The sequence below is a fragment of the Pseudomonas sp. G34 genome (genome assembly GCF_031119625.1).
Taxonomy (GTDB): domain Bacteria; phylum Pseudomonadota; class Gammaproteobacteria; order Pseudomonadales; family Pseudomonadaceae; genus Aquipseudomonas.
On the sequence record NZ_JAVHZV010000017.1, the window covers coordinates 56,425 to 111,974 of the forward strand.

55 protein-coding genes and 1 riboswitch (2 of these 56 only partly in view) are annotated in these 55,550 nt (G+C 64.2%); of the genes, 28 read left to right on the plus strand and 27 right to left on the minus strand.

Annotated features, from left to right (window positions below):
* Together QYS36_RS11745 and fghA are read left to right on the plus strand one after the other, a co-directional pair.
* Positions 1-353, plus strand: the 3' portion of a protein-coding gene (locus QYS36_RS11745) for an S-(hydroxymethyl)glutathione dehydrogenase/class III alcohol dehydrogenase (RefSeq protein ID WP_308839649.1). It extends 760 nt beyond the left edge of the window; 353 of the gene's 1,113 nt are visible here — the last part of the coding sequence; its start codon lies beyond the left edge, outside the window; the stop codon is at positions 351-353.
* A gap of 56 nt (positions 354-409) precedes the next feature.
* Positions 410-1,255 (plus strand): S-formylglutathione hydrolase, encoded by an 846-nt coding sequence (gene fghA / locus QYS36_RS11750; protein ID WP_308839650.1) that lies wholly within the window; start codon positions 410-412, stop codon positions 1,253-1,255.
* Positions 1,256-1,422: 167 nt separating this feature from the next.
* Here fghA and QYS36_RS11755 read toward each other — a convergent pair whose 3' ends face one another.
* The gene (locus QYS36_RS11755; protein WP_308839651.1) at positions 1,423-1,980 is read right to left on the minus strand and encodes a Dps family protein; all 558 of its coding nucleotides are present in this window, start codon (positions 1,978-1,980) and stop codon (positions 1,423-1,425) included.
* Positions 1,981-2,242: 262 nt separating this feature from the next.
* Here QYS36_RS11755 and ispF point away from each other — a divergent pair, with 262 nt between their 5' ends.
* From ispF to rpoS, 7 genes are all read left to right on the plus strand, one after another.
* The gene (ispF, locus tag QYS36_RS11760; protein ID WP_308839652.1) at positions 2,243-2,716 is read left to right on the plus strand and encodes a 2-C-methyl-D-erythritol 2,4-cyclodiphosphate synthase; all 474 of its coding nucleotides are present in this window, start codon (positions 2,243-2,245) and stop codon (positions 2,714-2,716) included.
* Positions 2,713-3,771: a tRNA pseudouridine(13) synthase TruD gene (truD, locus tag QYS36_RS11765; protein WP_308839653.1), complete on the plus strand. Its 1,059-nt coding sequence runs from the start codon at positions 2,713-2,715 to the stop codon at positions 3,769-3,771. Before ispF ends, truD begins: the two co-directional genes overlap by 4 nt.
* Positions 3,759-4,511, plus strand: a complete 753-nt coding sequence (surE, locus tag QYS36_RS11770) for a 5'/3'-nucleotidase SurE (protein ID WP_308839654.1) — start codon at positions 3,759-3,761, stop codon at positions 4,509-4,511. The genes truD and surE overlap by 13 nt, the downstream gene beginning before the upstream one ends.
* Before the next feature lie 29 nt (positions 4,512-4,540).
* Positions 4,541-5,176: a protein-L-isoaspartate(D-aspartate) O-methyltransferase gene (locus QYS36_RS11775; protein ID WP_167364665.1), complete on the plus strand. Its 636-nt coding sequence runs from the start codon at positions 4,541-4,543 to the stop codon at positions 5,174-5,176.
* Between the two features lie 22 nt (positions 5,177-5,198).
* The gene (locus QYS36_RS11780; RefSeq protein WP_308839655.1) at positions 5,199-6,128 is read left to right on the plus strand and encodes a DUF368 domain-containing protein; all 930 of its coding nucleotides are present in this window, start codon (positions 5,199-5,201) and stop codon (positions 6,126-6,128) included.
* Between the two features lie 91 nt (positions 6,129-6,219).
* On the plus strand, positions 6,220-7,035 hold the full coding sequence (locus tag QYS36_RS11785) for a peptidoglycan DD-metalloendopeptidase family protein (protein WP_308839772.1): 816 nt from the start codon (positions 6,220-6,222) through the stop codon (positions 7,033-7,035).
* Between the two features lie 109 nt (positions 7,036-7,144).
* Positions 7,145-8,152, plus strand: a complete 1,008-nt coding sequence (rpoS, locus tag QYS36_RS11790; RefSeq protein ID WP_308839656.1) for an RNA polymerase sigma factor RpoS — start codon at positions 7,145-7,147, stop codon at positions 8,150-8,152.
* A 118-nt stretch (positions 8,153-8,270) separates the two neighbouring features.
* Here the strand turns inward: rpoS and mqo are convergent, their stop codons facing one another.
* Positions 8,271-9,773 carry a malate dehydrogenase (quinone) gene (gene mqo / locus QYS36_RS11795; RefSeq protein WP_308839657.1) on the minus strand — a complete coding sequence of 501 codons (1,503 nt, stop codon included), beginning with the start codon at positions 9,771-9,773 and terminating at the stop codon, positions 8,271-8,273.
* A 480-nt stretch (positions 9,774-10,253) separates the two neighbouring features.
* Positions 10,254-10,448: a hypothetical protein gene (locus QYS36_RS11800; protein ID WP_308839658.1), complete on the minus strand. Its 195-nt coding sequence runs from the start codon at positions 10,446-10,448 to the stop codon at positions 10,254-10,256.
* Positions 10,449-10,591: 143 nt separating this feature from the next.
* On the opposite strand from QYS36_RS11800, the gene QYS36_RS11805 reads away from it, so the two are divergent.
* Positions 10,592-11,176 (plus strand): YajG family lipoprotein, encoded by a 585-nt coding sequence (locus QYS36_RS11805; RefSeq protein WP_111460634.1) that lies wholly within the window; start codon positions 10,592-10,594, stop codon positions 11,174-11,176.
* 65 nt (positions 11,177-11,241) lie between these two features.
* Here the strand turns inward: QYS36_RS11805 and QYS36_RS11810 are convergent, their stop codons facing one another.
* Positions 11,242-12,405, minus strand: coding sequence for a 1-acyl-sn-glycerol-3-phosphate acyltransferase (locus tag QYS36_RS11810; RefSeq protein WP_308839659.1), 1,164 nt, complete (start codon positions 12,403-12,405; stop codon positions 11,242-11,244).
* 135 nt (positions 12,406-12,540) lie between these two features.
* On the opposite strand from QYS36_RS11810, the gene QYS36_RS11815 reads away from it, so the two are divergent.
* The 4 genes from QYS36_RS11815 (at position 12,541) to QYS36_RS11830 (ending at position 14,612) form a co-directional block, all read left to right on the plus strand.
* Positions 12,541-12,723 carry a CPXCG motif-containing cysteine-rich protein gene (locus QYS36_RS11815; RefSeq protein WP_075929669.1) on the plus strand — a complete coding sequence of 61 codons (183 nt, stop codon included), beginning with the start codon at positions 12,541-12,543 and terminating at the stop codon, positions 12,721-12,723.
* Positions 12,723-12,983: a putative signal transducing protein gene (locus QYS36_RS11820; protein ID WP_308839660.1), complete on the plus strand. Its 261-nt coding sequence runs from the start codon at positions 12,723-12,725 to the stop codon at positions 12,981-12,983. Before QYS36_RS11815 ends, QYS36_RS11820 begins: the two co-directional genes overlap by 1 nt.
* Positions 12,984-13,016: 33 nt before the next feature.
* Positions 13,017-13,634 carry an SOS response-associated peptidase gene (locus QYS36_RS11825; RefSeq protein ID WP_308839661.1) on the plus strand — a complete coding sequence of 206 codons (618 nt, stop codon included), beginning with the start codon at positions 13,017-13,019 and terminating at the stop codon, positions 13,632-13,634.
* Positions 13,635-13,793: 159 nt separating this feature from the next.
* Complete coding sequence (locus QYS36_RS11830) at positions 13,794-14,612, plus strand: M48 family metallopeptidase (RefSeq protein ID WP_308839662.1); 819 nt, start codon at positions 13,794-13,796, stop codon at positions 14,610-14,612.
* A 118-nt stretch (positions 14,613-14,730) separates the two neighbouring features.
* Here the strand turns inward: QYS36_RS11830 and QYS36_RS11835 are convergent, their stop codons facing one another.
* The 3 genes from QYS36_RS11835 to QYS36_RS11845 form a co-directional block, all read right to left on the minus strand.
* The gene (locus tag QYS36_RS11835) at positions 14,731-15,318 is read right to left on the minus strand and encodes a TMEM165/GDT1 family protein (protein ID WP_308839773.1); all 588 of its coding nucleotides are present in this window, start codon (positions 15,316-15,318) and stop codon (positions 14,731-14,733) included.
* Between the two features lie 91 nt (positions 15,319-15,409).
* A riboswitch (yybP-ykoY riboswitch) is annotated at positions 15,410-15,556 on the minus strand.
* Positions 15,557-15,614: 58 nt separating this feature from the next.
* Positions 15,615-16,613 carry a class I SAM-dependent methyltransferase gene (locus tag QYS36_RS11840; RefSeq protein ID WP_308839663.1) on the minus strand — a complete coding sequence of 333 codons (999 nt, stop codon included), beginning with the start codon at positions 16,611-16,613 and terminating at the stop codon, positions 15,615-15,617.
* Between the two features lie 72 nt (positions 16,614-16,685).
* Positions 16,686-17,651, minus strand: coding sequence for a 2-hydroxyacid dehydrogenase (locus tag QYS36_RS11845; protein WP_308839664.1), 966 nt, complete (start codon positions 17,649-17,651; stop codon positions 16,686-16,688).
* A gap of 123 nt (positions 17,652-17,774) precedes the next feature.
* On the opposite strand from QYS36_RS11845, the gene QYS36_RS11850 reads away from it, so the two are divergent.
* Complete coding sequence (locus QYS36_RS11850; RefSeq protein WP_308839665.1) at positions 17,775-18,404, plus strand: LysE family transporter; 630 nt, start codon at positions 17,775-17,777, stop codon at positions 18,402-18,404.
* A gap of 29 nt (positions 18,405-18,433) precedes the next feature.
* Here QYS36_RS11850 and QYS36_RS11855 read toward each other — a convergent pair whose 3' ends face one another.
* On the minus strand, positions 18,434-19,609 hold the full coding sequence (locus QYS36_RS11855) for an acetyl-CoA C-acyltransferase (protein ID WP_308839666.1): 1,176 nt from the start codon (positions 19,607-19,609) through the stop codon (positions 18,434-18,436).
* 183 nt (positions 19,610-19,792) lie between these two features.
* Between QYS36_RS11855 and QYS36_RS11860 the strand changes: the two genes are divergently transcribed.
* From QYS36_RS11860 to QYS36_RS11885, 6 genes are all read left to right on the plus strand, one after another.
* Positions 19,793-21,475, plus strand: coding sequence for a fatty acid--CoA ligase (locus QYS36_RS11860; RefSeq protein WP_308839667.1), 1,683 nt, complete (start codon positions 19,793-19,795; stop codon positions 21,473-21,475).
* A 212-nt stretch (positions 21,476-21,687) separates the two neighbouring features.
* Positions 21,688-23,658: a DUF1302 domain-containing protein gene (locus tag QYS36_RS11865; RefSeq protein WP_308839668.1), complete on the plus strand. Its 1,971-nt coding sequence runs from the start codon at positions 21,688-21,690 to the stop codon at positions 23,656-23,658.
* A 28-nt stretch (positions 23,659-23,686) separates the two neighbouring features.
* Positions 23,687-25,054: a DUF1329 domain-containing protein gene (locus tag QYS36_RS11870; protein WP_308839669.1), complete on the plus strand. Its 1,368-nt coding sequence runs from the start codon at positions 23,687-23,689 to the stop codon at positions 25,052-25,054.
* Positions 25,055-25,225: 171 nt separating this feature from the next.
* A complete protein-coding gene (locus tag QYS36_RS11875; RefSeq protein ID WP_308839670.1) occupies positions 25,226-25,870 on the plus strand; it encodes an MBL fold metallo-hydrolase in 645 nt (214 codons plus the stop codon).
* Positions 25,871-25,994: 124 nt separating this feature from the next.
* On the plus strand, positions 25,995-26,651 hold the full coding sequence (locus tag QYS36_RS11880) for an OmpA family protein (RefSeq protein WP_111460620.1): 657 nt from the start codon (positions 25,995-25,997) through the stop codon (positions 26,649-26,651).
* Between the two features lie 129 nt (positions 26,652-26,780).
* Complete coding sequence (locus QYS36_RS11885) at positions 26,781-28,091, plus strand: diguanylate cyclase domain-containing protein (RefSeq protein ID WP_308839671.1); 1,311 nt, start codon at positions 26,781-26,783, stop codon at positions 28,089-28,091.
* A 43-nt stretch (positions 28,092-28,134) separates the two neighbouring features.
* On the opposite strand, the gene QYS36_RS11890 is transcribed toward QYS36_RS11885, so the two are convergent.
* The 4 genes from QYS36_RS11890 to QYS36_RS11905 all read right to left on the minus strand — a co-directional run bounded on the left by QYS36_RS11890 (position 28,135) and on the right by QYS36_RS11905 (position 32,881).
* On the minus strand, positions 28,135-29,034 hold the full coding sequence (locus tag QYS36_RS11890) for an acyltransferase (RefSeq protein WP_308839672.1): 900 nt from the start codon (positions 29,032-29,034) through the stop codon (positions 28,135-28,137).
* A gap of 135 nt (positions 29,035-29,169) precedes the next feature.
* Complete coding sequence (gene pta, locus QYS36_RS11895; protein WP_308839673.1) at positions 29,170-31,263, minus strand: phosphate acetyltransferase; 2,094 nt, start codon at positions 31,261-31,263, stop codon at positions 29,170-29,172.
* 13 nt (positions 31,264-31,276) lie between these two features.
* The gene (locus QYS36_RS11900; RefSeq protein ID WP_308839674.1) at positions 31,277-32,461 is read right to left on the minus strand and encodes an acetate kinase; all 1,185 of its coding nucleotides are present in this window, start codon (positions 32,459-32,461) and stop codon (positions 31,277-31,279) included.
* A complete protein-coding gene (locus tag QYS36_RS11905) occupies positions 32,462-32,881 on the minus strand; it encodes a DUF3565 domain-containing protein (RefSeq protein ID WP_308839675.1) in 420 nt (139 codons plus the stop codon). It lies immediately after the preceding gene.
* On the opposite strand from QYS36_RS11905, the gene QYS36_RS11910 reads away from it, so the two are divergent.
* Complete coding sequence (locus QYS36_RS11910) at positions 32,774-33,259, plus strand: peptidylprolyl isomerase (RefSeq protein ID WP_308839676.1); 486 nt, start codon at positions 32,774-32,776, stop codon at positions 33,257-33,259. The genes QYS36_RS11905 and QYS36_RS11910 overlap by 108 nt on opposite strands.
* A gap of 172 nt (positions 33,260-33,431) precedes the next feature.
* Positions 33,432-33,914, plus strand: a complete 483-nt coding sequence (locus tag QYS36_RS11915; protein WP_308839677.1) for a glutathione peroxidase — start codon at positions 33,432-33,434, stop codon at positions 33,912-33,914.
* Between the two features lie 34 nt (positions 33,915-33,948).
* On the opposite strand, the gene QYS36_RS11920 is transcribed toward QYS36_RS11915, so the two are convergent.
* Both QYS36_RS11920 and cysZ read right to left on the minus strand, forming a co-directional pair.
* On the minus strand, positions 33,949-35,154 hold the full coding sequence (locus QYS36_RS11920) for a glycosyltransferase family 1 protein (RefSeq protein WP_308839678.1): 1,206 nt from the start codon (positions 35,152-35,154) through the stop codon (positions 33,949-33,951).
* A 39-nt stretch (positions 35,155-35,193) separates the two neighbouring features.
* Positions 35,194-35,961: a sulfate transporter CysZ gene (gene cysZ, locus QYS36_RS11925; protein WP_308839679.1), complete on the minus strand. Its 768-nt coding sequence runs from the start codon at positions 35,959-35,961 to the stop codon at positions 35,194-35,196.
* Between the two features lie 227 nt (positions 35,962-36,188).
* Between cysZ and trxB the strand changes: the two genes are divergently transcribed.
* Positions 36,189-37,136: a thioredoxin-disulfide reductase gene (gene trxB, locus QYS36_RS11930; protein ID WP_374990447.1), complete on the plus strand. Its 948-nt coding sequence runs from the start codon at positions 36,189-36,191 to the stop codon at positions 37,134-37,136.
* 151 nt (positions 37,137-37,287) lie between these two features.
* Here the strand turns inward: trxB and QYS36_RS11935 are convergent, their stop codons facing one another.
* From QYS36_RS11935 to metG, 5 genes are all read right to left on the minus strand, one after another.
* The gene (locus tag QYS36_RS11935) at positions 37,288-37,464 is read right to left on the minus strand and encodes a PA3496 family putative envelope integrity protein (protein ID WP_308839680.1); all 177 of its coding nucleotides are present in this window, start codon (positions 37,462-37,464) and stop codon (positions 37,288-37,290) included.
* A gap of 107 nt (positions 37,465-37,571) precedes the next feature.
* On the minus strand, positions 37,572-38,210 hold the full coding sequence (nth, locus tag QYS36_RS11940) for an endonuclease III (protein WP_308839681.1): 639 nt from the start codon (positions 38,208-38,210) through the stop codon (positions 37,572-37,574).
* 29 nt (positions 38,211-38,239) lie between these two features.
* Positions 38,240-39,364, minus strand: a complete 1,125-nt coding sequence (locus tag QYS36_RS11945) for an RnfABCDGE type electron transport complex subunit B (RefSeq protein WP_308839682.1) — start codon at positions 39,362-39,364, stop codon at positions 38,240-38,242.
* 163 nt (positions 39,365-39,527) lie between these two features.
* Positions 39,528-40,331, minus strand: coding sequence for a DUF4349 domain-containing protein (locus tag QYS36_RS11950; protein WP_308839683.1), 804 nt, complete (start codon positions 40,329-40,331; stop codon positions 39,528-39,530).
* Positions 40,332-40,347: 16 nt separating this feature from the next.
* On the minus strand, positions 40,348-42,381 hold the full coding sequence (gene metG, locus QYS36_RS11955) for a methionine--tRNA ligase (protein ID WP_308839684.1): 2,034 nt from the start codon (positions 42,379-42,381) through the stop codon (positions 40,348-40,350).
* Between the two features lie 153 nt (positions 42,382-42,534).
* Here metG and QYS36_RS11960 point away from each other — a divergent pair, with 153 nt between their 5' ends.
* Positions 42,535-43,227, plus strand: a complete 693-nt coding sequence (locus QYS36_RS11960; RefSeq protein WP_308839685.1) for an OmpA family protein — start codon at positions 42,535-42,537, stop codon at positions 43,225-43,227.
* A gap of 95 nt (positions 43,228-43,322) precedes the next feature.
* Positions 43,323-44,417, plus strand: coding sequence for an iron-sulfur cluster carrier protein ApbC (apbC, locus tag QYS36_RS11965; RefSeq protein ID WP_308839686.1), 1,095 nt, complete (start codon positions 43,323-43,325; stop codon positions 44,415-44,417).
* Between the two features lie 117 nt (positions 44,418-44,534).
* On the opposite strand, the gene QYS36_RS11970 is transcribed toward apbC, so the two are convergent.
* A complete protein-coding gene (locus QYS36_RS11970; protein WP_004423761.1) occupies positions 44,535-44,744 on the minus strand; it encodes a cold-shock protein in 210 nt (69 codons plus the stop codon).
* Between the two features lie 328 nt (positions 44,745-45,072).
* Between QYS36_RS11970 and dcd the strand changes: the two genes are divergently transcribed.
* Both dcd and QYS36_RS11980 read left to right on the plus strand, forming a co-directional pair.
* Complete coding sequence (gene dcd / locus QYS36_RS11975; RefSeq protein WP_013792448.1) at positions 45,073-45,639, plus strand: dCTP deaminase; 567 nt, start codon at positions 45,073-45,075, stop codon at positions 45,637-45,639.
* Positions 45,640-45,914: 275 nt separating this feature from the next.
* On the plus strand, positions 45,915-46,142 hold the full coding sequence (locus QYS36_RS11980) for a hypothetical protein (protein WP_308839687.1): 228 nt from the start codon (positions 45,915-45,917) through the stop codon (positions 46,140-46,142).
* Between the two features lie 12 nt (positions 46,143-46,154).
* Here QYS36_RS11980 and QYS36_RS11985 read toward each other — a convergent pair whose 3' ends face one another.
* From QYS36_RS11985 to QYS36_RS12015, 7 genes are all read right to left on the minus strand, one after another.
* Positions 46,155-47,006 (minus strand): ABC transporter ATP-binding protein, encoded by an 852-nt coding sequence (locus tag QYS36_RS11985; protein WP_308839688.1) that lies wholly within the window; start codon positions 47,004-47,006, stop codon positions 46,155-46,157.
* A 10-nt stretch (positions 47,007-47,016) separates the two neighbouring features.
* Positions 47,017-47,862, minus strand: coding sequence for a nitrate ABC transporter permease (gene ntrB, locus QYS36_RS11990; protein WP_374990448.1), 846 nt, complete (start codon positions 47,860-47,862; stop codon positions 47,017-47,019).
* 13 nt (positions 47,863-47,875) lie between these two features.
* On the minus strand, positions 47,876-49,207 hold the full coding sequence (locus tag QYS36_RS11995) for a CmpA/NrtA family ABC transporter substrate-binding protein (RefSeq protein ID WP_308839689.1): 1,332 nt from the start codon (positions 49,205-49,207) through the stop codon (positions 47,876-47,878).
* 646 nt (positions 49,208-49,853) lie between these two features.
* Entirely contained in the window at positions 49,854-51,161 is a 1,308-nt protein-coding gene (locus QYS36_RS12000; RefSeq protein ID WP_308839690.1) for a nitrate- and nitrite sensing domain-containing protein, read from the minus strand.
* A 112-nt stretch (positions 51,162-51,273) separates the two neighbouring features.
* Positions 51,274-52,020: a uroporphyrinogen-III C-methyltransferase gene (gene cobA, locus QYS36_RS12005; protein ID WP_308839691.1), complete on the minus strand. Its 747-nt coding sequence runs from the start codon at positions 52,018-52,020 to the stop codon at positions 51,274-51,276.
* 208 nt (positions 52,021-52,228) lie between these two features.
* Positions 52,229-54,970 (minus strand): molybdopterin-dependent oxidoreductase, encoded by a 2,742-nt coding sequence (locus tag QYS36_RS12010; RefSeq protein WP_308839692.1) that lies wholly within the window; start codon positions 54,968-54,970, stop codon positions 52,229-52,231.
* Positions 54,970-55,550, minus strand: the 3' portion of a protein-coding gene (locus tag QYS36_RS12015) for an FAD-dependent oxidoreductase (RefSeq protein WP_308839693.1). 685 nt of this gene lie beyond the right edge of the window; 581 of the gene's 1,266 nt are visible here — the last part of the coding sequence; its start codon lies off the right edge, out of view; the stop codon is at positions 54,970-54,972. Before QYS36_RS12015 ends, QYS36_RS12010 begins: the two co-directional genes overlap by 1 nt.

Here is a 55,550-nt window from a genome sequence, read left to right on the forward strand (position 1 = left end):
CCGACGGCGGCGTGGACTACAGCTTCGAGTGCGTCGGTAACGTGCAACTGATGCGCGCGGCCCTGGAATGCGCCCACAAGGGCTGGGGCGAGAGCGTGATCATCGGTGTCGCCGGCGCTGGTCAGGAGATCAGCACCCGTCCGTTCCAACTGGTGACCGGTCGCGTCTGGCGCGGTTCGGCGTTCGGTGGCGTCAAGGGCCGCAGCGAGCTGCCGAGCTACGTCGAAAAATCGCAGCGTGGCGAGATCCCCCTGGACACCTTCATCACCCACACCATGGGCCTGGAGCAGATCAACGAAGCGTTCGATCTGATGCACGATGGCAAGAGCATCCGCACCGTCATCCACTATTGATCAGTGGGGCGGGTAACGCCGTCGCCTGACGGCTGGCCCGCCCGTGAGGATTCGTCATGACCTTGGAAATCGTCTCCAGCAACAAGAGCTTCGGCGGCTGGCACAAGCGCTACAAGCATCGCTCCACATCGCTCAACTGCGACATGGTGTTCGCCGTCTACCTGCCGCCGCAGGCCGAAACGGGCGCCAGGCTGCCGGTGCTGTACTGGCTCAGCGGCCTGACCTGCACGGACGAGAACTTCATGCAGAAGGCCGGCGCCCAGCGCATGGCCGCCGAGCTTGGCCTGATCATCGTCGCCCCCGATACCAGCCCGCGTGGCGAGGGCGTGCCGGACGATGCCAATGGCGCCTACGATTTCGGTCTGGGTGCTGGCTTCTACGTCAACGCCACCCAGGAACCCTGGGCGCGCCACTACCGCATGTACGACTACGTGGTGCAGGAATTGCCGGCGCTGATCGAGGCCAACTTCCCGGTTTCGGACAAACGCGGTATCGCCGGCCACTCCATGGGCGGCCACGGTGCGCTGATCTGCGCGCTGAAGAATCCGGGGCGTTATCAGTCGGTGTCGGCGTTCTCGCCAATCAGCAATCCGCTGAATTGCCCATGGGGCGAGAAGGCTTTCAGCAACTACCTGGGTGAAGACCGTTCGCGCTGGCGCGAGTGGGATGCCAGCGTGCTGATCGCCGAGGCCGGCGAGAAGCTGCCGATTCTGGTTGACCAGGGCGACCGCGACGATTTTCTCGACGGGCAATTAAAACCCCATGCGCTGGAAGCGGCAGCCAAGGCGGCGAATCATCCGCTGACCCTGCGTCTGCAACCGGGTTACGACCACAGCTATTACTTCATCGCCAGCTTCATCGAGGATCACCTGCGTCATCATGCTGATGCGCTGGCTGGCTGAGGCCTCTGGTTCAAAGCATTCGCGGGCAGGGACTGGGCGTCCCCGCCCGCTCCCACAACGTGATCTCTCGTGGGAGCGGGCCATGCCCGCGAAGCGATAGAAAATTCAACGAACTAAAAGGGCGCTGCAGACCAGGTCTGCAACGCCCTTTTTGTTTTGCCGGACGATTATTCGCCCAGGCTGGAACGCAGCATCCAGGCGTTCTGCTCATGCACGCCGATACGCGCTACCAGCATGTCGTGGGTGAACAGGTCGCCAGCCTCTTCGGCCAGCTCCGCGAACTCGCTCATGCGGCGGGCAACGGTCTCGTTGTCGAGCACCAACTGCTTGATCATCTGCGGCGTGGTGCCGTGGGGTGCCTCGTTGTCGATCACCGTCAGCGCGCGGAAGGTTTCCCCACCGGTGGGTACCAGCTTGCCCAGGGCACGGATCCGTTCGGCGATCTCGTCGGCGGCCTGGTGCAGTTCGTTGTACTGCTCGTCGGTCAGCTTGTGCAGGCCATAGAAGTTGGCGCCCTGCACGTTCCAGTGCACACCCAGGGTCTTCACGTACAGGGTGTAGCTGTCGGCCACTGCCTTGGTCAGCGCTTCGGCGACTTTTTCGCGGGCACTGCCATCGACGCTGGTGTTGATGCTCAGGCCATCGCCCTTGAGTTTCGACGGTGCGGCTTTCGGCGCGGCTTTTGCCTTGGGTTTAGCGACTGCAGGTTTTTTTGCTACGGCCATGATGCTCTCCATGGTTGCTGGAATTTCTGCTACCTCTTGTCGACTCCTGAAAACCCGAAAACATTCCCACGTTTTTCTCCGTGGCCATCTGCGCAGGGCCGTTTATCGCGAACCGCCGCCGATGAGTTCGCCACTTCGTCTGCGCCGATCCCAGCCGAACGGGCGATGGGCCAGGATCGTGCCTGCGTCGGTTCCGGCAAGTCCGCCTCGCGCCGAGCTTTCGGGTAGAATCGGCCTTTTTGCGAGCGAGGGGCATCGGCTCATGCGGATTGGCCATGGTTACGACGTGCATCGGTTCGGCGACGGGGATTTCATCACCCTGGGCGGGGTGCGCATCCCCCACCGGTTCGGCCTGGTTGCCCATTCCGATGGCGACGTGGTGCTGCACGCGCTGAGCGATGCACTGCTTGGCGCCGTGGCGCTCGGCGACATCGGCAAGCATTTCCCCGATACCGACCCCAACTTCAAGGGCGCCGACAGTCGTGTGCTGCTGCGCCATGTGCTGGGTCTGGTGCACGCCAAGGGCTGGAAGGTCGGCAACGTCGACGCCACCATCGAGGCCCAGGCGCCGAAGATGGCGCCGCATATCGAGGCCATGCGCGCGCTGATCGCCGAAGACCTGCAGGTCGGGCTCGATCAGGTCAACGTCAAGGCCACCACCACCGAGAAGCTCGGTTTCGTGGGCCGCGAGGAAGGCATCGCCGTACACGCCGTCGCCTTGCTGGTCAGCGCATGACCGAACTGGAGCTACTTGGCCCGTGTGCCCATGGCGAACCCTGCGGGCAGGCCGTGCTCAAGGCCACCGCCGAAGACTTTCAGGTCGACGAGGTACTGGACATCGAACTGTCCGGGGCCGGTGAACACCTCTGGCTGTGGGTCGAAAAGCGCGGCCTGAACACCGAGGATGCCGCGCGGCGCCTGGCGCGTGCCGCGGGTGTGCCCATCCGGCTGGTCAGTTACGCCGGCTTGAAGGACAAGCAGGCGCTGACGCGGCAGTGGTTCAGCCTGCATCTGCCGGGCAAGCATGATCCCGATTTGAGCGCCGCCCAGGACGACAGCCTGGCGATCCTCAAGCAGGTGCGTCACAGCCGCAAGCTGCAGCGCGGCGCCCACGCCGCCAATGGTTTCACCCTGCGCCTGACTGGGCTCAAGGCCGATCAGGCCGCGCTGGATCAGCGCCTGCATGCCATCGGCGCGCAGGGCATTCCCAATTACTACGGTGCCCAGCGCTTCGGTTTCGAGGGCGGCAACGTGGCCCATGCACGGCATTTTGCCGAGCGCGGCGAGTTGCCGGACAAGCGCAACGTGCGTTCGCGGGTACTCTCGGCGGCGCGCAGTTTCGTGTTCAACCGGGTACTGGCCGAGCGGGTGGCAGCCGGCACCTGGAACCAGGCGCTGCCTGGCGACCTGCTGGCATTCACCGACAGCCGGAGTTTTTTCCTGGCCGGCGAGGCCGAATGTGTGGATCCCCGCCTGGCCGAACTGGACCTGCATCCCACCGGGCCGCTGTGGGGCGAGGGCGCTTCGCCTGCCCAGGGCGGCAGCGGCGAGCTCGAGCAACGCATCGCCACTGCCGAGCCGCAACTGACGGGCTGGCTCGCACAAGCGGACATGGCGCACGAACGGCGCATCCTGCGCCTCCCCATTAGCGGTTTGACGTGGCATTATCCCGAGCCTGACATTCTGCAACTGGAATTCGTCTTGCCGGCTGGATGTTTCGCCACCGCTCTGGTGCGCGAAATCGTCGAGCTTTTGCCGGCAGGGCAGACGGACAACCCATGCGTATTCTGATTTCTAACGATGACGGCGTGGCCGCACCGGGCCTCGCCGCGTTGCACGCTGCGCTGGCTGATTATGCCGACTGCACGGTGATTGCCCCCGATGGCGACCGTAGCGGCGCCAGCAGCGCGCTGACCCTGGATCGCCCGCTGCACCCCTGTGTGCTGGGCAATGGCTACATCAGCCTCAACGGCACGCCCACCGACTGCGTGCACCTGGGCATCAATGGCCTGCTGCCCGAGGTGCCGGACCTGGTCGTGTCGGGCATCAACATGGGCGCCAACCTGGGCGACGACGTGCTGTATTCAGGTACCGTCGGCGCCGCCCTGGAAGGCCGCTTCCTGGCCCGCCCGGCGTTCGCCTTTTCGCTGGTCTCCCGCTCGGCCGAGAACCTGGCCACGGCGGCCCATTTCGCCCGCAGGCTGGTCGCCGGCCACGCGCAGCTCGACCTGCCGCCGCGCACGGTGCTTAACGTCAATGTGCCGAATCTGCCGCTCGAGCATATTCGCGGCGTGCAACTGACCCGCTTGGGCCATCGTGCCCGCGCCGCCGCACCGGTAAGGGACGTCAACCCGCGGGGCAAGCCTGGCTACTGGATCGCCGCGGCTGGCGACGTCGAGGATGGCGCCGAGGGCACCGACTTCCACGCCGTGATGCAGGGCTATGTATCGGTTACCCCGCTGCAGCTCGACCGCACCTATCAGGATGGGCTCAACCGCCTCAGACCCTGGCTGGAGGGGTTGATGACATGAATAGGGAGCATGACCGCCACGGGATTGGCATGACCTCGCAGCGCACCCGCGAGCGCCTGATCCAGCGACTCTACGATGAAGGGCTGTCCAACGCCGGCGTGCTCGAGGTGATCAGGCGCACGCCGCGTCATCTGTTCGTAGACGAAGCCCTGGCCCATCGCGCCTACGAAGACACGGCGCTGCCGATCGGCCACAACCAGACCATCTCGCAGCCCTACATGGTGGCGCGGATGAGCGAGCTGCTGCTCGCCGCCGGCCCGCTCGACAAGGTGCTGGAGATCGGCACCGGCTCTGGCTACCAGACGGCGATCCTGGCGCAACTGGTCGAGCGGGTGTTCACCGTCGAGCGCATTCAGGGCTTGCAGGAACGGGCGAAGGAACGATTGGTCAAACTCAGCCTGCGCAACGTGGTCTTTCGCTGGGGCGATGGCTGGGAAGGCTGGCCGGCACTGGCGCCCTACAACGGCATCATCGTTACCGCCGCGGCCTCGGAAGTGCCCCAGGCCCTGCTGGATCAGCTGGCTCCAGGTGGTCGCCTGGTGATTCCCGTTGGTTCAGGTGACGTTCAGCAACTGTTATTGATTATTCGCGAGGAACAGGGTTTCTCCCGGCACGTACTCGACGCGGTACGGTTCGTGCCCCTGCTTAACGGCCCCTTGGCCTGATTCAAACCGAACGGAAGGATGCATGAAGAAAACCTTGTTGCTGTATACCAAAGGAATGGCGATGGGCGCGGTAGATGTGGTGCCTGGGTTTTCCGGCGGCACCGTTGCCCTGATCACCGGTATATACGACAAGCTTCTCGGCTCGATCGCGGCCATCCCCCAGGCGCTGATGCTGCTCTTGCGTGGTCGCCTGGTGGCAGCCTGGCAAGCCTGCAACGCCACCTTTCTGCTGGTGGTGATGCTGGGCATCCTCAGCAGCATCTTCACCTTGGCGCGGCTCATCAGCTACCTGATGCACGAGCACCCCATACCGCTGTGGGCATTCTTCTTCGGCTTGGTACTGGTTTCCGTCTACCTGGTGGGGCGCGAGGTGGCCGTCTGGCGCGCCAACCGGATGATCAGTTTCGCCGTTGGCCTGGCATTCGCGCTGTGGATTACCCTGGCCGCACCCATGCAGCTCTCCGCTGACCCACTGACGCTGTTTCTGGCGGGCGCCATCGCCATCAGTGCGATGATCCTTCCGGGCATCTCGGGCAGCTTCATCCTGGTGCTGCTGGGGCTTTACCCGGTGGTACTGGGGGCGATCAAGAATCTCGATGTGCCGGTGCTGGCGGTATTCTGCGCCGGCTGCGTGCTTGGCCTGCTGATCTTTTCGAAGGCATTGAGCTGGCTGCTCGCCCACGCGCGTGACCTGACCATGGCCTTTCTGGCGGGGCTGATGCTCGGTTCGCTGGTCAAGGTCTGGCCCTGGAAGCAGACCCTGACGTGGCAAACCAACCGTCATGGTGAATCGTTTCCACTCGAGCAGGTCAATCTATTGCCGTGGCAGTTTGCCGATGTCAGCGGCGAGGATGCGCAGCTGCTGCTGGCTATCGTGCTGAGCCTGTGCGCCATCGTGCTGGTATTGGGTGTTGAATGGCTGGCGCGCCGCCGCCAGGTTGAAGAGGTGTGACGTTTCGGCGTTCGTTACCGGTCGCTCGGGGCCGTCTGCAAGGGAGATTGGGGTGAGTTCCACAGCCAAGCACGGACATCGTTCCTCGGGCATGTTGCGCAACCTGCTGCTGTTGACGGCCGTGGGTGCGTTGCTGGCCGGCTGCGCCAGCTCGCATTCCGGTGGTGTGCAGGTCGTCGATCGCAACAGCGCGGCGGCACAGCGCCAGCCGGTGACATCTGGCCAGTACCGGGTGCAACGTGGGGATACACTTTACTCGATCGCCTTTCGCTACGGCTGGGACTGGAAAGCGCTGGCTGCCCATAACGCCATTGCGCCGCCGTACCTGATTCGCGTCGGCCAGGTGATTCGGTTCGGTTCGGGCAGCAGCAGGCCGGTTACGGCCTCGGCGCCGAACGTTTCGACCCCTGTAGTGACCACGCCAAGCCGACCCTCCACGCCGGTGCAGGCGCCCCCGGCACAAACCACCACGCGGCCGTCGGCCCCGGTGGTGGTAGCGCCTGCCACCACTCCTGTGGAGCCCGTTCAGCGTTCCGCGAGCGGTTGGGCGTGGCCGGCAAGTGGTGCGATTATCGGCCGTTTTTCCTCAAACGGTAGTTTGAATAAAGGCATTGATATAGCAGGTGAATTGGGACAGCCTGTCCTTGCTGCGTCTGGAGGATCCGTTGTCTACGCCGGGAGTGGTTTACGGGGCTACGGCGAATTGGTGATCATCAAGCACAGCGATACCTACGTGAGTGCCTACGGCCACAACCGCAGGCTATTGGTACGTGAGGGGCAGCAGGTCAAGGTCGGGCAACAGATTGCCGAAATGGGTTCCACGGGAACTGACCGGGTGAAGCTTCACTTCGAAATTCGCCGCCAGGGTAAGCCTGTAGATCCAATGCAATACCTGCCACGTCGTTGATCTGTCGCTCGTTCGCCCGCTCACGTGGGATGGACGGGCTTTGATGTTGCCAAGGATACGGGCACATCAGGGCTTGCTGGTCGAACTCAGCAAGGGACGGAACAATAAAATGGCACTCACTACCAAGGCGCCGGAGTTTGACATCGATGAAGAACTGCTCCTGATGGAGCCGGACATCGATCTTGACGAGGCGGGCGACAAGGCGGCCACTGCCAGGGTCGCCACGCGTGGCAAGGCCAAGCAGCCTGCTGGCAGCAAGCAGCACAAGTATATCGACTACACCCGGGCGCTCGACGCCACTCAGCTTTACCTCAACGAAATCGGTTTCTCCCCACTGCTTACCCCTGAAGAAGAGGTGTTCTTCGCGCGCCTGGCGCAGAAGGGCGACCCGGCAGGGCGCAAGCGCATGATCGAAAGCAACCTGCGGCTGGTGGTGAAGATCGCCCGGCGCTACGTGAACCGCGGGTTGTCGCTGCTGGACCTGATCGAAGAAGGCAATCTCGGCCTGATTCGCGCCGTCGAGAAATTCGACCCGGAGCGCGGCTTCCGCTTCTCCACCTACGCGACCTGGTGGATCCGGCAGACCATCGAGCGGGCGATCATGAACCAGACCCGCACCATCCGTCTGCCCATTCATGTCGTCAAGGAGCTCAACGTCTACCTGCGCGCTGCTCGGGAGTTGACCCAGAAGCTCGACCACGAGCCGTCCCCCGAAGAAATCGCCAACCTGCTGGAGAAACCGGTGGGCGAGGTCAAGCGCATGCTGGGCCTCAACGAGCGGGTATCCTCGGTGGACGTGTCCCTTGGGCCAGACTCCGACAAGACGCTGCTCGACACCCTTACCGATGACCGCCCCACCGACCCTTGTGAACTGCTGCAGGACGACGATCTTTCGCAAAGCATCGACCAGTGGCTTTCGGACCTGACCGAGAAGCAGCGCGAGGTGGTGGTGCGGCGTTTCGGCTTGCGCGGGCACGAGAGCTGCACGCTCGAGGAGGTCGGCCAGGAAATCGGCCTCACCCGTGAGCGCGTGCGGCAGATTCAGGTCGAAGCGCTCAAGCGTTTGCGCGAAATACTCGAGAAGAACGGCCTTTCCGCCGACTCGCTGTTCCAGTAACACCCGGCCTGCCAGGCCTTGGGCCAGTCAGCTAGCTGACTGGCTTTTTTATTGCCTGCGATTCGGGTGAAGAAATGAAAACGGCGCCTCAGGGGCGCCGTTTTCGATCAGCCCTGGATCAGGCTGGCGTGCTGTCGCGCAGTTGCAGCAGCGCATCCGACTGCGCCTGAACGGCGCGGTACTGGTCGGCATCGCTTGCCAGCGTCGCGGCGGGTACCGGGAAGATCTCGTTCAGCTTGGCGCTCCACTCGGCCGATGCCGCCTGCTCGGGGAAGCAGCGGCGAATCAGGTCGAGCATGATCGAAACGGTCACCGAGGCACCCGGGGAAGCTCCCAGCAGGGCGGCGATGGTGCCGTCCTGAGCCGCCACCAGTTCGGTGCCGAACTGCAGGATGCCGCCTTTGTTGGCGTCCTTCTTGATGATCTGCACGCGCTGACCGGCAACCTCCAGACGCCAGTCGCTGGCCTTGGCCTCTGGATAGAAGCCGCGCAGCGTGTTCAGGCGCTGTTCATGGGACTGCATGACTTCCTTGACCAGGTAACGGGTCAGGTCGAAGTTGTCGCGGGCCACTGCCAGCATCGGGCCGATATTGTTCAGGCGCACCGACATCGGCAGGTCGAGAAACGAGCCCTTCTTCAGGAATTTGGTGGTGAAGCCGGCGTACGGCCCGAACAGCAACGACTTCTTGCCATCCACCACGCGGGTGTCCAGGTGCGGCACCGACATCGGCGGCGAGCCGACTTCAGCCTGGCTATACACCTTGGCCTGATGCTGGTTGACCACCTCCGGGTTGTCGCAGCGCAGCCACTGGCCACTGACCGGGAAGCCGCCAAAACCCTTGCCTTCGGCGATACCGGACATCTGCAGCAGGGGCAGGGCGCCGCCACCGGCACCGAGAAACACGAAGCGGGCCTGGATCTGGCGGTGATTGCCGGTCTTCTGATCCTTGGTGCTGACGCGCCAGCCATGCTCGTTGCGGGTGAGGTCGGTGACGCGCTGGTTGAAGGTCACGCGCGCATCGCTCTGCTGAACCAGGTGGTCGAGCAGGCTCTTGGTCAATGCACCGAAGTTGACGTCGGTGCCATTGGCCACGCGGGTCGCCGCGATCGGCTCGTGCGGGTCGCGGCCCGGCATCATCAGCGGCATCCACTCGGTCATGGTGGCGCGGTCTTCGCTGTACACCATGTCTTCGAAGGCGTGATGCACATGCAGCGCCGCGAAGCGCTTCTTGAGATAGTCGATGCCTTTCTGGCCGCGAACGAAGCTCAGGTGCGGTACCGGGTTGATAAAGGACCTGGGCGCGCCAAAGGTGCCTTTCTTGACCAGGTAGGCCCAGAACTGCTTGGACTCCTCGAACTGGGCGTTGATGCTCACCGCCTTCTTGATGTCGATGGAACCGTCGGCGGCCTCGGGGGTGTAGTTGAGCTCGCACAGGCCGGCGTGGCCGGTACCGGCGTTGTTCCACGGGTTGGAGCTTTCCGCCGCACCGAAGTCCATCGCCTCGACGACCTCCAGCTTGATGCCCGGATCGAGCTCCTTGAGCAGCACGGCCAGCGTTGCGCTCATGATGCCGGCACCGACCAGCACTACATCTACAGCTTCGTAATCGTTCTGCGCCATTACCACATCTCCAAAAAATCAGCGTCCAGTCATAGGCCGTCGGCCTGGGCGTCAAAGGCGCCTGTCAGCGGTTGCAGAGCTGTATTGAGGATTGGGATGACGGTAGGAGGTCGCCTTGTCCTGCCGCAAGATGATTCATATGTTCGCCACACTCTTGTGAAGTTGTTGAAACCATTTTTTCACGTTCTTTTGGAACGCGAACCTCAAAAGTTCATGTGCCTGTTGGGCCGTCCCAGCCCGCAGATGTTCCGCGAAAACGCAGCACTGCAGGGAGGAAGGGCTCTGATATCGAGCAGCACGAAGGGGGCGACTCTCTGTGGCGTTGCCGATGGCATGACTGCATCAGCGGTACGGCGATGCCGATCAGGAGGCGTCCTTATAATCGGGGCGTGATTATAAGGGCGAAAGCGCGGGAAGTGATCAGGTGCGTGTGACTTTTATTGCACGCGCACTGGGGGGCTAAAACGCCCTGGCGGGCGCTCAGTGGCGGGCGAATGCGCTTTTCGGCAACGGCGCACCGAGCCAGGTCAGGCGCTGTTCGTTGACCTCATGCCAACCTGCAGGCCCCGGCGGATGGGCGCTCTGGCGAAATGCGCGGCAGATGCCCTGGTCATCGACGCAGGCAAAAATGCGCGGGTTTCGGGTACCGGTGATTTTCTGCAGGAGGGCACGCATCAAACAAGCTCCGTTCACGCAAAGCGACCAAAGTCTTATACCGCCGGCATGTGACGAGCCGGTGACGCGGAACCGCGCTCACCGTTTACAGGTCGATTCGTTATACTTCGCGAGCCTTAAGCGCCCCCCATGGAGAACCGAGTATGAATCGCCTGTTGTTTGGTCTGGTTGCCGTTATCAGTCTGGCTCTTGTCGGTTGTGCCCACAGCCCGCAACAACTCAGCCCGCAGCCCAGGCTGATCGGCTCCCTGACTCCTGTAGGTCAGGGCCAGCCTGTGGTGGTGCGGGTTGTCGATGGGCGTCCCTCGCCGGTACTGGGAACCCGCGGTGGCCTGTATCCGGAGACCAGCGCCATCAGCGTATCGGGCCAGGATGTATTGCCCAAGCTGCAGGCCCAGGCCGAGGCGGCCGTGCGCCTGCTGGGCTTCACCCCGTCGGCCAATGCCTACAACGCGCCGCAACTGACCCTGACCCTGGCCGAGCTCAAGTACCAGTCGCCCAAGGAAGGTCTGTACGTCACCGAAGCCAACATGACCGCCAGCTTCCGTGCCGATGTGCAGAACAGCAATCGCCGTTACAGCGGCCGCTACGGGGCCTCGCTGAACCAGCGTTTCGGTATGGCACCGAACCAGGAAACCAACACCAAGCTGGTCAGTGATGTGTTGAGCGATGCACTGACGCGTGCCTTCAAGGACCCGACCCTGGGGCAGATCCTCAGCGGTCAGTGAGCCTCACGGCAGCCAAGAAAAAAGCCCCGAAATTTCGGGGCTTTTTCATTGGCGTTGGATCCTGATCAAAGCGGCAGGCCGGCCTTGATACGGTACTGGTTGCGTACCGGCATCGCGTACTGAAGGATCAGGTAGGGCTGTTGCTCGCTCGGGCAGCGGCTCAGGCGCTGCTGCCATTGCTCGGTGGCAGCGGCCAGCTCGGCGGCCGTGAACAGTGACTCGGCTGCCGGCACCTCCAGTTGCGGATCGCGCTCGCTCCACATGGCGTAGGCCAGGTAGTGCACGGGGAACAGGCGATAACCGCTGAGAATCTGCGCATCGGTCAGCGCGGCCAACTGCTTGGCATCCTCGAAGCCACTGGTGATCGGGTCGCCGAAATGCACATGCACGCGCCCCTTGTAGCCGGTGATGCCCAGGCCGATGCTCTTGTCATCCTCGCCCGGCTGCTTGGTATAGCTGCCCGTGGTGGCGCGGGTGTACAGCTCGCGGGCCTTGGCCTGGTCGCAGGGGTCGTACTCGTAGCTGATCGACACCGGCGTCAGCTTGAGGCTGGCGATCACCTCGGCGAACGGCTCGTCCTTGCGGCTCATATGAAACATCTTGAGGATCGCCGAGTCGGTGCGGTCATCACCGTCCTTGGCACGGCCTTCGGCCTGGGCGATCCAGATCGACTCGCCGTCCTGGCAGATCGAATGGCTGATATAGGCCGACAGCAACTGATAGGCCGCCAGTTTTTCGCGGCGGCCGGTGATCGAGCGGTGCACGATGAAACTCTTGTTCAGGCGCATCAGGTCGCTGACGAAGGGCTTCTGCAGCAGGTTGTCGCCAATGGCGATGCGGGGTGTCTGCAGGCCGGCGTGGTACACGGCGTAGTTGACGAAGGCCGGGTCCATGACGATGTCGCGGTGGTTGGCCAGGAACAGGTAGGGGTTGCCGGCCTTCAGGGTTTCCACGCCGGAATAGCTCACGCCATCGGTGGCATGCTCGACGGTACGGTCGATATACGGCTCGATGGATTCCTGCAGCGCGCGAACCGAGCCAATATGGCGGAACTGCGAGCGCAGCCGATGGGCTATAAGAGGTTTGAGCAGCCAGCCAAACGGGCTGGCCAGGCGCGGAAAGCGAAACTGGGTAAGGATGTCGAGAAACGCATCGTCGGCCAACAGGCGCGCCAGAACCGCTGGAATTTCCGCGTCGGCGTAGGGTCGGATGCTGTCGAATTCGCCCATCATGATCTCTTGTGATTATCGCTGCGATTGAAGACTTGGAAGCGCTGCGCCCTGTGCCGTAATCACGCGTGACGGCAACTCGAGGTGCAGCAATAGATCGCCCATTATACCCTGCAAGTCACACGGAGGCGCCCCATGTTGGAAACCCAGGATTATCAGTGCCCCTACTGCGGCGAGCCGGTCGAGGCGGTACTGGACTTGTCGGCTGGTGACCAGCAGTACATCGAGGACTGCCCGGTGTGCTGCCGGCCCATCGTTTTCCTGCTCGAGACCGACGGCCAGAGCTGGCACCTGGATGTGCGTGGGGAGAACGACTGATGAAGCGCGTCTATGAGCCGCAGGACCTGATGGAAGGCGAGTTGCTCAAGGCCATGCTGGCCAGCGAGGGCATCCAGGCGCATCTGGTCGGTGCCCATCTGGCCGGCGCGGTGGGCGAGCTGCCGGCGTGCGGGTTGCTCGGCATGCTGGTCGAGGACGCCGACGCCGAGCGCGCCCGCTGGCTGATCGGCGAGTACAATGGCGCGCAACCACTACCCGGTGACGAGCCGGACAATGTTCAGGGCGTGTTGCTGTGCTGAACGGCGCGCCCGCTTATCCTGATCGAGCCTTCAATGAGTGGACGCTTCGCGCTGTTTCGCTGGACGCCAGCCTTTGCGGCGCAGCCAGGTTTTCCCGCTGACCAGCAGCCGCACTGGAACTTCGCGCCGGGCTCACAGGTGCTGCTGTTGCGCAGCGAGCATGAGCAGCCTGCGCTGGTTCGCGCGCGCTGGGGGCTGACTCCGCCGTGGCTCAAGGACCTGTCGAAAACACCGGCCCACGCCCGCGCCGAAACCCTGGCCGAGCAACCGATGTTTCGCGACGCGTTTCGCCTGCGCCGTGGCCTGATTCCGGCCAATGGCTTCTACGAGTGGCGCGGTGCGGCGCGTAAACGGCCGTACTGGCTGAGCAGCGAGGAGCCGCTGCTGTATTTCGCCGCGGTCTGGGAGGCCTACCCGGTGGAGGGGCAGGTTTACCTGAGCACGGCGATGATCACCCAGGCTGCTGCGTCGCTGCGTCGCCCGCTGATTCTCGATGCGCGCGACAGGCAGCGCTGGCTGGCCGCTGACACGCCGCTCGAGGAGCTGCAAGCGCTGCTCGTCGGCAGGGCGCAGCCCTTGCGGGAACGGGTATTGAGCAATCTGGTCAATGACCCGAAGCTCGACGGGCCGGAGTGTCTGACGCCTGTCTGAGGCTTTGGCTTGCGCTTGAATGCGGGCAGCCCCCCAGCAGGCCGCTGAAAACCTAGGCGAGGCAACTGACGCCAGGCTTTTTTAACGACGCGGCGCAGCGTAGGTAGTTTTTCAACAGCCTGTTAGCATATTTCGCTCAAGTACCCAGGGAGTTCCAGCATGAAATCGTCGTTGTCCATTACCACGCTGACCGCGGCTCTGCTGCTGGCAGGATGCCAAGCCGTGAACACCACCAGCGGTGGGGCGGTAGGTGTCGAGCGCAAGCAGTACATGTTCAGCGCGCTGTCGACCGATGAGGTCAACCAGATGTATGCCCAGTCCTACCAGGAGACCTTGCAGAAGGCCTCCAGCAAGGGTGTGCTGGACAAGACCAGCGCCGACGCCAAGCGCCTGCAGCGTATCGCCGATCGCCTGATCAAGCAGGCGCCGCTGTTCCGCCCGGATGCGGCGCAGTGGCAGTGGGAGGTCAACCTGATCAAGAGCCCCGAGCTCAACGCTAACTGCGGCCCTGGCGGCAAGATCATCTTCTACAGCGGCATCATCGAGAAACTGAAGCTCACCGATGACGAAATCGCTGCCGTCATGGGGCACGAGATCGCCCACGCCCTGCGTGAGCATGGCCGCGAGGCGATGTCCAAGGCTTATGGGCTGAACATGGCCAAGCAGGGCGCTGCCGCATTGCTGGGCGTGAGTTCGGACCAGATGGCGCTGGCTGATGCGGCGGTGAACTATGGCATGACGCTGCCCAACAGCCGCAGCAACGAGAACGAAGCCGACCTGATCGGCCTGGAACTGGCTGCCCGTGCAGGCTTCAACCCCAACGCGGCGGTCACCCTGTGGCAGAAAATGGCCAAGGCCAGCGAAGGTGCGCCACCAGAGTTCATGAGCACCCACCCCTCCTCGTCGAGCCGCATCGCCTCGCTGCAGGCGACGATTCCGAAAGTCATGCCGCTCTATCAGCAAGCCAAAAAGAACTGATCGCCAGCCAGTGTCCAGCTCCCGAAGCCATGCTCGGGAGCTGGCTACCTGGTTTGCCGTGCTGCCTGCCGAATAGGTGAGAGCCGCCGCCTGCGTAACGGCGCCTTTGATCGTGCCATCAGCCGTTCAGAAAGCCGCTCAGCAGCATGGCCTGGTAGGCGGCGTAAAGTGCCAGGGCCGCAAAGGCGATGGCTGCAAGCCGGCGAATCAGCGTGAGGGGGAGGCGCTCGGCGGCGAAGTTGCCGGCCAGCACCACCGGCACGTTGGCGATCAGCATGCCCAGGGTGGTGCCGAGCACCACCATTATGAAGTGCGGGTACTGGGCGGCGAGCATCACCGTCGCCACCTGGGTCTTGTCGCCCATCTCGGCCAGAAAGAATGCGATCACGGTGGTCAGGAACGGCCCGTGGCGCTTGAGGCTGGAGCTTTCGTCATCCTCGAGTTTGTCCGGGATCAGCGTCCACAGCGCCACAGCGATGAAGGACGCGGCGAGGATCCAGCTCAGCAGTGCCGGCGACAGCAGCCCGGCGACCCAGTTGCCCAGCGCACCCGCAGCCAGGTGGTTGGCCAGGGTGGCGACCACCATCCCCCAGATGATCGGCCAGGGCCTGCGAAAGCGCGCGGCCAGCAACAGCGCGAGCAACTGCGTCTTGTCGCCGATTTCCGCCAGGGCAACGATCAGGGTGGGAACGAAAAGAGATTCCAGCATCGCGGTTCCTAAAGGGGCGGGTAGACACGGCTATGACACGTACAGCCTTCCCGCCCCGGGTAAGGTGTGCGTGTCATAGGTCTTGTCAAACCCCGGGCAGCGTTCGAACCGAACGGCGCCGATCCGTCTTGGCGGATCTTGGGTCGCACGCACCATGGTCAGCCGACCAAGTATGTTGATGCGTGCCGGGCGAGCGGGCGCTCGCGGGAGACTACTCCCCTAGGACGCGCGCATTCTGCCCAAACACCATGCGTTGGGCAAGGCCTGCGCCGCCATGCCGCAGGCGCCGGCCGTTACCGGCTGATGGCCCGGTAGATACGGAAACCATCGGCGTCGGCCAGGGTGTGACAGGCGCCGATATATTGCTCGATCAGGGGTGGGTACTTGAGAAAACGGTTGGCCACCAGGCGGATTTCTCCGCCTTTGCGCAGGTGCCGCGAGGCCTGGCGCAACAGGTCCTCGCTGGCCTGGTAGTGGGTATGCACGCCCTGGTGGAACGGCGGATTACTGAGGATGGCGCTCAGCTCGACCGGTGCCGCGGCGATACCATCGCCACTGATGACATCGGCCTGCAGGCCATTGGCAGCCAGGGTCAGGCGACTGCTGGCGACGGCGAAGGCATCGACGTCCAGCAGGGTGACCTGGCTGTGCGGATAGCGGCGCTTGAGCACTGCACCGAGCACCCCGGCACCGCAGCCGAAGTCGAGCAGATGGCCGCCTGGCAGTTGATCCAGATGCTTGAGCAGCAGTGCGCTGCCAATATCCAGCCGACCGTGGCTGAACACCCCAGGCAGGGTGACCACCTCGAGGGGGCCGTCATCGAGCGGCAGGCTGTAGCGCTGCGCCAGCGTGGCGAGAGCCGGTTCTGCAGGCACCTGATCCACGCGCACCTGCCACAGCTGGCAGTGGCGGGCACTGTCGAGTTTGCGCGGCGTGCCGTAGGCGGCCATCTGCTTGGCCGCGCGCTCGACGCCGGCGCGCTTTTCGCCCACCAGGTAGAGCAGCTTGCCAGGCAGGCGGGCGGCCAGGGCATCGAGCAGGTAGGCGGTCAATTCGCGGGATTTGGGCAGGAACAACACGGCCGTCTCGAAAGCATGCGCGGGTGGTGCGATGTCGAATGCACTGCGCCCGGCGAAGCGCGCCGCGAGCCTCGCCTGGTCACCGGCGTGCCAGCTCCAGCCCGACGCCTGGGGCAGCTGTGCCAACAGGTCATCGGCCGGCAGCCCCGCGAGCAAGGCGGGGCCGGCAAACAGCTCGGCCTGACGCAGCAGCACTTCACTTCGCGGATCCATCAGCTCTACCCCGGCAAAAGCGCGAAGGGTAGGGGCCTGGGCCGCAAGCTGCAAGCCCGACGCGTCATGGGATCAGTTGACCTGGCGCTTGGCCTGCCCGGCAAAAAAGCTCGCCGCGTTTTCCGCCAGTTGGCCAACGATCCGCTGGCGCGCCTCGCGGGCGCCCCAGGCGCTGTGCGGGGTGATGATCAGCCGTGGAATGTCGGCAGCCAGCAGCGGGTTGCCGTCCTTGGGCGGCTCCTGGGTCAGTACGTCGGTCGCCGCGCCGCCCAGCTTGCCCGCGCGCAGGGCGTCGGCCAGGGCTTGTTCGTTGATCAGGCCGCCACGGGCGGTGTTGATCACGAACGCGCCGGGCTTGAGCAGCTCCAGCTCCCGGGCGCCGATCAGGTTACGGGTCTGTTCGGTCAACGGGCAGTGCAGGGTGAGGGCATCGACCTGGGTGAGCAGTTCATCCAGCGGCAGGCGATCGGCCCGCGGCGGGCGCCCCGGGAGTTGGCCATAGAGCACGCGCATGCCGAAGGCTTCGGCCAGCCTGGCCACCGCGCCGCCCAGCTCGCCGTGGCCAAGCAGGCCGAGGGTCTTGCCTTCGAGTTCGACGATCGGGTGGTCGAGCAGGCAGAACATCGGCGATTGCTGCCAGCGGCCGGCACGGACATCGCGCTGATAGTCCGCCAGGCTGGTGGCCAGGGCCAGGAGCAGCGTCAGGGTGTGCTGGGCCACCGAAGGCGTGCCGTAACCCTGGCAATTGCACACGGTCACGCCGTGCGCCCGGGCTGCGGCAAGGTCGACGTTGTTGGTACCGGTGGCCGCGACCAGCACCAGCTCGAGATCCGGGCAGGCCGCCAGCACGGCGGCGTCGATCACGGCCTTGTTGCTGATCGCCACGCGGGCGCCCTGCAGGCGCTCGATGATCTGCGACGGGCTGCTCTGGTCGTGCAGCGTCAGCTCGGCGAACGGTTCGCGCAGCGGCGTCATGTCCAGATCGCCAAGGTCGAGGGAGCGATAATCGAGAAACACCGCGCGGCCTGTTTTACTCATCAGCTGTACCTTTCTGGCTGTACTGTCGGGAAGTAAAGTGCAGCCTATCAGAAGCGCGCCGCCGCCTGCCTACGGGTTGCGCGCCGGCCTCGTTGAATCAATCAGCCAATTTCTGGAGCTGCCGTGTACTGGATGGAGTTTTTCACCGTTGCCCTCATTCACCTGCTGGCCGTCGCGAGCCCGGGGCCGGATTTCGCCATCGTGGTGCGTGAAAGCGTGGCCCATGGTCGGCGCGCCGGGGTGTTCTGCGCATTGGGCGTCGGCACCGGGATTTTCGTTCACGTGGCCTATTCGCTACTGGGCATCGGCCTGATCGTTTCCCAGTCGATCGTGCTGTTCAACGCCCTCAAGTGGCTGGCCGCCGCCTACCTGCTGTACATCGGCTTCAAGGCCCTGCGCGCGCGCCCGGCAGCACCCGGTGCGCTGCAGGAACAGGCCGCTGCCCCGGCGAGAACACCCCGTGGAGCGTTCGTGACCGGCTTCGTGACCAATGGCCTGAACCCCAAGGCGACACTGTTCTTCCTGTCGCTGTTCACCGTGGTGATCAACCCGCACACCCCGTTGCTCGTGCAGGGCGGCTACGGGGTGTACCTGGCCGTGGCGACGGCAGTGTGGTTCTGCCTGGTGGCGATGCTGTTCAGCCAGCAGCGGGTGCGCGACGGCTTCGCGCGCATGGGCCACTGGTTCGATCGCCTGATGGGTGCGGTGCTGGTCGGCCTCGGCATCAAGCTGGCGTTTACCGAGCTGAAATAAGGAGCGCGGTGGCGCTCCTGGCTGGCCGGTTACAGCAGTTGCACCGCGACCGCCGTCGCCTCGCCGCCGCCGATGCACAGCGAGGCGATGCCGCGCTTGCCGCCCGTCTGGCGCAGGGCGTTGATCAGCGTGACGATGATGCGCGAGCCGGTCGAACCCACCGGATGCCCCTGGGCACAGGCGCCGCCGTAGATATTCACCTTGGCGTGATCGAGGTCGTGTTCGCGCATCGCCAGCATGGTGACCATGGCAAAGGCCTCGTTGATCTCGAACAGGTCGACTTCTGCCTTCTGCCAGCCGGCCTTGTGCAGCACCTTGCTGATGGCGCCGATGGGCGCGAGGGTGAATTCGCTGGGATCCTGGCTCTGGGTGGCATGCGCAACGATGCGCGCCAGCGGTTGCAGGCCGCGAGCCTGGGCCTGTTCTGCGCTCATCAGCAGCAGCGCGCTGGCGCCATCGGAAATCGAACTGGCGTTGGCGGCGGTGATGCTGCCGTCCTTGCTGAAGGCCGGCTTCAGGCTGGGGATCTTGTCGATCCTGGCGTTCAGCGGCTGTTCGTCCTCCTTCACCTCGACCTCACCCTTACGGCTTGCAACGTTCACCGGCACGATCTCGGCGGCCAGCACGCCTGAAGCCATGGCCTGCTGTGCACGGCGCAGCGACTCGATGGCATAGGCGTCCATCGCTTCGCGGGTGATGCCAGCGCTATCCGCGGTTTCCTGGGCGAACGAGCCCATCAGCCGACCGGTACGGGCATCCTCCAGCCCATCGAAGAACATGTGGTCCTTGACCTCGCCATGGCCCATGCGCAAACCACCACGTGCCTTGGGCAGCAGGTAGGGGGCATTGGACATGCTCTCCATGCCACCGGCGATCATCACATCGGCGCTGCCAGCCTTGATCAGGTCATGGGCGAGCATCACCGCCTTCATGCCCGAGCCGCAGAGTTTGTTGATAGTGGTGCAACCGCTGGCGCTCGGCAGGCCGGCGGCAAGTGCTGCCTGGCGAGCAGGGCCCTGCTTGAGCCCGGCGGGCAGCACGCAGCCCATGATCACTTCCTGCACGTCGTCAGGGGCGACACCCGCCCGGGCGATGGCCGCGCGTATCGCTGCGGCACCAAGATCCGTTGCGCTTAGCGAAGCCAGGCTACCCTGAAAACCACCCATGGGCGTGCGAGCGCCACTGACAATAACGATATCCGACATAGGTTCACCTTGATCTGCAAATAGGGGGCGAAACCGGCCCGCTGGTCATAGTGAGCAACACAATCATCCCTTTGGCTGATTGAGCGAGCGCTACCACACGTTAATGTTGGGCAAGGTGCCATCAGCGCTCAGGTTTCGCTTCATCTTCATCGCTTCCAACAATAGTCCAGAACAGGTGAGCCCATGTTGCAGACCCGCATCCTTCCCCCCGCCGCGAATGCCCACCCATACCCGTTGCTGATCAAAAGCCTGTTGCTGTCGGGCAGCCGTTACGAAAAAAACCGTGAAATCGTCTACCGCGACACGTTTCGTTACAGCTACGCAACCTTCAACGAACGGGTGGCGCGGCTGGCCAACGTGCTCACCCAGGCCGGGGTAAAGGCCGGCGACACCGTGGCGGTGATGGACTGGGACAGCCACCGTTACCTGGAATGCATGTTCGCGGTGCCGATGCTGGGAGCGGTGCTGCACACCATCAATATCCGCCTGTCACCCGAGCAGATCCTCTACACCATGAACCACGCCGAAGACCGCTTCGTGCTGGTCAACAGCGACTTTGCCGCGCTGTATCAGGGGATCGCCTCGCAACTCACCACGGTCACCGGCACCCTGCTGCTGAGCGACAACGCCACGACCGTCGACGAGCTCCCCGCATCCGTCGGTGAGTACGAAAGCCTGCTGGCGGTGGCCGAGCCGAGCTATGCGTTCGCCGATTTCGACGAGAACTCCGTCGCCACCACCTTCTACACCACGGGCACCACCGGCAATCCGAAGGGCGTGTACTTCAGCCACCGGCAACTGGTGCTGCATACCCTGTCGATGGCCACCACCCTGGGCAGCCTGGACAGCATCCGCTTGATGGGCAATGACGACGTGTACATGCCCATCACCCCCATGTTCCACGTACACGCCTGGGGCGTGCCCTATGTCGCGACGCTGCTGGGCGTCAAGCAGGTCTATCCGGGGCGCTACGAGCCGGAAATGCTCTGCAAGCTGATCAAGCGCGAGCAGGTGACCTTCTCCCATTGCGTGCCGACCATCCTGCAGATGCTGCTGGCCGCGCCTGGCGCCCAGGGGCATGACTTCAAGGGCATGAAGGTGATCATCGGTGGCAGCGCCCTCAACCGCGCCCTGTATGAGGCTGCCAAGGCCAGGGGCATTCAGCTGACGGCAGCCTATGGCATGTCGGAAACCTGCCCGCTGATCTCCTGCGCCTACCTCAACGATGAGCTGCTCGGCGGGGGCGAGGAGCAGCGCACGGCCTACCGCATCAAGGCCGGTATTCCGGTGCCGCTGGTGGAAGCCTCGATCATGGACAGCGAGGGCAAGCACCTGCCCGCCGATGGCCAGACCCAGGGCGAACTGGTGTTGCGCGCCCCCTGGCTGACCCAGGGTTACTTCCGTGAAGCGCAAAAGGGCGAGGAGCTGTGGGCCCATGGCTGGTTGCACACCGGCGATGTGGCAACCCTGGACGATATGGGCTTCATCGACATCCGCGACCGCCTCAAGGATGTGATCAAGACCGGCGGCGAGTGGGTCTCCTCGCTGGAGCTCGAAGACCTGATCAGTCGCCAGCCGGCGGTTCGCGAAGTGGCCGTGGTGGGGGTGGCCGATACGCAATGGGGCGAGCGCCCATTCGCCCTGGTCGTGGCCAAGGAAGGCCAGCCGCTGGACGCGCGGATTCTCAAGGAACACCTCACGCCTTTCGTCGAGCAGGGGGTCATCAACAAGTGGGCGATCCCCTCGCAGATCGCCCTTGTTACCGAAATTCCCAAGACCAGTGTGGGCAAGCTGGACAAAAAGCGTATTCGCGTTGATCTCGCGCAGTGGCAGGAGGCCGGAAGTGAGTTTTTATCGTCCCTGTAAGGCACGAATTTCAACGGCAAAAATGTGACTGATCAGTCAAACAAGCGTTTGGCTTGCTAATTGCTGGTTTCCGGCCATCCTTGGCTTGTCACGGATGGGATTGATCCCTCTAAACCGGCGAGCCAGAGTGTCTCGGGCACTGCAAGCACCACCTGGCAAGGCTCGCTGGCTTTAGTCAATCAGCCATAACAAAAACAAATGGAGTAGCGTCGATGACCAACACAACAAGGCCGTTCTGGCGTCTGGCAAAACTGCCGCTGGCCGTCAGCCTCGCATCAACTCTTGCCAGCCCGGCATTCGCGGTGAATTTCAATATCGGGGAAATCGAAGGTCAATTCGACTCGTCGCTGTCGGTGGGGGCCAGTTGGTCGACAGAGAAAGCCGATAAGAACCTGATCGGCATCAACAATGGTGGTTATGGCCTGTCGCAGACCACCGATGACGGGCGATTGAATTTCAAGCGCGGCGAAACCTTCTCGAAGATTTTCAAAGGCATCCATGATCTCGAACTCAAGTATGGGGATACTGGTGTTTTCGTGCGCGGCAAGTATTGGTATGACTTTGAACTCAAGGACGAGGGTCGCGAGTTCAAGGACATCAGTGATTCCAACCGCAAGGAGGGCGCCAAGTCCTCCGGCGGCGAGTTGCTGGATGCATTCGTCTATCACAACTACAGCATCGCCGATCAGCCCGGCACCGTGCGCTTGGGCAAGCAGGTAGTCAGCTGGGGCGAAAGTACCTTTATCCAGAACAGCATCAACGCGATCAACCCGGTAGACGTCGCTGCATTCCGTCGTCCCGGCGCGGAGGTCAAGGAGGGGCTGATTCCGGTCAACATGTTCTACGTGTCGCAAAGCCTGACCGACAATCTGTCTGCGGAGTTCTTCTATCAACTGGAATGGGACCAGACGGTCGTCGATAACTGCGGCACGTTCTTCTCGCAACCTGACGTTTACGCAGATGGTTGTAGCGACAACCTTGCCGTGCTGAGCCCGGCACTCGGGGCAATTTCAGGCTTTGCCGATGCGACGGGCGCTGGCTACCGAACCACTTCCGAAGGCGTTATCGTTCCGCGAGGGCCTGATCGGGATGCCCGTGACGACGGCCAATTCGGCCTGGCGCTGCGTTGGTACGCCCAAGAGTTGGACACCGAATTTGGTGCCTACTTCATGAACTATCACAGCCGCGCCCCAATCTTTAGCGGACAAGCCGCTTCAGCTTCCTCGCTGGCCGCTGCCCAAGCCGCGCCGGGAGGCTTGGCAGGATCGCTGATCGGCCAGCAATGTGCGGCATTGGCTGGCGCCTGCGCAAACCCAGCGGTACTGGCGGCAGTACGCGCCGGCGTTCTGGGGAGCGCCGCATTCCAGACGGCTGCCACGGGGCTGGTTTCCGCAGCTGTGGCAGGTAACAGCAGGTACTTCATCGAGTATCCCGAAGACATCCGTCTCTATGGTCTGAGCTTCTCCACCACGCTACCTACCGGTACGGCGTGGAGTGGGGAAATCAGCTATCGACCCAATGCACCGGTGCAAATTAATACCACTGACATCCTTTTCGGTGGCCTAACCCTTGTCGACCCTAGTGTCTCGCCGATTCAGGCGAGCGCCGGGCAGGACAGTCATGGCTATCGCCGCAAGGAGATTACCCAGCTGCAAACAACCTTCACTCACTTCTTCGACCAGGTGATGGGCGCTGCCCGGATGACGGTGGTCGGTGAGGTCGGTTGGACGCACGTGGGTGGGCTGGAAAGTACGTCCGACATTCGATATGGCCGTGATCCGGTATTTGGTCCGGGGCCGTTGGCAGGCGGTCGTTGCCAATCGCTTAACGCCAGCACGATCGGCGCTGGCGATGCACGCAACTTGAGTCGCTATTGCGAAAACGATGGCTATACCACGACTGACTCCTGGGGCTACCGCATGCGTGCGATCTGGGATTACAACGATGCCATTGCCGGGGTGAACCTCAAGCCTAACGTGGCGTGGGCCCACGACGTAAAAGGCTACTCGCCTGGCCCGGGTGCCAACTTCGAAGAAGGGCGTAAGGCGGTCAGCCTCGGCCTCGATGCCGAGTACCAGAACACCTATACGGCAAGCCTCGCCTACACCAGCTTCTTTGGCGGCAAATATAACGTGCAGAAAGATCGAGACTTCCTGGCCCTCAGCTTCGGTATGAACTTCTAAGCGCCCGTATTCATAGGAAAACGCATTTATGAGAACAACAAAAAGGCTGTTGCAAACTGGCGCTCTGACCTTGTCGCTGCTGGCTACCGGTGTGATGGCAGCGGTGTCGGCGGACGAGGCGGCCAAGCTGGGTAATACCCTGACGCCGCTCGGCGCCGAGAAGGCCGGCAATGCCGATGGCAGCATCCCGGCGTGGACCGGTGGGCTGCCGGTCAATGCCGGGGCAGTGGATGCGGGCGGCTTCCTGGCCGACCCGTTCCCCAACGAGAAGCCGCTGTTCACCATCACCGCGCAGAACGTCGAGCAGTACAAGGACAAGCTCACGCCTGGCCAGTACGCGATGTTCAAGCGCTATCCGGAAACCTATCGGATGCCGGTCTACACCACGCACCGCACGGCAACCGTACCGGACAACATCATCGCGGCGACCAAGCAGAACGCCACCAACACCAAGCTGATCCAGGGCGGTGAAGGGCTGGAGAATTTCCAGCTGGCCAACCCGTTCCCGATTCCGAAAGACGGCCTGGAAGCGATCTGGAACCACATCACCCGCTACCGCGGTGCCAGCGTTCGTCGTCACGTGGTGCAGGTGACGCCGCAGGCCAATGGCTCGTTCAGCCCGGTCAGCCTGGAAGAAGAGTTCGCCTTCCGCAGCATGATGAAGGGCGTCGATACCAGCCAGCCGAGCAACATCCTGTTCTACTTCAAGCAGCGGGTAACCGCGCCGTCGCGTCTGGCCGGCAACGTGTTGCTGGTGCACGAGACCATCGACCAGGTGAAGGAACCGCGCATGGCGTGGCTGTACAACGCCGGTCAGCGTCGTGTGCGCCGCGCGCCGCAGGTCTCCTATGACGGCCCGGGTACCGCAGCCGATGGCCTGCGTACCTCCGACAACCTCGACATGTACAACGGCTCGCCTGATCGCTACGACTGGCAGTTGCTGGGCAAGAAGGAAATCTACATTCCCTACAACAGCTACCGTCTCGATTCGCCGAAGTTGAAGTACGCCGACATCGTCAGGCCAGGGCACCTGAATCCGGACCTGACCCGGTACGAGCTGCACCGCGTCTGGCACGTGACCGCGACCCTGAAGCAGGGCGAGCGCCACATCTACGCCAAGCGTGACTTCTACATCGACGAGGATACCTGGCAGGCCGCTGCCATCGACCATTACGACGGTCGCGGTACCCTGTGGCGCGTGGCGGAAGCCCATGCCCAGTACTACTACGACAAGCAGGTGCCGTGGTACGCCGTCGAGGTGATTCACGATCTGCTCTCCGGTCGTTACCTGGCCCTGGGCCTGAAGAACGAGGAAAAGCGCGCCTACGAGTTCGACTATCCTGCCAAGGAAAGCGACTACACGCCGGCCGCACTGCGCCAGTCTGGCGTGCGTTGATCGCCCTGTGAAACCGAAAAGCCGGCCGCCGCGCCGGCTTTTTGTTGCCCGCTCGATTGCCACCAAGGCCGTGGGGCTTGCCGGGCGCTTCGCTCGACTGGTTCAGCGTGCAGTGCCTGGTGCCGGGTAGAATGGGCTCTCCGCCTGCTATCTGCGTTACAGGAACACCCTATGCAATCGACATCCCCTGGCATGATCCGCGAAACATTTCCCGTCGGCCCCTTGCAGTGCAACTGCACCATCATTGGCGATCCTGTCAGCGGCAAGGCCATCGTGGTCGATCCGGGTGGCAACCCCGACCTGATCATGGCGCGGCTGGAGGCTCATGGCCTCAAGGTGGTGAGCATCATCCATACCCATGCCCACCTCGATCATTTCCTGGCATCCGGGCAGATGAAGGAAAAGACCGGGGCGACGCTGCACCTGCACAAGGACGATCAGTTCCTCTGGGACAACCTGGAAATGCAGTGCCAGATGTTCGGCGTGCCCTACACCCCCGTGCCTGCCCCTGATCAGTGGTTGGCCGATGACGAGGCACTGGCCTGTGGCTGCGGCGTGGCCCTGCACACGCCGGGGCATACCCCAGGCTCCATGAGCTTCTGGTTCCCCGAGGCCAAGCTGCTGATCGCCGGTGATACCCTGTTTCGCCGCGGTATCGGGCGCACCGACCTGTGGGGTGGCGATTACGCCAGCATCGAGCGCTCCATCAAGCAGCGCCTGTACCGCCTGGATGAAGACGCCACCGTGGTGACGGGCCACGGGCCGGACACCCGACTGGGTGACGAGATGCGCGAAAACCCCTTCGTGCGTGCTTGAAGAACAACTGCTTACAGATTTTCTGCGTGGTGCTTGTTAGCCTTGGTCGGGAACTTGGCTGCGTTCGCTGGCTCGAAGCCGCGGATAGAAGTCTGTCTCTTCGCAACACGACTAAGGATTACCCATGATCAAGCTCCGCACCCTGATTGCCGCAACGGCCGTTTTCGCTGTTCTGTCCGGCTGTACGGTCAACCCCTATACCGGTGAAAGCCAGGCGGGCAAGTCCGGCATCTACGGCGGCATGGGCGCGCTGGCCGGTGCCGCGGTCGGCGCTGCCACCTCGAGCAAGAAAGACCGCAAGAAGGGCGCGCTGATCGGCGCCGCCGTCGGTGGTGCAGCAGGGGGCGGCTACGGCTATTACGTCGACACCCAGGAAGCCAAGCTGCGTCAGCAGCTGCAGGGCACCGGCGTGCAGGTGCAGCGCAATGGCAACGACCTGACCCTGATCATGCCCGGCAACATTACCTTTGCCAGCAACTCGGCGGACATTTCCAGCAGCTTCTACCCGACGCTCAATTCGCTGGTGCTGACCTTCAAGGAGTTCAACAAGAACGGCGTGAACATCGTCGGCCATACCGACAGCACCGGTTCCGCCGAGCTGAACCAGAGCCTGTCCACCCGCCGTGCCCAGAGCGTGGCCTCGTACCTGGCCGCCAACGGTGTCGACGCTTCGCGGATCTCTGCCTATGGCGCAGGCCCGAACCAGCCGATTGCCAGCAACGCCAATGAAGCAGGTCGCGCACAGAACCGCCGCGTGGAAATCAACCTGCGCCCGCTGTAAGCCAAACCGCGTATCACAAACCCCGCTGCGGCGGGGTTTTTCATGCCTGCTACCTTCGCAGATGTGGCTGCCCGGCGGGCGATGGCTAGACTGTGATGATCAAGGGTCGATGCGGGCAGGGAGGTAAGCGTGGTACCGGATCGGGATGAGCCGCTGGAAATACTCGTCGTCGATGATCGACAGGACAATCTGGACGACATGCAGGAGCTGCTCGAGGCCATCGAGCAGCCTGTGCACTGCGTCGACTCGGGTGCCAAGGCGCTCGAGTACCTGGCCCAGGCCCAGGTGGCCCTGGTGTTGCTCGACGTGCAAATGCCGCGCATGGACGGCTTCGAGGTGGCGCGGCGCATGCGCGCTGAAGCGCATACGCGGCTGACGCCGATCATCTTCATCTCCGGATTGGCGCAGACAGACGAGGTTCTTGGCCAGGGTTATGGCGCCGGCGCGATGGATTTCATTGCCAAGCCGGTGCAGCCGGCGATGCTGCTGCACAAGGTGCGCGCGCTGCTCGAACACGAGCGCCATCGTCGTGACCTGTTGCGTGCCACCCGGCAACTGGAGCGCGAGCGCGCCTTCAACGCCTCGATCCTCGACAACACCGCCGAAGGCATTCTGGTGGTCGGCGATGACGGCAACATCCGTTTCGCCAACCCGGCGATCACCCGCATGCTCGGTTGCCAGGCCGGTGAGCTGACCGGCAGCGCGCTGCTGGAGTGGGTCGATGTTGGCGCGGCACAGCCCTGGCAGGCGTCGAGCTTCTACCAGCACTGGCAACGTCGCGAGCACCTGCGCCTGCATGACGCCAACCTGCGCACCCGGGATGGTCGCCCCGTGCCGGTGGCGCTTTCCTGTTCGCCGCTGCCGGATGACGAGCACGGTATGGTTCTACTGGCGCTGGACATGTCGCTGGTGCGCGACCTGCACCAGCAGCTCGAGTCACTGGCGATCACCGATGCGTTGACCGGCTTGCTCAACCGCCGTGGCTTTCTGCAGGAGCTGCAGGCCTCGATCTCCCGTCATCAGCGCACCGGCCAGCAGGCCGCCTTGCTGTACCTGGATCTGGATGGCTTCAAGCGCATCAACGACACCCTGGGCCACGAGCGCGGTGATCAGGTGCTGCGCCAGGTCAGCAGTCAGCTCAAGGGGTGTCTGCGCCCCTATGATCGCCTGGCGCGGATCGGCGGCGATGAATTCACGGTGATTCTCGACAGCCTGGGTAGCCCGGCCGAGGCGGCCTCGGTGGCACAGAAACTGGTTCAGCAGATATCCGGCCAGGCCGAGGAGGGCGACCTGTCGGGATTGGGCGTCAGCATTGGTATCGCCTGCTTACCCACCGATGGCAGCACGGTCGAAGGCCTGCTGCGGGCGGCCGACACGGCGATGTACGAGGCCAAGCGCGGTGGCCGCCGGCAGTACCGCTTCTACCAGGCGGCGAGTTGAGCCCAGGGCCGCGGCTCGGCCGTGGGTGAAACGACAACGGACCCTAAGGGTGTTGCTGGTGCAGGCGCTCGAGCAAGCCATCCTTGGTTTCCCACAGCGCGTTGATCCACTGCTGGAAATCCTTGCGGTAGGCTTCGTCCTGATCGTAGGCGCGGCCGATGAAGCGATCCGGGATCGCTAGCTGCTCGACCACCACCACCACCTCGTCCAGCTGACCGCTGAGCAGGGTCCAGAAGCCGGGGCTGCCCTGCGGGTAGTGCAGGGTGACGTTGATCATGCCGTGCAACTGCTCGCCCATGGCATCGAGCACGAAGGCCAGGCCGCCCGCCTTTGGCTTGAGCAGGTAGCGGTAGGGCGATTGCTGTTCCTGGTGCTTGGCCGGGGTGAAGCGGGTGCCCTCGACGAAATTGAAGATGCCCACCGGGTTGTGGCGAAACTTGGCACAGGTGCGGCGGGTGGTCTGCAGATCCTTGCCTTTCTTCTCCGGGTGCCTGGCCAGGTATTCCTTCGAGTAGCGCTTCATGAAGGGAAAGCCCAGCGCCCACCAGCACAGGCCGATTACCGGCACCCAGATCAGTTCCTGCTTGAGGAAAAACTTCAGCGGCCTGACGCGTCGGTTGAGCAGGTACTGCAGCACCAGAATATCCACCCAGCTCTGGTGGTTGCTGGTTATCAGGTAGGAGTGCCCGTAGTCGAAATTCTGCTCACCCTCGAGGTGCCAGCGGGTTTTACCCAGCACCTGCATCCAGGCTTTATTGCAGCTGATCCAGCCTTCCTGAATGAAGGTCATCAGGTGATCGCTGGCACGCTGCACAACCGGCAGTGGCAGCAGGATGCGCAGCAGCGTGATGGTGAATAACGGCACGCACCAGACCAGGGTGTTGAGCGCCAACGAGACGCTACCCAGAAGGCCGAGCACCGGGGCAGGCAAAAAGTGCAGCATGAACGTGCGAACCTCAGGCAGGTTGGCTGCCTGCGATAGCGCTGGCAGCAATTGGCGCACAGGTTAACGATTGGTGACCGAACTGCAAGTCGATCCGAATGCGGGTTGTGTCACCCGCGTGCGGATCGGCCCTTTTCACTGGCGCATGTTGGCGGCCTGGATGGCGGTCAGGGCGATGGTGAAGACGATATCGTCGACCAGTGCCCCGCGCGACAGGTCGTTCACCGGCTTGCGCAGGCCCTGCAGCATCGGGCCGACGCTGATGCAGTCGGCGCTGCGCTGCACCGCCTTGTAGGTGGTGTTGCCCGTGTTCAGATCCGGGAAGATGAATACCGTGGCGCGACCGGCCACCGGGCTGTTGGGGGCCTTTTGCCGGCCAACACTTTCGATGGCCGCGGCGTCGTACTGCAGCGGGCCGTCGACCAGCAGCTCCGGGTTGGCCAGGCGTGCCAGGCGCGTGGCCTCGCGGACCTTTTCCACTTCTTCGCCGCTGCCGGAATCACCGGTGGAATAGCTGAGCATGGCGACCCGCGGCGGAATGCCGAAGGCCTGGGCGGAGCTGGCGCTCTGCAGGGCGATTTCCGCCAGTTGCTCGGCGTTGGGGTCCGGGTTCACCGCGCAGTCGCCATACACCAGCACCTGGTCCGGCAGCAGCATGAAGAACACCGACGACACCAGGTTGTAACCGGGCGCGGTCTTGATCAGCTGCAACGCCGGGCGGATGGTGTTGGCGGTGGTGTGCACGGCGCCGGATACCAGGCCGTCGACTTCGTCCAGCGCCAGCATCATGGTGCCCAGCACCACGGTGTCTTCGAGCTGGGCGCTGGCCATCGGGGCGTTGAGACCCTTGCCCTTGCGCAGCTCGACCATCGGCTCGACGTAACGCTCGCGGATCAGGTCCGGGTCGAGGATCTCCAGCCCTGGCGGCAGCTCGATGCCCTGGGCCTGCGCCACGCTGTGCACCTCCTCGGGCTTGGCCAGCAGCACGCAGCGGGCGATGCCGCGGGCCTGGCAGATGGCGGCGGCCTGTACGGTGCGCGGCTCGGCGCCCTCAGGCAGGACGATGCGCTTGTTGGCGGCCTTGGCCTGCTGCACCAGCTGGTAACGGAACGCCGGCGGCGACAGGCGCAGCTCGCGCGGGCTGCCGCAACGGGCGGCCAGCCAGTCGTGGTCGATGTGGCTGGCGACGAAGTCGGCGACCTTCTCGGCGCGCTCCTTGTCGTCGACCGGGATTTCCTTGTTCAGGCGGTTCAGGTTGGTGGCCGTGTCGTAGGAGCCGGTACTCACCGTCATCACCGGCAGGCCGCTCTGCAGGGCGCCACGGCACAGTTCCATGATCCGCGGATCGGGGGCGAAATCGCTGCACAGCAGCAGGCCTGCCAGCGGCATGCCGTTCATGGCCGCCAGGCTGGCAGCGAGGATGATGTCGTCGCGATCCCCCGGGGTGACCACCAGGGTGCCGGGCTTGAGCAATTGCACGGTGTTGGCCACGGCGCGGGCGCAGAGCACGATCTTGAGCATGCGCCGCTGTTCGTAGTCGCCGGCATTGAGAATGCGCGCGCCGAGCAACTCGGCGATGTCGCGGGTACGCGGCGCGTTGAGTTCGTCGAGCCAGGGGATGCAGCCGAGCAGGCGGAATTCCGGGTGGCGCAGCAGCGAAGATTGTTCGCGCAGGCGCGCGGTGAAGGCGTCCAGGCCATCGTCGCTGCGGATCTTGTTGAGGATCACCCCGAGCACCTTGGGATCCTTTGGGCCGCCGAACTGCTGGGCCTGGATTTCCACGCGATCACACAGCTCGCTGAGGCTTTCCTGCTCCGGCGCCGAGACCAGGATCACGTCGGCATCCAGGCTCTTGGCCAGGTGGAAGTTGACCCGCGCGGCGTAGCTGGCCTGGCGCGTTGGCACCATGCCTTCGACGATCACCACGTCCTTATCCTTGGCGGCCTCCTGGTAGAGGCTGATGATTTCCTCGAGTAGCTCGTCCAGGTCACCGTCACCGAGACGCCGCTCGACATGGGCAAGGGCCAGCGGTTTGGGCGAATGCAGGCCGTGGGTGCGCGCCACCAGTTCGCTGGAGCGCTCGGGGCCGGCATCGCCCTGGTGCGGCTGGGCGATGGGCTTGAAGAAGCCGACCTTGAGACCGGCGCGCTCCAGCGCACCGACCAGGCCCAGGCTGATGGAGGTGAGACCGACACCAAAGCCGGTCGGCGAGATGAAAAAGGTGTGCATGGGGTTCTCCGTATCAGTCGAGCAGCGCCAGGGTGTCGAGGGCGATCTGCCGTTCTTCGTTGGTGGGCACCACCAGCACCCGGGTATGGTCTTGCGCGTTGATCGGTCCGCTGACGCCACGCAGGCAGCGCGCGTTGGCCGCTTCGTCGAGCTTGAGGCCGAGCAGGCCCAGGTGAGCCACCGTCTTGCTGCGGATCAACGGTGAGTTCTCGCCGATGCCGCCGGTGAAGATCAGCCCGTCCAGGCGCGGCAGGGCGCAGCTCATGGCCGCCAGGGATTTGGCCAGGCGGTAGCAGAACACCTCGATGGCCAGGGTCGCGCCGGCGTGGCCCTCTTCGCGGGCCTGCTCGAGGCTGCGCATGTCGTTGGACAGGCCGGACAGGCCCAGCAGGCCGCTGTCATGGTTGAGCATGCGGTCGATCTGCTCCAGGCTCCAGCCCAGGGTGCGTGACAGGTGGCTGTGCAGGTTGGGGTCGACGTCACCGCTGCGGGTGCCCATCACCAGGCCCTCGAGGGGCGTCAGGCCCATGCTGGTATCGCGGCTCTGGCCATTGACCACGGCGCAGGTCGAGCAACCATTGCCCAGGTGCGCGACCAGCCAGGCGCTGTCATCCGTCGGCAGCCCGCTGAGCTCCGCCGCGCGGGCGCTGACGAAACGGTGGCTGGTGCCGTGGAAACCGTAGCGGCGCACGCCATGGTCACGGTACAGCTGCTCCGGCAGCGCGTAGCGGAAGGCGTGTTCCGGCAGCGTCTGGTGGAAGGCCGTATCGAACACCGCCACCTGGGGCAACTCGGGGTACAACGCCAGGGCCGCCTCGATGCCCAGCAGGCCGGCCGGGTTGTGCAGCGGCGCCAGGGGCGCAACGGCGCGAATCGCGGCAATCACGTTGGGATCCAGCCGTTGGGCGCTGGTGAAGTGTTCACCGCCGTGCACGATGCGATGGCCGATGCCGTGCAACTGGCCGCCGGCAGCCTCCTGCACCCGCTGCAGCAGGTTGGCGAGTGCCGCGCGGTGATCGTCCCCGGGGATGGCCTGGGTGTGTTTGACGCCCTCTCGCTGCCAGTGCAGCGCCGCGTCGACGCTGCCCAGGCGCTCCGCCAGGCCGCTGATGGCGAACGCCTGCTGGTCGGGGTCGACCAGGGCGAACTTGATGGAGGAACTACCGCAGTTGATCACCAGAATATTGCGTGCGGGCATTCAAGAGTCCTTAGCATCGGAAGGCGTTGGAGCCAGTGTGGCGACACACCAGCCACAGGTGAAGGGGGTGCCGATACGCGCGTGCCGCTGCGCAGCGTCGAGCACCCAGGCGCGATTTTGCCAGGGCGGCTGATGGCGCAGGTGTTGAGTATGGCCACAAGATAAGACAGCGACCCAGTAGCCGTCATGATCTTGCTCAAAACCGACCAGGGTCGTCGTGGACACGGCCCGCCCGTCTGGGCTTGGGTCGCTTTCACTGCCGTCGTTGGTTAAACTCACACGTTCATTTTCCTCGAGCAAAAGGTTCGCCCCATGCAGATCGCCGCCAACAAGGCCGTTTCCATCGACTATACCCTGACCAACGATGCCGGCGAGGTGATCGATAGTTCCGCTGGCGGCGCGCCGCTGGTTTACCTGCACGGTGCCGGCAACATCATCGTCGGCCTCGAGAAGGCCCTGGTCGGCAAGCAGGCCGGTGACGAAGTCAAGGTTTCCGTCGAGCCGGAAGAAGCCTACGGCGAATACAGCGCCGAGCTGGTTGCTACCCTCAACCGCTCGATGTTCGAAGGCGTCGACGAGCTGGAAGTCGGCATGCAGTTCCACGCTTCCGGCCCGGACGGCGGCATGCAGATCGTCACCATCCGCGAACTGGAAGGCGACGACGTGATCGTCGACGGCAACCACCCGCTGGCCGGCCAGCGCCTGAACTTCGCGGTCAAGGTGGTCAACGTGCGTGACGCCAGCGCCGAAGAAGTCGCCCATGGTCACATCCATGGCGAAGGTGGTCACCAGCACTGATCCGTATGTCGGCAGCGCAACGGTCGCTGCTGGCAGATGGTCATGAACGGCTGCTAAGCTGCAGTCACGAAAAGGCGCCTTTTCCGGCGCCTTTTTTGCGCCTTGCCAACCGTGGCAAACCGTCGCAGACGACCCTTATTCATGCCTTTTCGCGTTACCCGGAGCACCGATCATGAGCGCCTTTCACCACCTGACACTGCACGCACTGGACGGCCAGGAGTTGCCGTTGGCCCCGCTCAAGGGCAAGGTGGTGCTGGTGGTCAATGTCGCGTCAAAATGCGGGCTCACGCCGCAATACGCGGGTCTGGAATGCCTGCAGCAGAGGTACGCCGAGCAGGGCTTCAGCGTGCTCGGCGTGCCCTGCAACCAGTTCGCCGGGCAGGAGCCGGATGACGAGGCGGCGATCGCCCAGTTCTGCAGCCTGAACTACGGCGTGACCTTTCCGCTGAGCAGCAAACTCGAGGTCAACGGCAGCGGTCGCCATCCGCTGTATCGTCTGCTGGCCGGTGAGGGCGCCGAATTCCCGGGGGACATTACCTGGAACTTCGAGAAATTCCTGGTTGGCCAGGATGGCCGTGTGCTCGCACGTTTCTCGCCGCGCACCGCGCCGGACGATCCCGCCTTGATCCAGGCCATCGAGAAGGCCCTGGCCTGAGCCCTAAGTGCGGCCCTTCATCTTTGCTGGTGTTTCAGTGGGCGCGTTTGCTTTCGATCGCCAATGGCGGATTGCGCCCGTTGCCGGGCACGGCGCTGCTCTGTAGCGCGGCGTACAGGTGCTGTTCGAACTGCTCGACGATGCTCGACCAGCTTTGCCTGGCCGCATGCTGCCGGGCATTGAGGCGAACCCTGCGCAGGTTCTCGCTGTTCTCCATCAGCCAACCGGCAGCCTCGATGAAGGTGCGCTGGTCATCGGCGCTGGCCAGCATGCCGTTGTGGCCGTCTTCGACATGCTGGGCGGCGGCGGCCTGGTCGAAGGCGACCACGCCGAGCCCCGAAGCCATGGCCTCGAGCAGCACGTTGCCGAAGGTCTCCGAGAGGCTCGGAAACAGGAAGATATCGCCGCTGGCGTAATGCTGCGCCAGCGTCTCGCCACGCTGGATGCCACAGAACAGCGCATCCGGCAGCTGCGCCTGCAGGCGCTCGCGCAACGGGCCGTCGCCGACCACCACCAGCCTCAGGTGCAGCCCTCCAGCTTGCTGCTGCAGCGCCTGGAAGGTGCTGACCAGCAGGTCCAGGTTCTTCTCGGCGGCCAGCCTGCCGACGTGCAGCACGGCGATGTCCTGTTCGGCCAGGCCCCAGCTGCGGCGCAGTTCGTCGCTACGCCGGGCCGGATTGAACAGCCCGGCATCGACCCCGCGGGCGAGCAGTTCCAGGCGCTCGAAACCACGGCGCTGCAGCTCGCAGCGCTGGCTGAGGCTGGGTACCAGGGTCATGCGTGAAGCGTTGTGGAACCAGCGCAGGTAGTTGGTCAGCAGGCGGGTCAGCAGGGTGATGCCGTAATGCCCGGTGTACTGCTGGAAGTTGGTGTGAAAGCCGCTGATCACCGGAATCCGCAGGCGCCTTGCTGCCCGCAGGGCGGATAACCCGAGCGGGCCTTCGGTGGCGATGTACAGCACATCCGGGCGCTGGCGCCGCCACAGGCGCAGCAGTTTGTGACGTGCCGACTGGCCCCACTGCAGGCCGCGGTAGCCGGGCAGTGGCCAGCCGCGGGTCAGCAGCAGGTCGTCGTCATTGGCGGCCGGGGCGTCGTGGTGCTGCCGGGGGCGGACCAGCTGCAGGCGATGGCCGCGGGCGCGCAGCCCGCTGACCAGATGACCAAGGGTATTGGCCACACCGTTGATTTCCGGGCTGTAGGTCTCGCTGACCAGGGCGATGAATAGCGTGGGAGTGCTCATGACAGCAGTCTGGGCTGCCGTCATGTAGCGTTTGTGACATCAGTGTGGCGTTTGCGTGACAGCGCCGGTGCCCGCGCTCACGCCGCCTTCACGCACCCAGAAGAGGGTGGCGCCGGCTACCGCGGCGGGCATCATCACGATGTTCACGAAGGGCACCAGCAGCGCGGCGTAGGTGATGCCGCCAAAGCCCAGGGACTGCCAGCGCTTCTCGCGCAGCCAGGCGAGCATGTCCTGCCAGCTGACCTTGTTGTTGTCGGCGGGGTAGTCGATGTACTGGATGGCCATCATCCACACCCCGAACAGCAGCCACAGCGGCGCCGCCACCAGGTTGACCACCGGAATGAACGAGAGGATCAGCAGGCCCAGGGCACGCGGCAGAAAATACGCCAGCTTGCGCCCTTCGCGGCCCAGGGTGCGCGGCACCATGGCGATCAGCTCGGCCCAGCTGAAGGGCGGGAAGTTGTCCTGGCCACGCACCACCACCTCGACCTTCTCGGCGAGAAAGCCGTTGAATGGCGCGGCGACGATATTGGCCAGCATGGTGAAGGTGAAGAACACCATCAACACCACCAGCACCACGAACAGCGGCCAGAGAATGTATTGCAGAAAGCTCAGCCAGCCTGGCAGCGACGGCATGAAGGTGTCCACCCAGCCGCTGAACTGCTGCACGGCGAAGCCGATCATCAGGCTGAACAGGATCAGGTTGATCGCCAGCGGCAGCAGCACGAACAGCCGCAGGCCGGGGCTCATCACCAGCTTCAGGCCTTCGCCGAGGTATTGCGGGCCGGACAGCACAGGAGCGCGCATCGAGGTTGTCTCCAACAAATGAACGTGGCGCGACCTTACCCATTTTGCCGCCCCGGTGAAAGCGCGGCAGGGCGATAGCGCGCGGCTATCCGCGGGATTGGCAAAGCGCATTTCCCTGCGGCCGGCCGCGGCAGCTAGTCTGCCCGCGTCCCTTTGCAGCCGCCGAAGTCCGACCGCTCTGGTCGGTGGCGGCCTTTTTTGCAGCATTGCGCTGTAAGGAGTTCCTGATGTCGAGTACCCGGCACGCCCGCGTGATCATTCTCGGTTCCGGCCCGGCGGGCTACAGCGCGGCGGTCTACGCGGCGCGCGCCAATCTCAAGCCGCTGCTGATCACCGGCTTGCAGGCCGGCGGGCAGCTGACCACCACCACCGAGGTGGACAACTGGCCCGGCGATGCCCATGGCCTGACCGGCCCGGAGCTGATGCTGCGCATGCAGGCCCATGCCGAGCGCTTCGAGACCGAGATCGTCTTCGATCATATCCAGGCCGTGGATCTCGCCGCGCGGCCGTTCACCCTGGTGGGCGACAGCGTTTCCTATACCTGCGATGCGCTGATCATCGCTACCGGTGCCAGCGCCCGTTATCTGGGGCTGCCGAGCGAGCAAGCGTTCATGGGCAAGGGCGTGTCGGCATGCGCCACCTGCGACGGCTTCTTCTATCGCAACCGTGAAGTGGCAGTGGTCGGCGGTGGCAATACGGCGGTGGAGGAGGCGCTGTACCTGGCCAACATCGCCAGCCGGGTCACGCTGATTCACCGCCGCGGCGCCTTTCGCGCCGAGAAGATCCTGCAGAACAAGCTGCAGGCGCGGGTGGCCGAAGGGCGCATCGTGCTGGCCCTGAATGCCGAGGTGGATGAAGTGCTCGGTGATGCCTCGGGTGTTACCGGGGTGCGTATCCGCAGAGCGGACGGGGCGACCCGCGACCTATCGGTGGATGGCCTGTTCGTGGCCATCGGGCATACCCCCAATACGGCGCTGTTCGAGGGCCAGCTGGCGCTCAGGGACGGTTACCTGCTGGTCAGCGGCGGGCGTGACGGCAATGCCACGGCGACCAGCCACGCGGGCGTGTTCGCCGCCGGCGACGTGGCCGACAGCGTTTATCGCCAGGCCATCACCTCGGCCGGTGCGGGCTGCATGGCCGCGCTGGATGTGGAGCGCTACCTGGACGGGCTCTGATCGGTCCGCTGCGCCAGAAACAAAAAAACTTCCGGGAGAAGTTCTTGACGTCGCTTGCGACGGCCCGCAGGGTGGCCGCCAGGGACGGTGGGCCACAAAAAATGCCCGTGTCCATCGACACGGGCATTTTTCATTGCATCAGGCTGGCGGCTTACAGATCGAAATCGTACTCGGCCAACTGCTTGTGCAGGCGCCGCTCTTCGAGAAAATTGTCGATGATGCGTCGCTTGGTGAGATTGGTTTTCGCCACTTCCACGGGGGCTTCGCTGTTGTCTGCTTCCTCGCTGACGAAGTCGTCGTCCAGTTCCAGGTCTTCTTTGCCGCTCATGCGCTTCACTCCCGGCTACAGGGGCCATTTGCCGACCTTATAAGGGCAAACGTGAAGCGAGTAAAAAAGATTTTTTCAATCAGCCCATACAAGAACTGTATGAAGCCTCAATCGTCGGAGGTCTTCGCCTTGTATTCGCACAGGTCTTCGATCCGGCAACTGCCGCAGCGCGGCTTGCGCGCCTGGCACACGTAGCGCCCGTGCAGGATCAGCCAATGGTGGGCGTCCAGCAGAAAGTCCTTGGGCACGAACTTGAGCAGCTTCTTCTCGACCTCCACCACGTTCTTGCCAGGGGCGATGCCGGTGCGGTTGCTGACCCGGAAGATGTGCGTATCCACCGCCATGGCCAACTGACGAAAGGCGGTGTTGAGCACCACGTTGGCGGTCTTGCGGCCTACGCCTGGCAACGCCTCCAATGCCTCGCGGGTTTCCGGCACCTGGCTGCCGTGCTGCTCGACGAGAATCCGGCAGGTCTCGATGACGTTCCTGGCCTTGCTGTTGTACAGGCCGATGGTCTTGATGTACTCGCTCAGGCCATCGACGCCCAGGGCGAGGATCGCCTCCGGCGTATTGGCCACCGGGTAGAGCCTGGCGGTGGCCTTGTTGACGCCGACGTCGGTGGCCTGGGCGGAGAGAATCACCGCGATCAGCAGTTCGAACGGCGTGCTGTAGGCCAGTTCGGTCTTGGGCTCGGGGTTGTCTTCGTGCAGACGGCGGAAGATTTCAAGGCGTTTGGCGGCGTTCATGGTCGGGCATCAGGGCTCGTCAGTGCGCGCTAGCTGGCGCTGGTCTGCGCCTGCAAGCGGCGTTCGGCCGCGGCAAGGCGTTCTTGGGCATCGCGTATCTTGGCGGCGTCAGCGGGTTCGCTGCGCTGTAACTTGCTGAGTTCGGCGCGGGCGTAGGCCAGATCGGTCTTCAACTGGCGCAGCTGCACGCTGAGCCCGGCCTTGTCGACCAGCACGCGGGTGGGCGGCGGCTTGCCGCTGTGCTCCTCGGCCAGGTGCAGGGCCTGCTGGGCGGCGGCATAGGCGCCGCGCAGCGGGGCCAGGGCCTGTTCGTCGAGGCCGCGGCGCTCGGCGGCCTTGAGGGCCATGCGATGGCTGGCCAGGTCGAGCTTGGCCTGCTTGAGTGCCTGCTCGCCCGGGCTTGGGGCTGCTTGTGCGGGTGTTGCCTGCAGCTCAGCGAGGCGCCGTTGATCCTGCTCGGCGGCCTGTTGCAGGGCCGCCAGTTGCTGGCGCTGGCCGTCATCCGGCGTATCACCAAAGGCCTTCAGGGCCTTCTGCAACTGGGCCCGACTCATGGCAGCATCGATCTTCGCCTGTTTCAGCGAGGACGCACCGGGGGTCTGCTGGGGCGCGACAGCAGGCGCCTCTACAGGCGCAGGACGTAACGGGCGGGCCGCGCGGCGACGGGCATCGTTGCGCGCCAGGCGGGCCAGGCGATTCTGGTGGCGAGTGCGGAACTGGTCGGCGCGCGCGCGTTGCGCCTCGGCCTCGGCCGGCGCCAGGGCGATCAGGTCGATGCAGTCCACCGGGCAAGGGGCAATGCACAACTCGCAGCCCGTGCATTCATCGTTGATCACCGTGTGCATCAGCTTGGCCGCACCGACGATGGCGTCCACCGGGCAGGCCTGGATGCACTTGGTGCAGCCGATGCACTCGGCTTCGCGGATCACCGCCACCTGCGGCGGGGTTGCCGGCAGTGCCAGGGGCAGCTCCGGTACCTGCAACAGGTCAGCCAGGGCATGGACGGTCGCCGTGCCGCCGGGCGGACACTTGTTGATCGCCTCGCCCGCGGCAATGCCCTCGGCGTAGGGCAGGCAGCCCGGATGGCCGCACTTGCCACATTGCGTCTGCGGCAGCAGGGCGTCGATGGCGGCGATACGCTGCGCAGTGCTCATGGGCGCACCGCGGCACGCCGCCACGGCAGCGAGCCATGGTGGTGCGGGCAGGTGAAGTGGCGAGGGTCGATCATCGCTGTTGCAGGTCTGGCTGGCGCGTGAGCCAGGCATTATCCGGCATGGGCCGCGCCCGGTACAGCGGCACGGCCACGCCAGCGCTCACTCATGCTTTATTGCGTGCGCGGCTCGCCTTACGCCATAGCCAGCGGACCAGCAGGGCGAGCGGGAACAGAATGATCACGAAGGGGATGCCGTAGCCAAGCAGCTTGAGCGCTTCGGTGGCGCCCTCGGTGGCGTTGTCGAGCATGCCGCTTGCGGCGTCGCCGATACGCGCCAGGCGGCCAAGCGGTTCGCCTTCGGTGCTGAAGCTCAAGGTCAGCAGGTTGGTGGTCAGGCGCCGCTGTTGCTGCGCCGACTGCTGGGCGTTGCCTGCCAGTTGCACTTCTACCTCGGCCAGTTCGCGGGCCAGGGCGAGCATGTCACTGACGCTCAGGTCGGTGCGCGCCTGATACTGCAGCAGGGTTTTCTGCTGGCGTTCCAGGCGTTGGCGTTGCTGTTCGGTGTCGCTGGCCGCCTGAGCCAGGTCCTCGGCGCGGGTGTGGCGGCTCTGCAGCTCGCCGCCTTCGCCGGCAAAACCAACCAGCGGTTCGACACCCGCCGGCGCGATGCGCACGGTGATGCTGGCCGCCTGGTAATGGCCCTGGCTCTGCTCGATGGCCAGCAGGTCGCACTGGCCGAAACGCTGGCTGCTGCACGCTTCACGTACCGCTGCCAGGCGTGGCTCGACCTGTTCGACCGGCAGGCGAATGCCGACGCTGTGTTCGTAGGCGAGAAAGGCGCCCTGTTGCGCCATTTCCCCCTGCAGCGCGGCGCCTGCCGGTGCGCGACCGTCACCAGAAGGCGAGCAGCCGACCAGGGTCAGCAGGGCCAGGGCAGTGGCGAGAAACCAGCTTTTGGGGGTCAGCATCCTTGCTCCTGATCGATTACTTGACGCGTTGACCCGGCTTGGCACCGCTGTCCGGGCTGAGCAGGTAGATTTCTTCGCCGCCAGGGCCGGCGGCCAACACCATGCCTTCGGACACGCCGAACTTCATCTTGCGTGCTGCCAGGTTGGCCACGTACAGGGTCAGGCGGCCTTCCAGCTTGCTGGGATCCGGGTAGGCGCTCTTGATGCCGCTGAACACGTTGCGCTTCTCGTCGCCGATATCCAGGGTCAGGCGCAGCAGCTTGTCGGCACCTTCGACGAACTCGCATTTTTCGATCAGCGCGATACGCAGGTCGACGGCTGCGAAGGCGTCGAAGGCAATCTCCGCGGCCAGCGGATCCTTCTTCAGCTCGCCATTGCCTGTGGAGGCTTCGGCGGCCGCCAGGTCTTCCTTGGAGGCTTCCACCATGGCTTGCACCTTGGCCGGCTCGATGCGGCTGAGCAGCGGGGTGAAGGGGTTGAGCTGATGATCGGCCAGCAGCGTGGTCAGGTCGTTCCACTGCAGCGGCGCGACGTTGAGGAACGCCTCGGCATCGCGCGCCAGGTTCGGCAGTACCGGCTTGAGGAAGATCACCAACTGGCGGAACAGGTTGACGCCCAGGGCGCAGATCGCCTGCACTTCGTCGGCCTTGCCTTCCTGCTTGGCCAGCGACCAGGGCGCCTTGTCGGCGATCCAGGCGTTGGCGCGGTCGGCCAGGGCCATGATTTCACGCATGGCGCGGGCGAAGTCGCGGCTTTCGTAAGCGTCGGCGATGCTTGGTGCGGCGCTCTGGAAGGCATTCCACAGCTCCGGCTCCGGGTTGGCGGCAACCAGCACGCCGGCGTTGCCCTTGTGGATGAAACCGGCGCAGCGGCTGGCGATGTTGACCACCTTGCCGACCAGGTCCGAGTTGACCTTCTGGATGAAGTCCTCGAGGTTCAGATCGAGGTCATCGACGCCACGGCCGAGCTTGGCTGCGTAGTAGTAGCGCAGGTATTCGGGGTTCAGGTGATCCAGGTAGGTGCGCGCCTTGATGAAGGTGCCTCGCGACTTGGACATCTTCTGGCCGTTGACGGTCAGATAGCCGTGCACGTTGATCGCGGTCGGCTTGCGGTAGCCGGCGCCTTCGAGCATGGCCGGCCAGAACAGGGCGTGGAAGTTGACGATGTCCTTGCCGATGAAGTGATACACCTCGGCCTTGGAATCCTTGTTCCAGAACGCGTCGAAGTCCAGCTCCGGGCGGCGCGCGCAGAGGTTCTTGAAGCTGGCCATGTAGCCGATCGGCGCATCCAGCCAGACATAGAAATACTTGCCCGGCTCGTCGGGAATCTCGAAGCCGAAATAGGGCGCATCACGGCTGATGTCCCACTCGTGCAGGCCGCCATCCAGCCATTCGGCGAGCTTGTTGGCCACCGACTCCTGCAGGGTGCCGCTGCGCGTCCACTGCTGGAGCATGTCCTGGAATTGCGGCAGCTTGAAGAAGAAGTGCTTGGAGTCCTTGAGCACCGGCACCGCGCCGGAAATCGCCGAGCGCGGGTCTTTCAGTTCGGTGGGCTCGTAGGTGGCGCCGCATTTTTCGCAGTTGTCGCCGTACTGGTCCGGCGTCGCGCATTTCGGGCAGGTGCCCTTGATGAAGCGGTCGGCCAGGAACATGCCTTTTTCCGGGTCGAAATACTGGGTCACCGAACGGGTGGCGATGTGGCCGTTGTCACGCAGTGCCTTGTAGATCGACTCCGACAGCTCGCGGTTTTCCGCCGAGTGGGTGGAGTGGAAGTTGTCGAAGTCGACCAGGAAGTCGGCGAAGTCGCCGCTGTGCTCGGCCTTGACGCCGTCGATCAGCTGTTCCGGGGTGATGCCTTCCTTCTCGGCACGCAGCATGATCGCCGAGCCGTGGGCATCGTCGGCGCACACGTAGATGGCCTGGTTGCCGCGCAGCTTCTGGAAACGCACCCACATGTCGGTCTGGATGTACTCGAGCATATGGCCAAGGTGGATCGAACCGTTGGCATAGGGGAGGGCGCTGGTAACGAGAATCTGGCGAGCTTGGGACATTGTCAGGCTGTCATCGATTGGCGGGTGGTCGATCACTATAAAGTAACCGGGCGCGTTCCGGCCAGCGGGCAAATTCAGCGGCTAGCGGCTTGAATTTACAGGCGTGAGCGGGTTCCAAGGATTACCTTCCGCTCTCCCTCCAGGAGATGAACCATGCGTGCAATTCTACGTCCGCTCGCCTGTGCCACCGCGCTGGCGCTGCTGGTTGGCTGTGCCTCCAGCAATCCCTATGACAATGTCGGCGGTGGGGCGCCCGGCGGCAGTGGCCACCGTACCGCGACCTACGGTGGCCTGGCAGCGCTTGCCGGCGCGGCTGCCGGCGCAGCGATCAGCCATAACGACCGTGGCAAGGGCGCCGCTATCGGTGCGGTGCTGGCCGGCGCGGCGGGTGCCGGCTACGGCTATTACGCCGATCGCCAGGAGGCCGAGCTGCGCCGCAGCATGGAAGGCACCGGCGTGGAAGTGCAGCGCCAGGGTGACGACATCAAGCTGATCATGCCGGGCAACATCACCTTCGCCACCGACTCGGCGGACATCGCGCCGAGCTTCTACGCGCCGCTGAACAACCTGGCCACCTCGTTCAAGCAGTTCCAGAACAACAGCATCGAGATCGTCGGCTACACCGACAGCACCGGCTCGCGTCAGCACAACATGGCGCTGTCCGAGCGCCGTGCGCAGAGTGTGACGAGCTACCTGACTGCCCAGGGCATCGACGGCTCGCGCCTGTCCAGTCGCGGTGCCGGCCCGGACAATCCGATTGCCGACAACGCTTCCGCCGAGGGCCGTGCGCAGAACCGCCGCGTCGAGGTAAACCTCAAGCCGCTGCCGGGCCAGCCCGTGCAGTGATGTCTGCGTGCTGGCGGCTCAGGTGGCCGCCAGCCTGCATCAGCCAGGCAGCTCGGGTAGGATAGGCGCCTTTCCTGCCATCTCCGGAGCCAAGCATGAGCGCTGATATCCGCGCTGCGGTCGAAGCCGTATTGCGTCAGTACACCGACCCCCATCTCGATCAGGATCCGCTCAGCGCCGGCTGCGTGCGCGCTATCGACGTGCAGGGTGACCAGGTCAGCGTTCAGCTCGAGCTGGGTTACGCCGCGGCACAGTTCAAGCAGGGCTGGGCGCAGATGCTGCAACTGGCCATCGAAAGCCTCGCCGGCGTGCGCAGCGCCACTGTCGAGGTGAACTGCGTGATCGCCGCGCACAAGGCGCAGGCCCAGGTGCCGGCGCTGGCCAACGTCAAGAACGTGATCGCCGTGGCCTCCGGCAAGGGCGGTGTGGGCAAGTCCACCACTGCCGCCAACCTGGCCCTGGCCCTGGCCCGCGAAGGTGCGCGGGTGGGCATTCTCGATGCGGATATCTACGGCCCCAGCCAGGGCATCATGTTCGGTATCGCCGAAGGCACGCGGCCGCAGGTGCGCGAGCAGAAGTGGTTCGTGCCGCTCGAGGCCCATGGCGTTCAGGTGATGTCGATGGCCTTTCTGACCGACGACAACACGCCGGTGGTCTGGCGTGGCCCGATGGTTTCCGGTGCGCTTATCCAGCTGGTCACCCAGACTGCCTGGGACGACCTCGATTATCTGATCATCGACATGCCGCCGGGCACCGGCGATATCCACCTGACCCTGGCGCAGAAAGTCCCGGTGGCCGGTGCGGTGATCGTCACCACTCCGCAGGACCTGGCACTGCTCGATGCCAGGAAAGGCGTGGAAATGTTCCGCAAGGTGAACATCCCGGTGCTTGGCGTGGTGGAGAACATGGCCGTGCACATCTGCTCCAGCTGTGGGCATGCCGAGCACCTGTTCGGTGAGGGCGGTGGCGAGAAGCTGGCCGCGCAGTTCGGGGTCGACCTGTTGGCCTCGATGCCGCTGTCGATGGCCATCCGCCTGCAGGCCGATGGCGGCAAGCCAACGGCCATCGCCGACCCGCAAAGCCAGCTCGCCATGCTCTATCAGCAGATCGCCCGCCTGGTCGGTGCGCGCATCGCATCGAGCGCCACCACTGCGCAGGCCATGCCGAACATCGTGATTGCCGACGATTGATGGTTGCTGTGCGCTTGCAAGGCGATCGCACAGCTTCCGGTAGCTGAACCACAGGCATAAATCGCAGGCATAAAAAAACCCCGCCGAAGCGGGGTTTTTTCTAACAGTTAAAGCAGGTTATACAACCTGAACTTCTTCTGCTTGCATGCCTTTCTGACCACGGGTGGCCACGAAAGTCACTTGCTGGCCTTCTTTCAGGCTCTTGAAGCCATCGCTCTGGATAGCTTTGAAGTGTACGAACAGGTCGTCACCGGATTGCGGGGTGATGAAGCCGTAGCCTTTCTCATCGTTGAACCACTTAACGGTGCCAGTCTGACGATTGGACATGTGATGTCTCCTAAGAACTAAATAAATTAACAGCCCTGGATAGAACCAGGCCGGGACTGAGTGCAACGAGTACTAGGAGTCGGACGATGTTTGGATCGAAATCTAGGCATCATGTAGCGATTCGCGGTGACACATGCAGCACAGTGGGATCACCATACCCGCTTTTTTCAGGAAGTGCGAATGCTCTGTCAGTCTTTCTGCGATTTACTTGCATCGGCGCCTGCCCAAGGCGCATCGCAACGGCCCGTCAAGAGGCTTTGAACGCGGCTCTGCAGCCCGGTAAGATGCGAGCACTTTTCACCGCGTAGACTTTCAGGAAGGCCCCGCCATGAGCATCAAATCGGACAAGTGGATTCGCCGCATGGCCCAGGAACACGGCATGATCGAGCCCTACGTCGAGCGCCAGGTGCGCGGCGCGGACGACAGCCGGGTGATTTCCTACGGGGTTTCCAGCTACGGCTACGACGTGCGCTGTGCCGATGAATTCAAGGTCTTCACCAACATTCACTCGGCCATCGTCGACCCGAAGAATTTCGACGCCAAGAGCTTCGTCGACATCAAGAGTGACGTGTGCATCATCCCGCCCAACTCCTTTGCGCTGGCGCGTACCGTGGAGTTCTTCCGTATCCCCCGTGACGTGCTGACCATCTGCCTGGGCAAGAGCACCTATGCGCGCTGCGGCATCATCGTCAACGTCACGCCGCTGGAGCCGGAATGGGAAGGCCACGTGACACTGGAGTTCTCCAACACCACCAACCTGCCGGCGAAGATCTACGCCAACGAAGGGGTGGCGCAGATGCTGTTCCTGCAGTCGGACGAGGCCTGTGAAGTGTCCTACAAGGATCGTGGCGGCAAGTATCAGGGCCAGACCGGCGTGACATTGCCAAAGGCCTGATGGCCACGGTGATTGGCTGAGAAAAAACCGGGAATCTCCCGGTTTTTTTATGCCTGGCGTTCCATCGGCTGCGGCCTGGGCAGCCGGGAAACGCTGAATTTCAGGCAAAAAAATGGGCGCTTCATGCGCCCGGAGAAATCAATCGATGCGTAATTTCTGAGTGACCATGGTCGATGAAGTTCCCGCGGATTTATAGGGCGAACTGTTCACGGCCGGTAGGTCTACATCTTCATTAGGGCACGCCCCAGCGTGCCACCACCTGCTGGAGACTCGCCATGAGCCAATGGATCATCACCTACAGCCGAGACGAAGCTGCCGAAGTCCTCAAGGTCAAATCCAAGGAAAAACCCAGCCTGGAGCAGGCGGTGACCTGGGTGCTCGAATGGGCGCAAGAGAATCTCGAGCCCCTCGAGCCGAAGGAGCAGCCCCATGAGGAGCAGACCCCTGCGGTACGCCTGGAAGAGCGCTTCGGCATCACCATCACCGGCATCGCCAAGGACTGACCCGCTTGTGCCTCAAGCGCGGGCACGCTGCTTGTCGGCCGACCCCGGGGCTGCGGCGCTGCGCCGTTGCAAGGGTTCGACCTTGCGCTGCTTCTCATGCAGAAAACTCAGTACCGCGTGGCGATAGGCGTTGTAGCGCGGATCGTCGGCCAGGGCGATGCGGTCGCGTGGCCGTGGCAGGTCGATGGTCAGGATCTCGCCGATGGTCGCTGATGGGCCATTGGTCATCATCACGATGCGGTCGGAGAGCAGCACCGCTTCGTCGACGTCGTGGGTGATCATCATCACCGTGTTGTGCAGCTCGCTCTGGATGCGCATCACTTCATCCTGCAGGTGCGCGCGGGTCAGCGCGTCGAGCGCGCCGAACGGCTCGTCGAGCAGCAAAACCTTGGGTTCCATGGCCAGCGCGCGGGCAATGCCGACGCGCTGCTTCATGCCGCCGGAAATCTCGTTGGGCCGCTTGTGCAGGGCGTGGCCCATGCTCACCAGTTCCAGATGATGCAGCGTCCAGTCGCGGCGCTCGGCCCTGCTCTTGGTGCGCTTGAACACCTTGTCGACGGCCAGGGCGACGTTCTCCTGCACGGTCAGCCAGGGCAGCAGCGAGTGGTTCTGGAACACCAGGCTGCGATCCGGGCCGGGGCCGCGCACTTCGCGGCCGTCGAGGATCACCGCGCCGCTGCTCGAATCGGTGAGACCGGCGACGATGTTCAGCACCGTCGACTTGCCGCAACCGGAGTGGCCGATGATGGAGATGTATTCGCCGCGCTCGACGTTGAGGTTGATCTGGTTCAGGACGTGGGAGCTGACGCCGTCACGCTCGAAGTACTTTTCCACATGCTCGATGCTCAGGTAGTGCTTGCTCATGTCTGTCTCCTCAGGCCGATGTGCCGCGGGTGATGCGATTGCCGACGAACAGCACCAGGCGGTCGAGTATGAAACCGACCACGCCGACGTAGACCAGGGCGAGAATGATGTCGCTGATACGCGAAGCGTTCCACGCATCCCAGATGAAAAAGCCGATGCCCACGCCGCCGATCAGCATCTCGGCGGCGATGATCGCCAGCCAGGACAGGCCCACGCCAATGCGCAGCCCGGAGAAGATGTACGGCGCCGCCGCCGGCAGCATGATCTTGTGGAAATACTCCACGCCGTTGAGGCGCAGCACCTTGGCGACGTTGCGGTAGTCCTCGGGGATGTTGCGGATGCCCACCGAGGTATTGATGATGATCGGCCAGATCGCGGTGATGAAGATCACGAACAGCGCCGAGGGATGGCTGTCCTTGAAGCCGGCCAGCGACAGCGGCAGCCAGGCCAGCGGTGGCACGGTACGCAGGATCTGGAACAGCGGGTCGAGGCCGCGCATGGCCCAGGTCGACTGGCCGACCAGCACGCCGAGCGCCACACCCACCACCACCGCCAGGGCATAGCCGTAGGCCACGCGTTCGAGGCTGGCGAGCAGCTGCCAGGCCATGCCGACGTCGGTGCCGCCGTTGTCGTAGAACGGGTTGATGATCAGCTCCCAGGTGTCTTCGATCACCTGGCTGGGCGGCGGCAGGGCGGCATTCGCGCCGCTGCACAGCAGTTGCCAGATCAGCATCAGCGCGGCGGTGATCACCAGCGGTGGCAGCACCGACTGCATCAGGGTTGTCGACAGGCGTTTCAGCCAGCTGGGAGCGATGACGCCAGCCGGTAGGGCCAGCGATTTGACGGGCGCATTCATGGCGTTTCTCCGGTTAGGCCTTCAGGGCCAGGCTGTCGAGATAGGCTTGCGGGTTCTGTGGGTCGAAAGTCTTGCCGTCGAAGAAGGTCTCGATACCGCGGGATTTGCCCTGGGGAATCTGGGCGGCGGGCACGCCCAGCTCGGCGGCAGCCTGGCGCCAGATGTCTTCGCGGTTGACCTGGTCGATCAGCGCCTGGCTGTCGAAATCCATCGGCAGGTAGCCCCAGCGTTTGTTTTCGGTGAGGAACCACAGGTCGTGGCTCTGGAAGGGGTAGGAGGCGAACTCGCTCCAGAAACGCATCAGGTGCGGGCTGTTTTCCACCACGCGGCCGTTGCCGTAGTCGAAGTTGCCCTGCAGGCGGGCCAGCAGATCCTTGGCCGGGGCGCCGATCCAGCGGCGTTTGGCGCAGATTTCGGCGACCTTTTCCTTGTTCTCCGCCGCTTCGCAGAACATCTGCGCTTCCATCACCGCCTTGAGCAGGGCGCGGGTGGCATTGGGGTTGGCGGCGACATAATCGGCGCGCAGCGACAGGGCCTTTTCCGGGTGGTTGGCCCACAGCTCGCCAGTGGTTACCGCGCTGTAGCCGATGTTCTGGTTGATCAGCTGGGCGTTCCATGGCTCGCCGACGCAGAAGGCGTCCATGCTGCCGACCTTCATGTTGGCGACCATCTGCGGTGGCGGGATGACCACCGTCGGCAAGTCCTTGTTTGGCTCGATGCCGCCGGCGGCCATCCAGTAGCGCAGCCACAGGTCATGGGTGCCGCCGGGAAAGGTCATCGCCGCAGCGATCTTCTGGCCCTTGGCCTGCTTGGCGGCGACCGCCTGCTTGAAGGCGCTGGCGTCGGTGCCGAGCTTGAGATCCTGGTATTGCTTGCTGATCGAGATGCCCTGGCCGTTGAGGTTCAGGCGCGCCAGCAAGACCATCGGCAGCGGCGTGTTGTTGGTGGTGATCTTGCCGGCGGCCATCAGGTAGGGCATCGGCGTGAGGATATGGGCGCCGTCGATACCGCCACTGCCGGCGCCGAGCACCAGGTTGTCGCGGGTGGTGCCCCAGGAGGATTGCTTGAGCACTTCCACGTCGGTCATGCCGTGCTTGGCGAACAGCCCCAACTCCTCGGCGACGAACAACGGCGCGGCATCGGTGAGGGCGATAAAGCCGAGCTTGGCCTTGGTGGTCTCCAGGCCATCCGTGCCGGCAGCCCACACCGCGCTGCTCAGGCCCGCTGGCAGCATGCTCAGCAAGGCACCGCCGCCCAGCAGTCCCATGGACTGCTTGAGGAAGGTACGGCGTGGCAGGCCGGTTTTTTGTTCGGCGTTCTGCTGTTCGCGTGGCGTGTCGTCCATCTCGTTCTCCCCAAAAGGCACGCATAAAAAAACGGCGTCACGCTCATGGCAGCGCGGGGCTGCGTGAGTGTGGACGCCGTTGTCCGGAATTTGGATTGTGGAGGGCAGAGCCTGCCTCCCCTGTTAGGGACTTAGCAGGTTGCATGCCAGCGGTGATTTCACCTGGTGCGACAGCCTGGCCGTCAGCAGTGGAGTGCCCCGTCAATGCGTTAACTGACTGAGCGTTAAGGCTTTTTGGCTCGATTTCCAGACTGCTCTGCGATTCGCATTGCAGGCGGGCGATCTTTGTCGCCGCACAGCAGCAGGGCGCGAGGCCTCTTCCGTGCGCGGCGCAGGTGCATGACAAGGTCGGGCTTGGGCACCGGTAGCCTGCGCTCGGTGCTTCACGATCTCTGTGTATCAGGAAACTCTTCTTGCGATGGATCGACAGCAATATAGTAGAAGCGGCCGTTCCCAGCGTAGGGTGGACAACGCTCTTTTTTGTCCACCATTGCGCTCGCAGAGCGGTGGACGGATGAAGCGTCGTCCACCCTACGAAAGGCCGCTTCCGCCACGTTGCAGCCATTAGGGATGGCTTAGGCCGAATGGTCGTGAGCAGATTGCGAGCGGGGCTGGCGAGTGATGCCCGGCAGCTAGCGCAGCGTTCTCAGCCGCGCCGGGGCTTGTCGGTTCGCGGCTTTTCCTGGGTCTTGCGTGCGGCGAAGGTGAGCAGGCTCTGGGCGACGTCGACCAGGCGCATGCTGCGCTCCATGGCCGATTGGCGCAGGCGCGCGTAGGCGTCCTCTTCGCTGAGCCGGTAGTCGTTCATCAGCAGCTTCTTGGCCCGCTCGATCAGCTTGCGCTCGTTGAGGGTTTCGCGGGTTTCCTGCAGCTCGTCGCTGACCTGCTGCAGGCGCTGGTTCTGCTCGTGCAGCAGATCCAGCACCGAGCGGGCCAGGTGGTTGCCCACGGCGTCCTGAGGTGGGATGTCGAGGGTGCTGCTGTGCACGCTGAACAGCAGTGCCTGCTCGCTGCCGGCATCCATCTGCGCTACACGGCCGAGCAGCGCGCGGTGATTGTCCAGGTCGGCATGGGCGTCCGCGATGCTGCGCCGGCAGCGTTCGAGCAGGCATTGGGTCAGGTGGCTTTCGACCTGCTTCATGGCATCGATACGTTGGGTGTTGAGCTCGAACCACAGCTCGCACAAGCCCGGGTCCACTTGCGCCTCGGCCGAAGTGCGCTTGGCCACAGCGCGCAGGCTGGTCACCTGGGCAACGGTGTCGGTGCCGCGAATCTCTTGCCACAGCGCATTGGCCTCGGCGCTGGCGAACTCGGTGAAGATGTCGAAGCAGCGCTCCTGGCCTTCCTGCAGGTGCAGCAGGCGCGCCTGCAATTCGTCATCGAAATGCCCACGGGAAAACCCCTCGACGCCGACCGCGCGTTCCTGGCCGGCGAGTTCCTTGCCCTGCATGAAGTTGAACAGTGCCACCAGCACCCGAGTGATGCCCGGATCCACGGCGGTATCCGCCGCCTCGAAGACCACCGCCAGCAGCCCGCCGATCAGCCGGGTAAAGGTCTGGGTCGCCTGGCGAGGAGACAGTTGCCGTTCACGGATACGCCGGCGCAGCCCGGGCAACTCGTCGAGGCCGTGCAGCACGTAGGCGATCCGCTGGAACAGGCGGGCACGGTCGGCCGCATTGGCCTGGGCGGTGTCCATGGACAGGAAGAATTCCAGCACCTCGCGCTCCACGGCAGCCGAGCCCGCGCTGTGTGCATCAAGATGGTGCAGGTAGCGATCCGTCTGGTTGCCCAGGTAGACGTTCGAATAGCCCCGTTCCTTTTGCAACTGATGCACCAGTTGGCTGATCCGGGTGACCAGCTCGCAGGTGACGGACAGGCTTTCCAGGCCCTGCAGCTCGCAGCGCCGGGCGGCGAGCATGAAACGCAGGGTGGGAGGCATTTTGTGATCGGGCATGGCAGGGTCTTATCGGTCGCAGTGTTGAACCAGAACAGTGCAAATAGCAGTCCAGTTTTGCTGCAGTGCTACCTGTCAGGGAGGTCGCGGGGCTCTATGAGCTGCACCCCCTTCAGGCGCTGTGCAGCTGCAGCGGTTCGGCCGCCAGCGTGGCCGCGCCGACCACATCGCCGATCACCAGGATGGCCGGGCTTTTCAACTGGAAGCCCTGGGCATCGTCGGCCATTGCCTGCAGGGTGCTGCGGCATTCGCGCTGGTCGGGCAGCGAGGCGTTTTCGATCATCGCCACCGGGGTGGCGGCAGCCATGCCGGCATCCAGCAGGTGTTGGCGGGTGTCGGCCAGGGTGGCGATGCCCATGTACACCACCAGCGTGGTGCCGCTGTGGGCCAGCGCCTGCCAGTTCGGCGCGCTGCCGTCCTGAGTATGGGCGGTCACCAGCGTCACGCCGCGGGCCACGCCGCGCAGGGTCAGGGAGATGCCGCAGCGGGTTGCGGCGGCCAGGCCGGCGGTGATGCCGTTGACGATTTCGCAGTGCACGCCGCGCGCCGCCAGCCAGTCGGCTTCCTCGCCGCCACGGCCGAAGATGCACGGGTCGCCACCCTTGAGGCGCGCCACCACCTTGCCCTGGCGGGCGTAGCGCAGCATCAGCCGGTGGATGAAGGCCTGGGGCGTGGAGCGGCAGCCGCCGCGCTTGCCGACGCGTATCACCCGGGCGCCCGGGCAGTGCTCCAGCACCTGTGGGTTGACCAGATCATCGATCAGCACCACATCGGCCAGGCCCAGGGCGCGCACCGCCTTGAGGGTCAGTAGTTCCGGGTCGCCGGGGCCGGCGCCGATCAGCCATACGCTTGGATTCATCACGGTATTCCTCTCTTTAGAACCAACTAAAGTCTGCTGCGCGTCGGCCCTGCGGCGTTAAAAACAGGCTGGATTGCCAGCCCAGTCGGATTGCTCATTTACAGCTCGTAAACTCCGCGTCCTCGCCTGTTTTTGCGGGGCCGCCTAGGCCTTGCATTGCTCTAGCTCGCGAGACTTGAGCAGGGTTCTCGTATTTCCCAGTTTTTCACTAGGCTTCGATGGTCTGTAGCGCCAGCAGGCGCTTGATTTCCGGGACGCAGGAGCCGCACTGAGTGCCGCAGCCAAGGTTCTGCTTGAGCGTGATCAGGTCGCCGCCGCGCTCGATGCCTTCGCGCACTGCCGCCTCGCTGACGTTCATGCAGGTGCACAGGGTCTTGCCGGTCTGCCGGCGGGTCTGGCCAGGTGGGCTTTCCAGGGGGGCCAGCAGCCAACGGCGCAAGGATCGGCCGGTGTCGTCGTCGAGTGAGGTCTGGTTCTGCCAGAGGTCGCGCAGCCAGTTGCGTGCCTGGGTTTCGCCACCCAGGGCGAAGCCAGTCAGGCGACCGCCGTCGATACGCACGCGTTTATGAATGGGTAGGGCGCCTGGGCCGCTATGAGGGTCGTCGTAACGCATCACTGGGCCATCACTCAGGCCCAGGTGCTGGTGCAGCCGATCGAGCAGTTCTTGCGCGGGCGCGTGATGGTGGGCGACGCGCATCACCAGCGCCGAGGCCTCGCGACCGGCCAGACCGAAGCTCGCGTAGGCGAAGGTTTCGCACAGCGGGCGCAAGGCTTCCAGGCGTTGTTGAACGTCACCTTCGATCAGTGCGTGGAAGGTCCAGGGCAGGTCGATGGCCTGCACCTCGATGCCGGCATGCTTGAGCTCGGGTTGTTTGGACAGTGGATCGAAGGCTGGCAGGGTCAGGGCATTGATGCCCAGGCCCTTGAGAAAACGGTCGCCCCAGTGCATCGGCAGGAAGGCCTGGCCGGGCTGAAGACTGGCATCGGTTTGCACACGCAGCACCAGGGCGCCACGGCGGCTGCGCACCTCGACCAGTGTGCCGTCTTCCAGCTGCCGCTGCGCCATGTCCAGCGGATGCAGGCCGAGCAGCGGCTCTTCGGCATGGGCGAACAGCCGCGCGGCAGTGCCGGTGCGGCTCATGCCGTGCCACTGATCACGCAAGCGCCCGGTGTTGAGCGTCAGCGGATAGCCTTCAGCGCCTTGCTCCCTGGGCGGCTGATACGCCTCGGCGACAAAGCGCGCGCGACCGTTGGCGGTTGGAAAGCGGCGATCGCCATACAGGCGCGCCGTGCCTATCTCGGCGCCTTCGGGAAATGGCCATTGCTGTGGGCCTCGCGCTTCCAGCAGGCCATAGCTGAGCCCGCAGAGGTCCAGATCACGCCCGCGGGTGAGCACCTTGTATTGCTCGAACAGTTGCTCGGCGGCGGAGAAAGCGAAAAGACCGGCAGGTGCGCCGGGCAACCGGGCCTCCAGGCGGCGGGCGAAGTCGCAGGTAATCGCCCAGTCGGCACGCGCCTCGCCAGGTGCCGCTACCGCACGGCGCACGCGACTGACACGGCGCTCGGAGTTGGTCACCGTGCCTTCCTTCTCGCCCCAGCTAGCGGCGGGCAGCAGCAGGTCGGCGTAGCGGCAGGTTTCGGTGGTGGCGAACGCTTCCTGCACCACCACGAATGGGCAGTCGCGCAGGGCCTGATGAACCTTGTGCTGGTCGGGCAGCGACTGGGCCGGGTTGGTGCAGGCGATCCACAGCGCCTTGATGCTGCCGCTGCCCACCGCGTCGAACAGCTCGATGGCGCTGAGCCCGGGCGTTTCCGGCAGCCTGTCGACGCCCCAGTACGCCGCGACTTCGGCGCGGTGCTCGGGGTTGGCGACTTCGCGGTGACCCGGCAGCAGGTTGGACAGGCTGCCGGTTTCCCGGCCACCCATGGCATTGGGCTGGCCGGTGAGGGAAAACGGCCCGCTGCCGGCCTTGCCGATCTGCCCGGTGGCCAGGTGCAGGTTGATGATCGCGGCGTTCTTGGCGGTGCCGGCCGTGGACTGGTTGACACCCATGCACCACAGCGACAGAAAGCGCGGCGAGCTGCCGATCCAGTCTGCGCAGCGGCGCAAGTCCGCTTCACTGATGGCACACCGTTCGGCAACGCGTGCGGGCGGGTAGTCGGCAACCAGGGTTTGCAGCGAATCGAAACCTTCGGTGTGGGCCGCGATGAAGGCGTGGTCGATCCGTCCTTGCTCCAGCAGCAGATGCAGCACGCCGTGCAGCAGCGCCACATCGCTGCCGGGGGCGATGGCCAGGTGCAGGTCGGCGAGGTCACAGGTGTCTGTGCGCCGTGGGTCGACGACGATCACCTTCATCTGCGGGTTGCCTGCCTTGGCCGCTTCCAGGCGCCGAAACAGGATCGGGTGGGCATAGGCCATGTTGCTGCCGATGATCAGCAGGGTATCGGCCTGTTCGATGTCCTCGTAGGAGCAGGGCGGGGCGTCGGCACCCAGGCTGCGCTTGTAGCCGACCACCGCCGAGGACATGCACAGGCGCGAATTGCTGTCGATATTGTTGGTGCCGACCAGGGCGCGGGCCAGCTTGTTGAAGGCGTAGTAGTCCTCGGTCAGCAGTTGCCCGGAAATGTAGAAGGCGACGCTGTCCGGGCCGTGTTCGCGGATGGTGGCGGCGAACACATCGGCGGCGTGATCCAGGGCGCTGTCCCAGTCGGTACGAACACGGCCGAGCCCTTTACCGAGGCGCAGCTCCGGGTAAAGCGCGCGGGCGGCGGGGTCGCCGGTCAGGTGCAGCGAGGCGCCCTTGCTGCACAGCTTGCCGAAGTTGGCCGGGTGCGCCGGGTCGCCGCTGACGCCAACGATACGCTCGCCGTCGTGTTCGATCAGCACGCCGCAGCCGACGCCGCAGTAGCAGCAGGTCGAGGCGGTGGTTTGTGTGGCCAGGCCGCTCATCAAGCGGCCCCTTGCAGCAGAATGGGTTCGGCGGTGTAAGCGGGCGCGAGACTGGCGACGGCATCCTCGCCAAACATCAGCAGGCCGCGAATAGCGGCGACGTTGCGGCCTTCGCGGAGCAGCTGCAGGTACCAGGCAGCGTCAGCGGTGTCGCCGTACAGGCAGGCGCCGACCAGCACGTCGTTTTTCAGCACCAGCTTGCGGTAGCTGCCCGTCAGTGGATCGTCGAGCACGATGCTCTGGGTGCCCGGGCCGCCGGCGAAATCCCCAGCGGAAAACAGCTCGATGCCGGTGACCTTGAGCTTGGTCGAGGTCAGCGAACCCAGGTAGCGGCGAAAACCCTGCATCGCCAGGTGGCTGGCGCACACCCGCGCCTGTTCGAACAATGGCGCCACCAGGCCATAGGCGACGCCCCGGTGGCTGACGCATTCGCCCACCGCGTACACGCGCGGGTCGAAGCTCTGCAGCGTGTCGTCGACCAGAATGCCACGGGCGCAGGGCAGGCCGGCACGCTGGGCCAGTTCGATATTGGGGCGAATGCCGGCGGCCATCACCACCAGGTCGGCGGGCAGGCTCTCGC

Bases quoted from the DNA above. Each gene is read 5' to 3' on its own strand.
- QYS36_RS11785 (WP_308839772.1), top strand. From the start codon at position 6,220: ATGTTGCGCAACCTGCTGCTGTTGACGGCCGTGGGTGCGTTGCTGGCC.
- QYS36_RS11910 (WP_308839676.1), top strand. From the start codon at position 32,774: ATGCAGATCGCCGCCAACAAGGCCGTTTCCATCGACTATACCCTGACC.
- ntrB (WP_374990448.1), bottom strand. From the start codon at position 47,862: ATGAATGCGCCCGTCAAATCGCTGGCCCTACCGGCTGGCGTCATCGCT.
- QYS36_RS11985 (WP_308839688.1), bottom strand. From the start codon at position 47,006: ATGAGCAAGCACTACCTGAGCATCGAGCATGTGGAAAAGTACTTCGAG.
- trxB (WP_374990447.1), top strand. From the start codon at position 36,189: ATGTCGAGTACCCGGCACGCCCGCGTGATCATTCTCGGTTCCGGCCCG.
- QYS36_RS11890 (WP_308839672.1), bottom strand. From the start codon at position 29,034: ATGCTGCACTTTTTGCCTGCCCCGGTGCTCGGCCTTCTGGGTAGCGTC.
- QYS36_RS12000 (WP_308839690.1), bottom strand. From the start codon at position 51,161: ATGCCCGATCACAAAATGCCTCCCACCCTGCGTTTCATGCTCGCCGCC.
- QYS36_RS11840 (WP_308839663.1), bottom strand. From the start codon at position 16,613: ATGGATCCGCGAAGTGAAGTGCTGCTGCGTCAGGCCGAGCTGTTTGCC.
- rpoS (WP_308839656.1), top strand. From the start codon at position 7,145: ATGGCACTCACTACCAAGGCGCCGGAGTTTGACATCGATGAAGAACTG.
- QYS36_RS11855 (WP_308839666.1), bottom strand. From the start codon at position 19,609: ATGTCGGATATCGTTATTGTCAGTGGCGCTCGCACGCCCATGGGTGGT.
- apbC (WP_308839686.1), top strand. From the start codon at position 43,323: ATGAGCGCTGATATCCGCGCTGCGGTCGAAGCCGTATTGCGTCAGTAC.
- ispF (WP_308839652.1), top strand. From the start codon at position 2,243: ATGCGGATTGGCCATGGTTACGACGTGCATCGGTTCGGCGACGGGGAT.
- QYS36_RS11805 (WP_111460634.1), top strand. From the start codon at position 10,592: ATGAATCGCCTGTTGTTTGGTCTGGTTGCCGTTATCAGTCTGGCTCTT.
- QYS36_RS11945 (WP_308839682.1), bottom strand. From the start codon at position 39,364: ATGAGCACTGCGCAGCGTATCGCCGCCATCGACGCCCTGCTGCCGCAG.
- QYS36_RS11920 (WP_308839678.1), bottom strand. From the start codon at position 35,154: ATGAGCACTCCCACGCTATTCATCGCCCTGGTCAGCGAGACCTACAGC.
- QYS36_RS11860 (WP_308839667.1), top strand. From the start codon at position 19,793: ATGTTGCAGACCCGCATCCTTCCCCCCGCCGCGAATGCCCACCCATAC.
- fghA (WP_308839650.1), top strand. From the start codon at position 410: ATGACCTTGGAAATCGTCTCCAGCAACAAGAGCTTCGGCGGCTGGCAC.
- surE (WP_308839654.1), top strand. From the start codon at position 3,759: ATGCGTATTCTGATTTCTAACGATGACGGCGTGGCCGCACCGGGCCTC.
- QYS36_RS11845 (WP_308839664.1), bottom strand. From the start codon at position 17,651: ATGAGTAAAACAGGCCGCGCGGTGTTTCTCGATTATCGCTCCCTCGAC.
- QYS36_RS11875 (WP_308839670.1), top strand. From the start codon at position 25,226: ATGCAATCGACATCCCCTGGCATGATCCGCGAAACATTTCCCGTCGGC.
- QYS36_RS11810 (WP_308839659.1), bottom strand. From the start codon at position 12,405: ATGGGCGAATTCGACAGCATCCGACCCTACGCCGACGCGGAAATTCCA.
- mqo (WP_308839657.1), bottom strand. From the start codon at position 9,773: ATGGCGCAGAACGATTACGAAGCTGTAGATGTAGTGCTGGTCGGTGCC.
- QYS36_RS11820 (WP_308839660.1), top strand. From the start codon at position 12,723: ATGAAGCGCGTCTATGAGCCGCAGGACCTGATGGAAGGCGAGTTGCTC.
- QYS36_RS11775 (WP_167364665.1), top strand. From the start codon at position 4,541: ATGACCTCGCAGCGCACCCGCGAGCGCCTGATCCAGCGACTCTACGAT.
- QYS36_RS11780 (WP_308839655.1), top strand. From the start codon at position 5,199: ATGAAGAAAACCTTGTTGCTGTATACCAAAGGAATGGCGATGGGCGCG.
- QYS36_RS11880 (WP_111460620.1), top strand. From the start codon at position 25,995: ATGATCAAGCTCCGCACCCTGATTGCCGCAACGGCCGTTTTCGCTGTT.
- dcd (WP_013792448.1), top strand. From the start codon at position 45,073: ATGAGCATCAAATCGGACAAGTGGATTCGCCGCATGGCCCAGGAACAC.
- QYS36_RS11995 (WP_308839689.1), bottom strand. From the start codon at position 49,207: ATGGACGACACGCCACGCGAACAGCAGAACGCCGAACAAAAAACCGGC.
- QYS36_RS11755 (WP_308839651.1), bottom strand. From the start codon at position 1,980: ATGGCCGTAGCAAAAAAACCTGCAGTCGCTAAACCCAAGGCAAAAGCC.
- QYS36_RS12010 (WP_308839692.1), bottom strand. From the start codon at position 54,970: ATGAGCGGCCTGGCCACACAAACCACCGCCTCGACCTGCTGCTACTGC.
- QYS36_RS11830 (WP_308839662.1), top strand. From the start codon at position 13,794: ATGAAATCGTCGTTGTCCATTACCACGCTGACCGCGGCTCTGCTGCTG.
- QYS36_RS11870 (WP_308839669.1), top strand. From the start codon at position 23,687: ATGAGAACAACAAAAAGGCTGTTGCAAACTGGCGCTCTGACCTTGTCG.
- QYS36_RS11970 (WP_004423761.1), bottom strand. From the start codon at position 44,744: ATGTCCAATCGTCAGACTGGCACCGTTAAGTGGTTCAACGATGAGAAA.
- QYS36_RS11915 (WP_308839677.1), top strand. From the start codon at position 33,432: ATGAGCGCCTTTCACCACCTGACACTGCACGCACTGGACGGCCAGGAG.
- cobA (WP_308839691.1), bottom strand. From the start codon at position 52,020: ATGAATCCAAGCGTATGGCTGATCGGCGCCGGCCCCGGCGACCCGGAA.
- nth (WP_308839681.1), bottom strand. From the start codon at position 38,210: ATGAACGCCGCCAAACGCCTTGAAATCTTCCGCCGTCTGCACGAAGAC.
- truD (WP_308839653.1), top strand. From the start codon at position 2,713: ATGACCGAACTGGAGCTACTTGGCCCGTGTGCCCATGGCGAACCCTGC.
- QYS36_RS11960 (WP_308839685.1), top strand. From the start codon at position 42,535: ATGCGTGCAATTCTACGTCCGCTCGCCTGTGCCACCGCGCTGGCGCTG.
- QYS36_RS11980 (WP_308839687.1), top strand. From the start codon at position 45,915: ATGAGCCAATGGATCATCACCTACAGCCGAGACGAAGCTGCCGAAGTC.
- QYS36_RS11935 (WP_308839680.1), bottom strand. From the start codon at position 37,464: ATGAGCGGCAAAGAAGACCTGGAACTGGACGACGACTTCGTCAGCGAG.
- QYS36_RS11800 (WP_308839658.1), bottom strand. From the start codon at position 10,448: ATGCGTGCCCTCCTGCAGAAAATCACCGGTACCCGAAACCCGCGCATT.
- QYS36_RS11950 (WP_308839683.1), bottom strand. From the start codon at position 40,331: ATGCTGACCCCCAAAAGCTGGTTTCTCGCCACTGCCCTGGCCCTGCTG.
- QYS36_RS11815 (WP_075929669.1), top strand. From the start codon at position 12,541: ATGTTGGAAACCCAGGATTATCAGTGCCCCTACTGCGGCGAGCCGGTC.
- pta (WP_308839673.1), bottom strand. From the start codon at position 31,263: ATGCACACCTTTTTCATCTCGCCGACCGGCTTTGGTGTCGGTCTCACC.
- metG (WP_308839684.1), bottom strand. From the start codon at position 42,381: ATGTCCCAAGCTCGCCAGATTCTCGTTACCAGCGCCCTCCCCTATGCC.
- QYS36_RS11900 (WP_308839674.1), bottom strand. From the start codon at position 32,461: ATGCCCGCACGCAATATTCTGGTGATCAACTGCGGTAGTTCCTCCATC.
- QYS36_RS11825 (WP_308839661.1), top strand. From the start codon at position 13,017: ATGAGTGGACGCTTCGCGCTGTTTCGCTGGACGCCAGCCTTTGCGGCG.
- cysZ (WP_308839679.1), bottom strand. From the start codon at position 35,961: ATGCGCGCTCCTGTGCTGTCCGGCCCGCAATACCTCGGCGAAGGCCTG.
- QYS36_RS11865 (WP_308839668.1), top strand. From the start codon at position 21,688: ATGACCAACACAACAAGGCCGTTCTGGCGTCTGGCAAAACTGCCGCTG.